At 64.5% G+C, this 57,671-nt stretch carries 47 protein-coding genes (2 of these 47 cut by a window edge); 33 read left to right on the top strand and 14 right to left on the bottom strand.

Annotated features, from left to right (window positions below; genetic code table 11):
• Positions 1-359, top strand: partial view of a tyrosine--tRNA ligase gene (tyrS, locus tag ACWGXF_RS03300; RefSeq protein ID WP_003061750.1) — the 3' portion only. The gene continues 874 nt to the left of window position 1, outside the view; 359 of the gene's 1,233 nt are visible here — the last part of the coding sequence; its start codon lies beyond the left edge, outside the window; its stop codon occupies positions 357-359.
• 199 nt (positions 360-558) lie between these two features.
• Here tyrS and ACWGXF_RS03295 read toward each other — a convergent pair whose 3' ends face one another.
• A complete protein-coding gene (locus tag ACWGXF_RS03295) occupies positions 559-1,539 on the bottom strand; it encodes a LysR substrate-binding domain-containing protein (protein ID WP_256629712.1) in 981 nt (326 codons plus the stop codon).
• Positions 1,540-1,643: 104 nt separating this feature from the next.
• On the opposite strand from ACWGXF_RS03295, the gene glmU reads away from it, so the two are divergent.
• Both glmU and ACWGXF_RS03285 read left to right on the top strand, forming a co-directional pair.
• Entirely contained in the window at positions 1,644-3,083 is a 1,440-nt protein-coding gene (gene glmU / locus ACWGXF_RS03290) for a bifunctional UDP-N-acetylglucosamine diphosphorylase/glucosamine-1-phosphate N-acetyltransferase GlmU (protein ID WP_039049496.1), read from the top strand.
• A complete protein-coding gene (locus ACWGXF_RS03285) occupies positions 3,083-3,880 on the top strand; it encodes an ATP-binding protein (protein ID WP_039049497.1) in 798 nt (265 codons plus the stop codon). The genes glmU and ACWGXF_RS03285 overlap by 1 nt, the downstream gene beginning before the upstream one ends.
• 4 nt (positions 3,881-3,884) lie before the next feature.
• On the opposite strand, the gene ACWGXF_RS03280 is transcribed toward ACWGXF_RS03285, so the two are convergent.
• Positions 3,885-5,018, bottom strand: coding sequence for a sensor domain-containing diguanylate cyclase (locus ACWGXF_RS03280; RefSeq protein ID WP_452101680.1), 1,134 nt, complete (start codon positions 5,016-5,018; stop codon positions 3,885-3,887).
• 127 nt (positions 5,019-5,145) lie between these two features.
• Positions 5,146-5,646 (bottom strand): Lrp/AsnC family transcriptional regulator, encoded by a 501-nt coding sequence (locus ACWGXF_RS03275; protein ID WP_059439746.1) that lies wholly within the window; start codon positions 5,644-5,646, stop codon positions 5,146-5,148.
• 136 nt (positions 5,647-5,782) lie between these two features.
• Between ACWGXF_RS03275 and glmS the strand changes: the two genes are divergently transcribed.
• Positions 5,783-7,699, top strand: a complete 1,917-nt coding sequence (gene glmS, locus ACWGXF_RS03270; RefSeq protein ID WP_256629715.1) for a glutamine--fructose-6-phosphate transaminase (isomerizing) — start codon at positions 5,783-5,785, stop codon at positions 7,697-7,699.
• Positions 7,700-8,098: 399 nt separating this feature from the next.
• On the opposite strand, the gene ACWGXF_RS03265 is transcribed toward glmS, so the two are convergent.
• From ACWGXF_RS03265 to ACWGXF_RS03250, 4 genes are all read right to left on the bottom strand, one after another.
• A complete protein-coding gene (locus ACWGXF_RS03265; RefSeq protein ID WP_012836941.1) occupies positions 8,099-9,394 on the bottom strand; it encodes a TRAP transporter large permease in 1,296 nt (431 codons plus the stop codon).
• A complete protein-coding gene (locus ACWGXF_RS03260) occupies positions 9,387-9,893 on the bottom strand; it encodes a TRAP transporter small permease (protein ID WP_034357232.1) in 507 nt (168 codons plus the stop codon). Before ACWGXF_RS03260 ends, ACWGXF_RS03265 begins: the two co-directional genes overlap by 8 nt.
• Positions 9,894-9,972: 79 nt before the next feature.
• Positions 9,973-10,956, bottom strand: a complete 984-nt coding sequence (locus ACWGXF_RS03255; RefSeq protein ID WP_012836943.1) for a TRAP transporter substrate-binding protein — start codon at positions 10,954-10,956, stop codon at positions 9,973-9,975.
• Positions 10,957-11,127: 171 nt separating this feature from the next.
• Entirely contained in the window at positions 11,128-11,805 is a 678-nt protein-coding gene (locus ACWGXF_RS03250; protein ID WP_012836944.1) for a GntR family transcriptional regulator, read from the bottom strand.
• A gap of 293 nt (positions 11,806-12,098) precedes the next feature.
• Between ACWGXF_RS03250 and ACWGXF_RS03245 the strand changes: the two genes are divergently transcribed.
• The 7 genes from ACWGXF_RS03245 (at position 12,099) to ACWGXF_RS03215 (ending at position 21,285) form a co-directional block, all read left to right on the top strand.
• The gene (locus ACWGXF_RS03245) at positions 12,099-12,818 is read left to right on the top strand and encodes a DUF969 domain-containing protein (RefSeq protein WP_034364184.1); all 720 of its coding nucleotides are present in this window, start codon (positions 12,099-12,101) and stop codon (positions 12,816-12,818) included.
• Positions 12,815-13,768, top strand: coding sequence for a DUF979 domain-containing protein (locus tag ACWGXF_RS03240; RefSeq protein ID WP_034357240.1), 954 nt, complete (start codon positions 12,815-12,817; stop codon positions 13,766-13,768). The genes ACWGXF_RS03245 and ACWGXF_RS03240 overlap by 4 nt, the downstream gene beginning before the upstream one ends.
• 12 nt (positions 13,769-13,780) lie before the next feature.
• Positions 13,781-14,443, top strand: a complete 663-nt coding sequence (gene pcp / locus ACWGXF_RS03235) for a pyroglutamyl-peptidase I (protein WP_256629716.1) — start codon at positions 13,781-13,783, stop codon at positions 14,441-14,443.
• Between the two features lie 20 nt (positions 14,444-14,463).
• Entirely contained in the window at positions 14,464-15,231 is a 768-nt protein-coding gene (locus ACWGXF_RS03230) for a LamB/YcsF family protein (RefSeq protein WP_256629717.1), read from the top strand.
• 5 nt (positions 15,232-15,236) lie between these two features.
• Positions 15,237-16,856 (top strand): 5-oxoprolinase subunit B/C family protein, encoded by a 1,620-nt coding sequence (locus tag ACWGXF_RS03225; RefSeq protein ID WP_452101685.1) that lies wholly within the window; start codon positions 15,237-15,239, stop codon positions 16,854-16,856.
• A gap of 12 nt (positions 16,857-16,868) precedes the next feature.
• A complete protein-coding gene (locus ACWGXF_RS03220) occupies positions 16,869-18,593 on the top strand; it encodes an acetyl/propionyl/methylcrotonyl-CoA carboxylase subunit alpha (RefSeq protein WP_054074414.1) in 1,725 nt (574 codons plus the stop codon).
• 208 nt (positions 18,594-18,801) lie between these two features.
• Entirely contained in the window at positions 18,802-21,285 is a 2,484-nt protein-coding gene (locus tag ACWGXF_RS03215) for a heavy metal translocating P-type ATPase (RefSeq protein ID WP_054074393.1), read from the top strand.
• Positions 21,286-21,342: 57 nt separating this feature from the next.
• On the opposite strand, the gene ACWGXF_RS03210 is transcribed toward ACWGXF_RS03215, so the two are convergent.
• The 5 genes from ACWGXF_RS03210 to hglS form a co-directional block, all read right to left on the bottom strand.
• Positions 21,343-22,050 carry a riboflavin synthase gene (locus tag ACWGXF_RS03210; protein ID WP_003061796.1) on the bottom strand — a complete coding sequence of 236 codons (708 nt, stop codon included), beginning with the start codon at positions 22,048-22,050 and terminating at the stop codon, positions 21,343-21,345.
• A gap of 93 nt (positions 22,051-22,143) precedes the next feature.
• A complete protein-coding gene (locus ACWGXF_RS03205; protein ID WP_452101679.1) occupies positions 22,144-23,013 on the bottom strand; it encodes a hypothetical protein in 870 nt (289 codons plus the stop codon).
• Positions 23,014-23,156: 143 nt separating this feature from the next.
• The gene (locus ACWGXF_RS03200) at positions 23,157-23,336 is read right to left on the bottom strand and encodes a hypothetical protein (RefSeq protein ID WP_012836954.1); all 180 of its coding nucleotides are present in this window, start codon (positions 23,334-23,336) and stop codon (positions 23,157-23,159) included.
• A gap of 179 nt (positions 23,337-23,515) precedes the next feature.
• Entirely contained in the window at positions 23,516-24,754 is a 1,239-nt protein-coding gene (locus tag ACWGXF_RS03195) for an aminotransferase-like domain-containing protein (RefSeq protein WP_452101678.1), read from the bottom strand.
• Entirely contained in the window at positions 24,751-26,169 is a 1,419-nt protein-coding gene (gene hglS / locus ACWGXF_RS03190) for a 2-oxoadipate dioxygenase/decarboxylase HglS (protein WP_039049660.1), read from the bottom strand. The genes ACWGXF_RS03195 and hglS overlap by 4 nt, the downstream gene beginning before the upstream one ends.
• 170 nt (positions 26,170-26,339) lie before the next feature.
• On the opposite strand from hglS, the gene ACWGXF_RS03185 reads away from it, so the two are divergent.
• On the top strand, positions 26,340-27,257 hold the full coding sequence (locus ACWGXF_RS03185; RefSeq protein WP_039049522.1) for a LysR family transcriptional regulator: 918 nt from the start codon (positions 26,340-26,342) through the stop codon (positions 27,255-27,257).
• A 126-nt stretch (positions 27,258-27,383) separates the two neighbouring features.
• On the opposite strand, the gene ACWGXF_RS03180 is transcribed toward ACWGXF_RS03185, so the two are convergent.
• Positions 27,384-28,295 carry a transporter substrate-binding domain-containing protein gene (locus tag ACWGXF_RS03180; RefSeq protein WP_012836958.1) on the bottom strand — a complete coding sequence of 304 codons (912 nt, stop codon included), beginning with the start codon at positions 28,293-28,295 and terminating at the stop codon, positions 27,384-27,386.
• A 465-nt stretch (positions 28,296-28,760) separates the two neighbouring features.
• Here ACWGXF_RS03180 and ACWGXF_RS03175 point away from each other — a divergent pair, with 465 nt between their 5' ends.
• Both ACWGXF_RS03175 and ACWGXF_RS03170 read left to right on the top strand, forming a co-directional pair.
• Positions 28,761-29,438, top strand: a complete 678-nt coding sequence (locus ACWGXF_RS03175; protein ID WP_452101677.1) for a DUF2760 domain-containing protein — start codon at positions 28,761-28,763, stop codon at positions 29,436-29,438.
• A 3-nt stretch (positions 29,439-29,441) separates the two neighbouring features.
• Positions 29,442-31,418, top strand: a complete 1,977-nt coding sequence (locus ACWGXF_RS03170; protein WP_039049523.1) for an Hsp70 family protein — start codon at positions 29,442-29,444, stop codon at positions 31,416-31,418.
• A gap of 264 nt (positions 31,419-31,682) precedes the next feature.
• On the opposite strand, the gene ACWGXF_RS03165 is transcribed toward ACWGXF_RS03170, so the two are convergent.
• On the bottom strand, positions 31,683-32,714 hold the full coding sequence (locus ACWGXF_RS03165; protein WP_039049525.1) for a porin: 1,032 nt from the start codon (positions 32,712-32,714) through the stop codon (positions 31,683-31,685).
• Between the two features lie 196 nt (positions 32,715-32,910).
• Between ACWGXF_RS03165 and ACWGXF_RS03160 the strand changes: the two genes are divergently transcribed.
• The 19 genes from ACWGXF_RS03160 to ACWGXF_RS03070 all read left to right on the top strand — a co-directional run.
• Positions 32,911-35,784, top strand: a complete 2,874-nt coding sequence (locus ACWGXF_RS03160) for an Hsp70 family protein (RefSeq protein ID WP_452101676.1) — start codon at positions 32,911-32,913, stop codon at positions 35,782-35,784.
• A gap of 195 nt (positions 35,785-35,979) precedes the next feature.
• Positions 35,980-37,008: a Bug family tripartite tricarboxylate transporter substrate binding protein gene (locus ACWGXF_RS03155; protein WP_039049527.1), complete on the top strand. Its 1,029-nt coding sequence runs from the start codon at positions 35,980-35,982 to the stop codon at positions 37,006-37,008.
• Between the two features lie 13 nt (positions 37,009-37,021).
• Positions 37,022-37,447, top strand: a complete 426-nt coding sequence (locus tag ACWGXF_RS03150; protein ID WP_041743893.1) for a ribosomal maturation YjgA family protein — start codon at positions 37,022-37,024, stop codon at positions 37,445-37,447.
• 58 nt (positions 37,448-37,505) lie between these two features.
• Positions 37,506-38,780: a nitrate- and nitrite sensing domain-containing protein gene (locus ACWGXF_RS03145; protein ID WP_427773897.1), complete on the top strand. Its 1,275-nt coding sequence runs from the start codon at positions 37,506-37,508 to the stop codon at positions 38,778-38,780.
• A 259-nt stretch (positions 38,781-39,039) separates the two neighbouring features.
• Positions 39,040-40,314: a CmpA/NrtA family ABC transporter substrate-binding protein gene (locus ACWGXF_RS03140; RefSeq protein WP_012836967.1), complete on the top strand. Its 1,275-nt coding sequence runs from the start codon at positions 39,040-39,042 to the stop codon at positions 40,312-40,314.
• Between the two features lie 26 nt (positions 40,315-40,340).
• Positions 40,341-41,333 (top strand): nitrate ABC transporter permease, encoded by a 993-nt coding sequence (gene ntrB / locus ACWGXF_RS03135; protein WP_039049531.1) that lies wholly within the window; start codon positions 40,341-40,343, stop codon positions 41,331-41,333.
• 109 nt (positions 41,334-41,442) lie between these two features.
• On the top strand, positions 41,443-42,255 hold the full coding sequence (locus ACWGXF_RS03130) for an ABC transporter ATP-binding protein (RefSeq protein ID WP_452101675.1): 813 nt from the start codon (positions 41,443-41,445) through the stop codon (positions 42,253-42,255).
• A 290-nt stretch (positions 42,256-42,545) separates the two neighbouring features.
• Positions 42,546-45,008 carry a nitrite reductase large subunit NirB gene (gene nirB / locus ACWGXF_RS03125; protein WP_039049532.1) on the top strand — a complete coding sequence of 821 codons (2,463 nt, stop codon included), beginning with the start codon at positions 42,546-42,548 and terminating at the stop codon, positions 45,006-45,008.
• Between the two features lie 177 nt (positions 45,009-45,185).
• Positions 45,186-45,584, top strand: a complete 399-nt coding sequence (nirD, locus tag ACWGXF_RS03120) for a nitrite reductase small subunit NirD (protein WP_039049533.1) — start codon at positions 45,186-45,188, stop codon at positions 45,582-45,584.
• A 79-nt stretch (positions 45,585-45,663) separates the two neighbouring features.
• Positions 45,664-45,777, top strand: a complete 114-nt coding sequence (locus tag ACWGXF_RS03115) for a hypothetical protein (RefSeq protein ID WP_080771226.1) — start codon at positions 45,664-45,666, stop codon at positions 45,775-45,777.
• On the top strand, positions 45,774-48,635 hold the full coding sequence (locus ACWGXF_RS03110; RefSeq protein WP_452101674.1) for a nitrate reductase: 2,862 nt from the start codon (positions 45,774-45,776) through the stop codon (positions 48,633-48,635). Before ACWGXF_RS03115 ends, ACWGXF_RS03110 begins: the two co-directional genes overlap by 4 nt.
• Before the next feature lie 36 nt (positions 48,636-48,671).
• Positions 48,672-49,496 carry a uroporphyrinogen-III C-methyltransferase gene (gene cobA, locus ACWGXF_RS03105; RefSeq protein ID WP_452101673.1) on the top strand — a complete coding sequence of 275 codons (825 nt, stop codon included), beginning with the start codon at positions 48,672-48,674 and terminating at the stop codon, positions 49,494-49,496.
• 145 nt (positions 49,497-49,641) lie between these two features.
• A complete protein-coding gene (locus tag ACWGXF_RS03100; protein ID WP_003061837.1) occupies positions 49,642-51,084 on the top strand; it encodes an NAD-dependent succinate-semialdehyde dehydrogenase in 1,443 nt (480 codons plus the stop codon).
• Between the two features lie 166 nt (positions 51,085-51,250).
• Positions 51,251-53,305 (top strand): TonB-dependent receptor plug domain-containing protein, encoded by a 2,055-nt coding sequence (locus ACWGXF_RS03095; RefSeq protein ID WP_452101672.1) that lies wholly within the window; start codon positions 51,251-51,253, stop codon positions 53,303-53,305.
• A gap of 5 nt (positions 53,306-53,310) precedes the next feature.
• Positions 53,311-54,231, top strand: a complete 921-nt coding sequence (locus tag ACWGXF_RS03090; protein ID WP_452101671.1) for a substrate-binding domain-containing protein — start codon at positions 53,311-53,313, stop codon at positions 54,229-54,231.
• Between the two features lie 13 nt (positions 54,232-54,244).
• Entirely contained in the window at positions 54,245-54,793 is a 549-nt protein-coding gene (locus ACWGXF_RS03085) for a DUF2478 domain-containing protein (RefSeq protein ID WP_256629725.1), read from the top strand.
• The gene (locus ACWGXF_RS03080; RefSeq protein ID WP_256629726.1) at positions 54,787-55,839 is read left to right on the top strand and encodes an iron ABC transporter substrate-binding protein; all 1,053 of its coding nucleotides are present in this window, start codon (positions 54,787-54,789) and stop codon (positions 55,837-55,839) included. Before ACWGXF_RS03085 ends, ACWGXF_RS03080 begins: the two co-directional genes overlap by 7 nt.
• A gap of 135 nt (positions 55,840-55,974) precedes the next feature.
• Positions 55,975-56,976, top strand: a complete 1,002-nt coding sequence (locus ACWGXF_RS03075) for a FecCD family ABC transporter permease (RefSeq protein ID WP_080692987.1) — start codon at positions 55,975-55,977, stop codon at positions 56,974-56,976.
• Positions 56,976-57,671: the 5' portion of an ABC transporter ATP-binding protein gene (locus tag ACWGXF_RS03070; RefSeq protein WP_054074429.1), read on the top strand. Its footprint extends 60 nt past the window's final position; the window shows 696 of its 756 coding nt (coding positions 1-696); it begins with the start codon at positions 56,976-56,978; the stop codon falls past the right edge of the window. The genes ACWGXF_RS03075 and ACWGXF_RS03070 overlap by 1 nt, the downstream gene beginning before the upstream one ends.

Below are 57,671 nucleotides of genomic sequence, written 5' to 3'. Positions count from 1 at the left end.
AGATCGAGGCCGGCGGCAATCCCAAGCATGCCAAGGTGGCGCTGGCCAAGGAGATCACCGCGCGCTTCCACAGCGCCGAAGCCGCCGATGCGGCCGAGCAGGATTTCATCAACCGCTCCAAGGGCGGCATTCCTGATGACATCCCTGAAATCAGCCTGTCCGGCGCTCCGCTGGGCATTGGTGCGCTGGTCAAGCAGGCCAATCTGGCTGCATCGACCGGCGAAGCCAACCGCCTGATCGATGGCGGCGGCGTGCGTGTCGACGGCAACGTCATCAGCGACCGCGCACTGAAGCTGGATGCTGGCACCTTTGTGCTGCAGGTGGGCAAGCGCAAGTTTGCGCGTGTCACGCTGAGCTGAGCGCCCTGGGGCGCTTCGCCTCGTTCGCCTCTTTAGCGTTGAGTGCCATAGGGCAAGGACTTTGCCGCTGTGGCGCGGCCTAAAGAGGTGACAGTAGAGGTGACAGTAAAAATGAGAGCTGTTTACGCTTGATACATCTGCGTTTCAAATCACTTTGTATTTGAAACCGATGCAGGTCATGCGTGAGTAGCTCTCTTTTTTATTGGGTTGGCTCGCTCGCGCCTTGCATGGCGTCGCGCGTCTGGCGGGCTTGTTCCATCAGCCACTGACAGAAGGCCTGCACTTCGGGCCGCTCGCTGCTGCGTGGGCCTTGCAGCAGCCAGTACGACAGAGGCGAGGCCAGGCGATGTTCGGGCAATACCTCGATCAGGGTGCCGGCCGCCAGCGCATCGGCTACCAGCGGCAGGCGCGCGATGGCCAGACCCTGGCCCGCCAGCGCGGCCTGCACGATCTGGTGGGCGTAGTTGAAGTACAGCCAGCGCGGCGGCTGCAGCTGGTCGCAGCCGTTGGCGGCAAACCAGCGCTGCCAGCTCAGCCACTCCAGCTGGGGCATGCGGTGCACGTCGCCGGTTTCAATCAAGGTGTAGCGGGCAGCATCGGCGGGGCTGTGCACGGCGGGGCCGCTCCTGAGCAGGGCTGGGCTTGCGACCAGCACCAGTTCTTCGCCAAACAGGGCCTTTGCCGCGGCATCGGAGACGCCGGCGCTGTAGCGTATGGCCAGGTCCACATCGGTGGTCTCCAGATCCACCACGGCGTCGCCCGTGTCTATGCGAATGTCGATATAGGGATAGGCGCGCTGGAACGCCTCCAGACGCGGAATCAGCCACATGGCAGCAAAGCTGGCCCAGGTGGTGATGGCCACGCTCTTGCGGCCCACGGTCTGGCGGATCTGGCGCACGGTGGCGTCGATCGACTCCAGTGCAGGCTGAACGGCATGCAGCAGCTGGGCGCCGGCACCCGTGAGTTCCACGGCGCGCGAATGGCGCAGGAACAGCGGGATGCCCACCTCGTCTTCCAGCGACTGGATCTGGCGGCTGACGGCAGACTGGGTCAGTGCCAGCTCGTCCGCCGCGGCACGAAAGTTCAGGTGTCGGGCCACGGCCAGAAAGGCGCGCAGATGGCCGGCGCCGACGGCGCGGGTGCGAAGCAGCGGAGTGGGGCTGGTGGTTGCATGAGGCATGGCAGGGCAAGCATAAGGTGTTTGCGGCGACTGTTGCCTGCGCTTGCAGTTGTCGAGCACGGCTATGGGTCGATAATCAGGCGGTTTTCATCCTATAAATCAATATGACTGCACCTCTGGACATCGTCGTCATGGCTGCCGGCAAAGGCACCCGCATGAAAAGCCGCCATCCCAAGGTGCTGCAAAAGCTGGCCGGACGTGCCCTGTTGCAGCATGTGCTGGATACTGCTGCGCAGCTCAAGGCGCGCTCGGCTGTAGTGGTGACGGGTCATGGCGCAGCGGAAGTGGAAGCGGCCATCGCCGCTGCCAATGGCGCAGATGGCGCCCATGGTGCAATGGACCTGAAGTTTGTACGCCAGGAGCCTCAGCTGGGCACCGGCCATGCCGTGCAGCAGGCCGTGCCTGCGCTCAAGGACGATGGCCTGGTCGTGGTGCTGTCGGGTGATGTGCCGCTGACCCGGGCCGACACGCTGCAGGGTCTGCTCGATGCCGCCGGCAGCGACAAGATGGCGCTGCTCACCGTGACCATGGCCGATCCCACGGGCTATGGCCGCATCGTGCGAAACGATGCAGGCACGGTGCAGCGCATCGTCGAGCAGAAAGATGCCAGCGAGGCCGAGCGCGCCATCACCGAGATCTACAGCGGCATCATGGCCGTGCCAGCCAGGCATCTGACGGCCTGGCTTGCCAAGCTCGACAACAACAATGCCCAGGGCGAGTACTACCTGACCGATATCGTCGCCATGGCCGTGGCCGACGGCGTGCCCGTGGTGGGCCACCGCATTGCCGATGCGCTGCAGGTGGCGGGCGTCAACAGCCCGCTGCAACTGGCAGAGCTGGAGCGCGCCCACCAGCTGCGCCAGGCGCGCGAGCTGATGGAGCAGGGCGTGCGCATGGCCGATCCTGCGCGCTTCGACTTGCGTGACGATGCGCGCGGCGCCAAGGCCAGCCTGAGCTGCGGTCAGGATGTGGAAATCGACGTGAACTGCATCTTTGCCGGCAAGGTGACGATTGGCGCCGGCGCCAGGATCGGGGCCAACTGCCATCTCAGCAATGTGAGCATTGCCGACGATGCCGTGATCCACCCCTTCACGCACATCGATGGCGAGAAGGCCGGCGTGGAAGTGGGCCAGGGCGCGCTGGTCGGCCCGTTTGCCCGCCTGCGCCCCGGCGCCAGGCTGGGCCGCGAAGTGCATATCGGCAACTTCGTGGAAGTGAAGAACTCCAGCCTGGCCGACGGCGCCAAGGCCAATCACCTGGCCTATCTGGGCGATGCCACGGTGGGTGAGCGCGTGAACTACGGCGCAGGCAGCATCACTGCCAACTATGACGGCGTGAACAAGCACCGTACCGTGATCGAGGCCGATGTGCATATCGGCAGCAACTGCGTGCTGGTGGCTCCGGTGACGATTGCCGCCGGCGGCACCGTGGGCGGTGGCTCCACCGTGACCAAGAACACCGAGGCTGGTGCCTTGACGGTAGGACGTGGCAGGCAGGTCAGCATCCGCAACTGGAAGCGCCCCGAAAAGCTGCCCAAAGCCTGATGGAACAAGCGCAGCAAACTTTGGAGAGCATGGCGCCTCAGTCCCTGGACGAAGCGCTGGCGCTGCTGGACAGGCGCGAGGCCGAACTGGCCGCCTTGCGCACGGCCCAGCAGGAGTGGATGCATGCCGTCTCGCATGATTTGCGGGCGCCGCTGCGCCATCTGCTGGCTTTCAATCCGCTGGTTGCCGAGCTGCTGCAGTCCGCCAGCCCCGGTGCCGAAGACCTGGAGGAAGCGCGCAGCTTCCTCCAGACCATGGATCAGTCCGCCCAGCGCATGGCGGCCATGTTCGACGGCTTGCTGCAGCTGAATCGGGCTCAGAGCCATGTGCTGCAGCCGCAGCCTGTGGACTTGCTGGCCTTGCTGGGCAGTCTGCGCCAGCGTCTGCAGGCAGGCGCGCAAGGCCGACGCATAGAGTGGTGTCTGCCCGCTGTCGCCCCCATGTTGCAGGCAGATCCGCGTCTGCTGGAGCAGGCTTTGGACGCAGCTCTCGCCAATGCCGTCAAGTTCACGCGGGCCGTGCCGCTGGCGCGCATTCAGGTCGATGTGCAGCGCGATGGGCAGGGGGGCTGCTTCATCACCGTGGCCGACAACGGAGCCGGCTTCGAGCAGGCGCGGTCAGGCAAGCTGTTTGGCGTCTTTCAGCGCATGCATCGCGAGGCCGAGTTCGAGGGCCTCGGCATCGGCCTGGCGCTGGTGCGCGATATCTGCCGCCGCCATGGCGGCGAGGCGGAAATCCAGGCCCAGCTCAATGCGGGATGCCAGTTGCAGATGCATTGGCCCACCTGCCTGCCCTGAGTGGTCAGACCACGTCGCGGTCCAGGCTTTCCTGCTCGGCGCTCGCCGGGCTGATTCGCGTGGATTCCGGTCGCATGGGCATGGTCGAGGGACTGTGCTGCCGCTCGGGTTGCTGCGTGGCATCCATCACCTGGTCGCGCCCGCCGCTCTTGGCACTGTAAAGCGCACTGTCGGCCGCTTTTATCCACTCGGTCACCGAGCCAAAACCTTCATCGGCTGCCGCAACGCCGATACTCGCACTGATGTGCAGCTGTGGATATTCGCGAATGCGTATCTGAGCAATTTTTTCACAAATACGCATGGCGACCGAATATGCCTCCTTGGCCGTGGTGTGCTTGCAAAGCACGGTGAATTCATCGCCGCCGTAGCGCCCAGCAATATCGTTGCTGCGCAGGCTGTTTCTAATCGCCAGCCCGATCATTTTCAAAACATCGTCGCCCACAATATGGCCGTACAGATCATTCACGCTTTTGAAACGGTCAATGTCAATCACCAGCAGGCAGGTCTGCTCCTTGACGGTGCGGTGCTGATGCAGCGCGGCACGGGCTTTTTTCCACCAGTAATCGCGGCTGTATACCGTGGTCAGAGGATCAATGCGTCCCAGTAACTTGAGCTGCAGGTTCTGCCTGGCCAGAGTCTTGAGCATTCGGCTGTTGGACCAGCTTGCATAGGCGCTGTGCAGGATGATCAGCGGCAGCAGGCTGAGCTGTACCGCCAGTGGCGCGCCCCATTGCGGGGTGGGCGTAATGGCGATGCTCATGAAAAGCATGCCGCACAGCAGCGCGATCAGGGAGGGCAGCCAGCGGCGCTTCAAACCGGTATAGAAGCGGTCGGCTACGCCGATGGCCAGAATGCAGATGCTGGGCAGCAGGCTCCAGTGCATCAGAGAAATCCAGCAGCCGACGATCAGCGCATCTATCAGAGAATTGAAATACTCCGCATGGAACTGATCCTGTTGCCGGCTTGAATGCAAAAAAGCAATATGCGGCCAGACCAGCGCACTGACCGTCGTGAATGCCCACCAGGCGAGATTGGTCGGGAGATATGACAGGCTCGCAGCCACCACCGCTCCGCCCAGTACCATATAAGAGGCGCGCAGAGGGTAGGTCCGGCGGTGAATATCTCGATGCAAGGGCATCTGGTGGAATTGGCTTAAGTCAAGGTTGCGAGAATAATCTAATTAATACAATTTGTATCAAATATTGAGGGGCTTGCGCGGCATCCGCACCACACATAGCGGTTCAAAAATAAAGGCGTGCAAGTCCCTAATGATTGGGGGCTGGCAAGGGCAGTTCGGTACTGAATTTGGCGCGCTTGATGCTGAAGAAGGCTTTGACATTGCGCACATTGGCATCCTGAGTGAACAGCTTCTGGCTCAATGCCAGGTAGGCAGGCATATCGATGGTGGCAATGATGAGGATGAAGTCGGGGCCGGGAGAGACGCGCCAGCATTGCTGCACGCCGGGTTCGGCCACGGCTTTGTGCTCGAATTGCAGCAGTGAGCTGCTGTCCTGCCGGTCCAGCGAGACTTCCACAATGGCCTGCAGGCCATGGCCTGTGAGGCGGGCGATGTGTTCGCTGCTCAGGATGGCGACTTGTTTCTCGATCAGACCCAGCTCCTGCAGGCGCTTGACGCGACGCAGGCAGGTAGGGGCAGATAGCTCGAGATGCCGGGCCAGGGCCTGGTTGCTCAGGCTGGCATCCAGCTGCAATTGCTGCAGCAGTTGCAAGTCGGTGTCATCCAGATTGATGGAATTTTCATTCATTTATATGAATTTTATTGAATAAATAATCAATATTCCGATTCGATGAAATTTTCAGTCATTTAGCTGTTTTTATTGATTGAAAATTTTTTATTGCAACCGTTAGCATGCTTGATCAAACAACCTAAGGTGTACCTCTATGTGTGGCATTGTTGCTGCGGTGTCTCATCGCAATATCGTTCCGGTTCTGGTCCAGGGTCTGCAGCGACTGGAGTATCGCGGCTATGACTCCTGTGGTGTGGCTGTACAGGCAGCGGATGCCAGCGGCTTGAGCCTGGGATTGCAGCGTGCGCGCTCTACCGCCCGCGTGGCCGAGCTGATGGAGCAGGTCAAGACCGAGCATGTGGAAGGTTTCACCGGCATTGCCCATACTCGTTGGGCCACTCACGGCGAGCCTGCCGTACGCAATGCCCATCCCCACTTCAGCCATGGTCCCGGCATCTCGCCCGTGGCCGATGCCGATGCGCCGGCCCGCGTGGCCCTGGTGCACAACGGCATCATCGAGAACTACGAAGCCCTGCGTGCCGAGCTGCAGGCCAAGGGCTATGTATTTGCCAGTCAGACCGACACCGAGGTCATTGCTCACCTGGTGGACAGTCTCTACAACGGCGATCTTTTCGAGGCCGTGCAAGCCGCAACGGCTCGCCTGCATGGCGCCTACGCGATTGGCGTGATGCACCGGGATGAACCTCGCCGTGTGGTGGGCGCTCGTGCCGGCTCGCCGCTGATTCTGGGTGTGGGCAAGGACGGCGCGGAACATTTCCTGGCCAGCGATGCAATGGCGCTGGCGGGTGTGACCGACCAGATCGTGTACCTGGAAGAGGGCGATCTGATCGATCTGCAGCCGGGACGCTACTGGGTCATCAGCAAGAGCGGCGAGCGCCTGACAGAGCAGCAGCGCCCGGTCAGGACCGTGATGGCGCACAGCGGCGCAGCCGAACTGGGCCCTTATCGCCACTACATGCAAAAGGAAATCTTCGAGCAGCCGCGCGCTTTGGGCGATACGCTGGAAGGCCTGAAGAACATTGCCCCCGAGCTGTTTGACGGGGTCACTTCGGAAGGCAAGACCGGCGCGGCGGCCTGGCGAGTATTCAAGGAGATCGACCGGGTCCTGATCCTGGCCTGCGGCACCAGCTATTACAGCGGCTGCACGGCCAAGTACTGGATAGAGGCGATTGCCGGCATCCCCTGCAATGTGGAGGTGGCCAGCGAGTACCGTTACCGCACCAGCGTGCCCGATCCCAAGACGCTGATCGTGACCATCAGCCAGTCGGGCGAGACGGCCGATACATTGGCGGCCCTGCGCCATGCCCAGAGCCTGGGCATGAAGCACAGCCTGACCATCTGCAATGTGGCCACCAGCGCCATGGTGCGCGAGTGCGAGCTGGCCTATATCACGCGCGCCGGCGTGGAAATCGGCGTGGCATCGACCAAGGCCTTCACGACGCAGCTTGCAGGCCTGTTCCTGCTGACGCTGGCGCTGGCCCAGTCCAAGGGACGCCTGACGGAAGAGAAGGAGCAGCAGTATCTGACGGCCATGCGCCACCTTCCCGTGGCCCTGCAATCCGTGCTGGCGCTGGAGCCGCAGATCATCAGCTGGGCCGAAGACTTTGCGAAGAAGGAAAACGCGCTGTTCCTGGGTCGCGGCATTCACTACCCCATCGCTCTGGAAGGCGCGCTCAAGCTCAAGGAAATCAGCTATATCCACGCCGAAGCCTATCCTGCCGGCGAGCTCAAGCATGGCCCGCTGGCACTGGTGGACAGCCAGATGCCTGTGGTCACCGTGGCACCCAACGACGAACTGCTGGAAAAGCTCAAGAGCAATATGCAGGAAGTGCGTGCCCGCGGCGGTGTTCTCTATGTGCTGGCCGATGCCAAGACCAATATCGAAAGCAGCGAAGGCATGCATGTGATTCGCATGCCCGAGAACTATGGTGCCCTGAGCCCCATTTTGCATGTGGTGCCGCTGCAGTTGCTGGCCTATCACACGGCGGTGGCACGCGGCACCGATGTGGACAAGCCGCGCAACCTGGCCAAGTCGGTCACGGTGGAATAAGCCGGTTGCTTCGTGCCACGAAAAAGCGCTCCATGGGAGCGCTTTTTCGTTTTTGGCATGACAGGTGGATGGCTGGCTTCAGCGCTGGCTAGACTCCTGCCGCTTTGAAGACCCGGCGCAGTACCTGCATGGGCAGAAACTTTACGCGGCGGCGTTTGAGTTCATGTCGGTAGAGGCGCTCCCTCTCAATGAAGTTGATTTTTTCTTTCATTGCGATGTGTCTGGATGGCTAACCCAACTAATCTAACAGCGTAGTGAGCATTTTTCGTAACACCCTGTCAGATGGATGCGGCATCAACATCCCGGCGTTGAAGCCCGCATGTCCTGGCATGCATGCAGCCATCTTGGCTCGCCTATGAAAAACGCCCCTTGCGGGGCGTTCATGCAGAGCGATTTTGCTTACATATTATTGGGCAGCACGGTCACGATCTGCGGGAAGAACCACAGTATGACCAGTGCCAGCACCATCAGCAGGAAGTACGGTGCGCAGACGCGGGCCAGATAGGTGATCTGCTTGCCCGTCATGCCCTGCAGCACGAACAGGTTGAAGCCCACCGGTGGCGTGATCTGAGCGGTCTCCACCGTGATCACGAGGAAGATGCCGAACCACAGGGGGTCTATGCCTGCGGCCTGGATGATGGGCAGAACCACGCCGGAGGTCAGCACAATGGTGGAGATACCGTCCAGAAAGCAGCCGATGAGAATGTAGAACAGGCCCAGTACCGCAATCAGCATGGCGGGCGACAGGTTCAGGCTGCCCACGTATTCAGCCAGCTGGCGTGGCAGTCCGATATAGCCCATGGACAAGGTCATAAAGGCTGCACCGGCGAGGATCAGCGCAATCATGCAGTACAGCCGGGTGGCTCCGAACAGCGATTCCTTGAAGTTCTTCCAGCTCAGTGCACCTTGCAGGGCCGACAGAATCAGCGCTCCCATCACGCCTATGCCGGCAGCTTCGGTCGCCGTGGCAATGCCGCTGTAGATGCTGGCAATCACGCCCGAGATCAGCAGCACGACGGGGATCAGGTGGCGCGACTCGTAGACTTTCTGCTTGAAGCTCATGGTGCTGTCGGCCTTGGGCACCTTGTCCGGGTTCATCAGGGCCCAGACCACGATCCAGCCGCTGAACATCAGTGCCAGCATGATGCCTGGCAGCACGCCTGCCATGAAGAGCTTGGAGATCGACAGCTCGGCAGATACGCCGTAGACGATCAAGATGATGGAGGGCGGGATCAGGAGGCCCAGTGTGGCGGGGCCGCCCAGCGAGCCGATCACCATGTTCTCGGGATAGCCGCGTTTGCGCAGCTCGGGCACATTCATCTTGCCCACGGTGGCGCAGGTGGCGGCAGAGGAGCCGGACACTGCCGCAAAAATCGTGCAGCCAATGACATTGGTGTGCAGCAGGCGGCCCGGCAGCGCATTGACCCAGGGCGCCAGACCTCGAAACATGCTCTCGGACAGATTGGTGCGGTAGAGAATCTCGCCCATCCAGACAAACAGGGGCAAGGCCGTCAAGGTCCAGCTGCTGGCAGAGCCCCAGATGGTCATGGCCATGGCATCGCCCGCAGCGCGCGCGGTGAAGAATTCCATGCCGAACCAGGCAACGCCTGCCAGCGTCAGTCCGACCCAGACACCGCCGCCAAGCAGGGCCAGCAGCACCACGATCAGTGCAATGCTTGCGGTGATTTCATTCATGAGGGGTTCCCTCCTTCTCTACCGCCTTGCGTTTGCCCAGCAGCTCCAGCACCAGTTCGTCGCAGAACGCGATGAAGAAAACAATCGTGCCCAGAGCCATGAAGATCTGGGGAATCCACAGCGGTGTGGCGTCTATGCCCACGGAGATGTCTTCGATCTCCCAGGACTGCCAGACCAGGCGCGTGGAATAGAAAGCCAGAAAGGCCGAAAGAATGGTGGCGATGCCCAGGGCGGTCAGTTCCAGCGCCTTGTAGGCCTTGCCCTTGAGCGCACCCAGCAGCAGGGTGACGCGGATATGTTCACCCTTCTTCAAGGTGCTGGCCAGGGCCATGAAGCCGGCGCCCGCCATGGCATAGCCTGCGTAGGCATCGGTGCCCGGGGCGCTGAAGCCAAAGAGTCGGCTGGTGATGGTCAGCAGCACCATCGCCAGCACGCCGATCATGGCGATGCCGGCAAGCCAGGCACTGCCGTCATAGAGGCCGTTGAGTAACTTGCGCATGCTTGTCTTCCTGAGAGGATGAGGTCGTCGGCCGCCCGCCCCGGATGCGGGGGGCGGGCGAGCCGATGCAATCTGCGCCTTACTTGCCAGCCTTGTAGCCGTCGAGAATGGCCTGGCCGTCGGCGCCGGCCTTGTCCGTCCATTCCTTGATCACGGTCGCGCCGATCTTGCCCAGGTCTGCCTTGAGCTGGGCGGAGGGTTGCTCGACCTGCATGCCACCTTGCTTGAGGGCGGCAATCGAGCGTGCATCCACTTCCCTGGACTCTTTCCAGCCGCGCTGCTCGGCAGCGGCAGCGGCCTTGAGCACGGCCTCCTGCGTGCTCTTGTCCAGCGCGCCAAAGGCCTTCTTGCTCACGGTCACGGCATTCTTGGGAATCCAGGCCTGCACGTTGTAGTAGTACTTCAGGCTTTCAAACAGCTTGTTGTCGGCACCGGTTGCGCTGGAGGTGATCAGGCCATCCACCACGCCGGTCGCCAGAGCCTGGGACAGCTCGGCCTCCTGCACGGTCACGGGCTGGGCGCCAATCAGTTCGCCAATGCGGGCGGTAGTGGGGGAGTACACGCGCCACTTCATGCCCTTGAGATCGGCCGCGGAGTTGACGGGCTTTTTGGTGTAGATCCCCTGGGGAGGCCAGGCCACGGAATACAGCAGCACCTGTCCCTGCTTGTCCAGCAGCTTTTGCAGCGCGGGTTTCTGAGCCTGATAGAGCTTGTAGGCCTCGTCATAGTTGCTCACCAGGAACGGGAGTCCGTCGGCGCCGAAGATCTGCGACTCATTCTGAAAGCTCACCAGAAAGAATTCGCCCATCTGTGCATTGCCGGTCTGCACGGCACGCTTGATTTCGGGCATCTTGAACAGCGACGCACCAAAGTGCGGCGTGATCTTGAGCTTGCCGCCCGTGGCAGCATCCACATCCTTCACAAACAGTTCGTTGTTCTTGGAGTGAAAGTTTCCAGGCCCGTATGCGGTGGCGAAATCCCACTTGGTTTGTGCCATGGCATGACCGGCAATGCCGATGCCGGCGAGCAAGGTTGCGGTGGCGCAGAAAATGCGACGCTTCATGAGAACTCCTCGGATAAGAGATGCAGACGAATGAACTCAGGCAAGAGTTGTGCCAAAAGTAGCATTTGTCTCAACAAACATCCATGAGGGATTTCAACGAGTTTCAAAGAAACGTAGGGTGTTTTATTGCTTTACCTCTATTGAAAATGGCATTTTGTTGAACAAGATCCCTCAAGGGGCCTTGATCCCCGCCTCTGCCAGACGCCGGGCATAGGCGGCCAGAATGATGCGTTCGGAATGCACCAGATAGGCACTGAGCTCCTGTGCCGCCTCCGCGGGCCTGCCGGCTTCGAAGATCTGCAGAATCTTCAGGTTCATGCTCACATAAGGTGCATGCAGAAAATGCGGGTCGCGCAGCAGGCCGAAGGCCAGGCGCAGCTCCGCCAGCAGATGCGAGAACATCTCGTTGAGGCGTTCGCTGTCGGCCAGGGCCACGATGGCTTTGTGAAACGCCATATTGGCTGTGCCCACCTCGGACCAGTCCTCGGCCTCGCTGTGCCGCTGGCCGCTTTCCACGGCCTCGCGCATCCGCGTCAGCGCCGGGTGCATGGGGTAAGCCTGTGCAAGGGCCTGACACTCGATCATGCGCCGCACGCGATAGATGTCGATGATGGACGCCATGCTGGGCACGGCCACCGATACGCCCTTGTTGGGCTCGTGTACCAGCAGACCTTCCTTGGTCAGCATGCGGAACACCTCGCGCAAGGTGTTGCGCGAAATATCCAGCGCTTCGCTGAGTGCCGCTTCGGACAGTCGCTGGCCCGGGCTCAGCACGCCCTTGACCAACTGGCTGCGTATTTCTTCGGCGATGCGTTCGGTCAGGTTCTGGACCTCTGCTGCGACTTTCATGGCGTTCCCTTTTGGCTGTCGCCAGAGTGTAGCCATCGTTCTGTTGACTCAGAGAAGTCCCAAAGAGTGGTGCAACCTAGGGTTTGCTCTATTACAAAGTCTATTTGTTCTGCAAACAATTTCATTTGTGGAATCAATCTAAATAGATTGTTCAACAATATGAGGAATGAAGCAGGTCTGAAGCAGAGCTGCCCGGCCTTCCTCAAAAGAGCTGGGCGGGGTTGCCGATAGCGTTCCCGTCTTTGGTAGAGCCCGCCGCGCAGCGGATCAGGGCGTGATTTCCGGAGGCTTCCATGCCTGTAGACGTAAACCTGTGGCCGCTGATCGGCGTGCTCATCATCATTGCCGGCTTCGCGCTGCGCTTTAATCCCATGCTGGTGGTCATCGTGACCGCCATCGGCACCGCCTTTGCGGCGGGCTTTCCGCTGGACAAGGTTCTGGCCGCCATCGGGACCGGCTTCATCAAGACCCGCAATCTGCCGCTCATCATCTTGCTGCCGCTGGCCGTGATCGGCCTGCTGGAGCGCCATGGCCTGCGTCAGCATGCGCAGAACTGGATCAGCTCCATCAAGTCGGCCACAGCCGGCCGTCTGCTGATCGTCTACCTGGCAGCGCGCCAGCTCACGGCAGCCATCGGCCTGACCAGCCTCGGCGGGCATCCCCAGATGGTGCGTCCGCTGCTGGCTCCCATGGCCGAAGGCGCGACGGAAAACCGCTACGGCAAGCTGTCGGGCAAGGTGCGCGAGAAGCTGCGCGCCATGTCGGCTGCCACGGACAACGTGGGCCTGTTCTTTGGTGAAGACATCTTTGTGGCCTTCGGCGCGATCGTGCTGATGACCACCTTCCTCAAGGAGGCCGGCATCGAGGTCGAGCCGATTCATGTCGCGCTGTGGGGCATTCCCACGGCCATCTCGGCCTTTGCAATCCATGCCTTCCGCCTGCATCGCCTGGACAAGCAGCTGGCGCGTGAAATTGCTGCGGAAAAGAAAGTTGCCCAGGGAGAGTCGGCATGACCATCACCATTCAATACCTGTACTACCTCGTCGGCCTGGTGCTGGCGGTGACGGCCGTGATGACGCTGCGCGATGGCAGCAACCCGCGCCGTTTCTCGGCGGGCCTGTTCTGGGCGCTGTATGCGCTGGTGTTCCTCGTCGGTGATCTGCTGCCGCCCGTATGGGTGGGGGCGGTGGCGGTCGTCATGGCCCTGATTGCGGGCTTCGGCGGCGTGATGGGTGGCAAGCATCAGCCGCGCACCGATGCGCAATACCTGGAAAGCGCCAAGCGCCTGGGCAACAGGCTGTTCGTGCCGGCGCTGGCCATCCCGCTGATCACCATGGTGGGCACGCTGTCGGCCAAGCATCTGGTCTTTGGCGGCACTCCCCTGATCGACCCCAAGAACAGCACGCTGGTCAGTCTGGGCATAGGCTGCGTGATTGCGCTGGTGCTGGCCTGCAAGATGACACGCGAGACCCCGGTGCAGGGCCTGCGCGAGTCGCACCGCCTGATCGACGCGCTGGGCTGGGCCCTGGTGCTGCCGCAGATGCTGGGCATGCTGGGTCTGGTGTTCTCGGATGCCGGCGTGGGCAAGGCCGTGGCCTATGTGACCACCACCTACATCAACATGGATGTGCGCTTTGTGGCCGTGGCCGTGTACGTGATCGGCATGGCGCTGTTCACCGTCATCATGGGCAATGGCTTTGCAGCCTTTCCGGTGATGACGGGCGGTGTGGGCGTGCCCGTGCTGGTTGGCGTCTACCATGGTGACCCGGCCGTGATGGCGGCAGTCGGCATGCTGTCGGGCTACTGCGGCACCTTGCTCACGCCCATGGCGGCCAACTTCAACCTGGTGCCCGCAGCACTGCTGGAAATTGACAAAAATGCCGTCATCCGTGCGCAGGTTCCCACGGCCATCACCTTGCTGATCGTCAATGTGTTCCTGCTCAACTTCCTGATGTTCCGTTAAGAGAGAGTTGCCATGACTGAGGCTGCCCACCGAATCCTGCTGACTGGCTTCGAGCCCTTCGACAAAGACAGCGTCAACCCCTCGTGGGAAGTGGCGCGAGCGCTGGACGGCGAGCTGATTGCTGATGGCGTGGTGCATGCCGTGCAACTGCCCTGCGTGTTCGGCGCGGCCATGGCGGCGCTCGACGAGGCGCTGGCCAGGCTGCAGCCCACGTTGATCATCAGCCTCGGACTGGCCGGCGGGCGCAGCGAAATCACGCCCGAGCGCGTGGCCATCAATATCGACGATGCCCGCATTCCGGACAACGCGGGCCATCAGCCCGTCGATCAGTCCGTGGTGCGCGACGCGCCCGCGGCCTACTTCTCGACCCTGCCCATCAAGGCCATGGTGCGCCATCTGCGCGATGCGGGCATTCCGGCTTCGGTATCGAACACGGCGGGCACTTTTGTCTGCAACCATGTGTTCTATGCCCTGATGCACAGGCTGTCTCGCCGTGCGGGCCCCGGCGTGCGCGGCGGCTTTATTCACATACCCGCGCTGCCGCAGCAGGCCGCGCGCCAGCCAGGCATGGCCAGCATGGCGCTGGACACACAGATCCAGGGCATACGTACAGCCATTCATACGGCCATGACGGTGCAGCAGGATTTGCTGGAAAACGCAGGTCAGCTGCATTGAGGCTGACCGGGAGACGAATGATGAAAATGGATTTGAACAGCGATCTGGGCGAGAGCTTTGGCGCCTGGCGCATGGGCGACGATGCGGCCATGCTGGACATCGTCAGCAGCGCCAATGTGGCTTGCGGCTTTCATGCCGGCGACCCGGCCGGGATGCTGACCACGCTCAGGGCTGCCAAGGCGCGCGGCGTGGTCGTGGGTGCGCATGTGGCCTACCGCGACCTGTCGGGTTTCGGGCGTCGCAACATGGATGTGGCCAGCGGCGATCTGGTGGCCGACGTGATCTACCAGATCGGCGCTCTGCAAGGCCTGGCGCAGGCAGCCGGCACCAGCGTCCAATATGTCAAGCCGCACGGCGCGCTCTACAACACCATTGCCCAGGACAAGCGCCAGGCCATGGATGTGATCAATGCCATCAAGGCCATCAATCCCAAGCTGGTGCTGATGGCTCTGGCAGGTGCGCCCCTGATAGCCTGGGCCCGCGATGCGGGCCTCTGTGTGGTGGCCGAGGCCTTTGCCGATCGCGGCTATACGCCCGACGGTGCCCTGGTCTCGCGCCGCGAACCCGGCGCCGTGCTGCACGACGAAAACCTGATCGCCCAGCGCATGCTGACCCTGGTGCGTGAGGGCGTGATCGAGGCCGTGGACGGCAGCCTGGTGCGCGTGGAGGCAGACTCCATCTGTGTGCACGGCGACAGTCCCGGTGCCGTGGCCATTGCGCGCAATATCCGCCAGCGTTTCGAGCAGGAGGGCGTGCAGATCACCTCCTTTATGGAAACAGCACCATGAGTTCCATGCGCTTTTTGTCCGTCAACCGCCAGGCCATTCTGGTGGAGCTGGCCGACCTGCAGCAGACGCTGGTGCTGCTGGGGGCCTTGCAGGCCAGTCCCCTAGAAGGCGTGCAGGAGCTGGTGCCTGCCGCGCGCACCATTTTTGTCCAGTTCGCGCCCCATATCATCGGCGCGGCGCAACTGGTAAGACGCATTGCCGACTGCGATCTCAGCGGCAGCGTGCAGCGCTCGGATGTGCTGGTGCAGATTCCCGTGCGCTATGACGGCGAAGATCTGGCCGAGGTTGCGCAGATACTGGGCATCACAGCCGAGGAGGTGGTGAGCCGCCACACCGGCAGCGAATGGTCGGTGGCCTTCACTGGCTTTGCGCCGGGCTTTGCCTATCTGAGCGGTGGGGATCCCATCTTCAACGTGCCACGCCGTGCCACGCCGCGAACCAAGGTTCCGGCCGGTGCGGTGGCGCTGGCCGGCAGCTTCAGCGCGGTCTATCCACAGGCCAGCCCCGGCGGCTGGCAGATCATCGGCGTGACCGATGCCGCGATGTGGGATCTGGCGCGCGATCTGCCGGCTTTGTTGCAGCCCGGCTACCGCGTGCAGTTTGTCGATGCTGCTACTCAAAAAGTAGCTGCTGGCGATTTCTCTGATTCGATTTCAGATGGAAAAGTATCTGAGACCAAAAGCGAACAGGCGCAAGCAGCTACGAGTTTCAATGGCTGCGCCTTGCGCGTGCGCGCCACGGGTCTGCTCACGCTGTTCCAGGACATGGGTCGCCACGGCCAGGCCGGGCAGGGTGTTTCTGCCTCCGGTGCCATGGATCAGGCGGCGTTCAAGACGGCCAACCGGCTGGTCGGCAATGCCAGCCAGCTGCCGGTGCTGGAGACAGTAGGTGGGGGCCTGTCGCTGCAAAGCGTGGGCGAGAACGTCGTTGCAGTGACGGGCGCGGATGCACCCATCAGCATCACCACGGCCGACGGACGCCGCTGGTCTGCGCCGCGTCATGCCGCGATTGCGCTGGCCGATGGCGACACGCTGAGCCTTGCCCAACCCGTCGCCGGTGCCCGCTGCTATGTGGCGGTGCGCGGCGGCTATGAGGTGGCGCCCGTGCTGGGCAGCGCTTCGACGGACACCCTGGCCCATGTCGGCCCGCCCGCCCTGCACAGCGGCCAGTTGCTGGCGGTGCTTCCGGCAGCCCATGCCGTGGTGGCCGAGCTGGCCCTGCCGGAGCAGGAGTTGCCGGCCCCAGACGGCGAGGTGGTGCTGGATGTGGAGCTGGGTCCGCGCACCGACTGGTTCACGCCCGAGGCCGTGGCCTTGCTGGCCGCCCAGCGCTGGCAGGTCACGCCCCAGTCCAATCGCGTGGGCTTGCGCCTTGCCGGCGAGCAGGCGCTGACGCGCGCCGTGACCAGCGAGCTGCCCAGCGAAGGCACGCCGCTGGGGGCCATCCAGGTCCCCGCCAGCGGCCAGCCCGTGCTGTTTCTGGCCGACCACCCCTTGACCGGCGGCTATCCCGTCATCGGCTGTGTGGCACCCCATCATCTGGACCTTGCGGGGCAGATTCCCGTAGGTGCCTGGATTCGTTTTAACCCTGTTCGTTCTTTTGAAGAACTCACACCCACTTTGTGAGGACCTTCCATGATTACCAAAGTTCTGATTGCCAACCGTGGCGAGATCGCCGTGCGCATCGCGCGAGCCTGCGCGGATTACGGAGTGAAGTCCGTCGCCGTCTATGCCGATGCCGATATCGATGCTCTGCATGTGCGCCGCGCCGATGAAGCCTACGGCCTCGACGGCGACAAGCCCGCCGACACCTATCTGAACATCGCCAAGCTGATTGCGATTGCCAAGCGTTCGGGCGCCGACGCCGTCCATCCCGGCTATGGCTTTCTGTCCGAGAGCGAAGCCTTTGCACAGGCCGTGCTGGATGCGGGTCTGATCTGGATCGGCCCGCGCCCCGACACCATTGCCAAGCTGGGCGACAAGGTCGAGGCGCGCAAGATTGCGCTGCAGGTCGGAGCGCCGCTGGTGGCTGGCACGCCGGATCCCGTCAAGGATGCCGACGAAGTGCTGGCCTTTGCCCAGCAGCATGGCCTGCCCATCATCATCAAGGCTGCTTTTGGTGGCGGTGGCCGTGGCATGAAGATCGCCTGGCGCATGGACGAAGTGGCCGAGCTGTATGCCTCTGCCGTGCGCGAGGCAGTGACGGCTTTCGGCCGTGGCGAATGCTTTGTGGAACAGTTCCTCGACAAGCCGCGCCATATCGAAGCGCAGGTGATTGCCGACACGCATGGCAATGTGGTGGTGCTGGGCACGCGCGACTGTTCGCTGCAGCGCCGCAACCAGAAGCTGGTGGAAGAAGCGCCCGCACCCTTCATCACCGAGGCGCAGCGTGAACGCATTCACAGTGCAGCCAAGGCCATCTGTGCGCAGGCTGGCTATATCAGCGCCGGAACCGTGGAATTTCTGCTCAGCGGCAATGGCGCCATCTCCTTCCTTGAGGTCAATACCCGCTTGCAGGTCGAGCACACCGTGACCGAGGAAACCACGGGCATCGATCTGGTGCAGGAACAGCTGCGTGTGGCCGACGGCTTGCCGCTGTCTTTCACGCAGACTCCGGCACCACGGGCCCATTCCATCGAGTTCCGCATCAATGCCGAAGATGTGGGGCGCGGCTTTCTGCCCACACCGGGTCTGATCACGCGCTTTGCCCCTCCTTCGGGGCCGGGCGTGCGACTCGATTCGGGCGTCGAAACCGGCTCGGTGATCCCCGGCACGTTCGACTCCATGATGGCCAAGCTCATCGTCACCGGCGCCACGCGTGAGCAGGCCCTGGCCCGTGCTCGACGTGCGCTGGCCGAGTTCCGCATCGAGGGCGTGGCTTCGGTGCTGCCCTTCCACAAGGCCGTGCTGAATCAGGCCGACTTTGTGGGGACTGCGGGCTTCAATGTCCACACCCGCTGGATCGAGACCGAGTTTGCCGAGCCGCTGGCAGCGGCTGCTCGCGCCGAACCTGTGGCTGATACCAGCCTGCTGCGCACGGCCATCGAGATCGACGGCCGCCGCGTGCAGCTGGGCCTGCCCGCCATGCTGCTGCAAGGTCTGTCCGCGCCGACGACTGGCGTGTCTCAGGCCGTCGCGCAGCAAAGCGTGGATCCTGAGGCAGTCATCTCGCCGATTGCCGGCAATCTGCATGCCTGGAAGGTCGCCGATGGCGACGAGGTCAAGGAAGGCGATGTGATCGCCGTGATGGAAGCCATGAAAATGGAAATGCAGGTCTCGGCCCACAAGAGCGGTCGTGTCACATTGGCCGCACAGGCAGGCTCTGCGCAGACCTTGGGCGCCGTGATCGCGCATATCCGATAGGCCCCAGGCCCGGCCAGAGCAGGGCAGGTTAGGCTTGGGCCGGCCCGCTCGAAGCGCGACCTCCGTGTCGCGCTTTGTTTTTCTGGCCTTGCTGCACTCAAGCCAAACTCCGCATGTTTGCACCCTGCCGAAAGAGGTTTTTGCCGGGGGCTTGACCTTTACATGATGTCAATCTCTACAGTGGCCTTCAACGTGAATGGAGAACGCGATGAATGCACTGACCAAAAGCGGAGCCTTTGAGCTGTCTGTGGAAGGAATGACCTGCGCATCCTGCGTGGGCCGGGTGGAGCGGGCGCTCAAGAAAGTGCCCGGTGTGCAGGAGGCCGTGGTCAATCTGGCCACGGAAAAAGCCAGCCTCACCGTGGCCGATCCGGCGCAGGCTGTGGCCATCCTGCCGCAAGCCGTGGCGGCGATTGAAAAAGCAGGCTATGCGGTACCTGCGCAAAGCGTGGATTTGCAGGTGGGCGGCATGACCTGTGCGTCCTGTGTGGGCCGCGTGGAGCGTGCGCTCAAGAAAGTGCCCGGTGTCCAGAACGCCGTGGTGAATCTTGCGACCGAGCGTGCCAGCGTGCAACTGCAGGGCAGCGTGGATGTGAGCAGCTTGATTGCAGCGATAGAAAAGGCCGGCTATGAAGCTCAACCCGTGCTGCACAACGTTGCCGCAACCGGTGAGGACGCCGCAGCCCAGCGCCAGGCGCAGGAGCGCGAGTCGCTCAAGCGCTCGCTGATCTTTGCGACCGTGTTCGCACTGCCCGTGTTTCTGCTGGAAATGGGCGGTCACATGGTGCCTGCATTTCACCACTGGATTGCGGGCAGCATCGGCACGCAGAACAGCTGGTACATCCAGTTTGCGCTGACGGCCGTGGTGCTGTTCGGGCCGGGCCGGCGCTTTTTCGAGAAAGGCGTGCCCGCCCTGCTGCGCGCTGCGCCCGATATGAATTCTCTGGTCGCGGTGGGCACCTCGGCGGCATTTGCCTATTCGGTAGTCGCGACCTTTGTGCCGCAATGGCTGCCCGCAGGCACGGTGAATGTGTACTTCGAAGCCGCGGCCGTCATCGTCGCGCTGATCCTGCTGGGCCGCTTTCTGGAGGCGCGTGCCAAGGGCAATACCTCGGAGGCCATTCGCCGCCTGGTGCAGTTGCAGGCCAAGACGGCGCGCGTGCGTAAGGGCGGCCTGGTCCAGGAAATCGACATTGCCCAGGTGCGTGCCGGCGATGTGATCGAAGTGCGCCCCGGCGAGCGCATTCCTGTCGATGGCGAGGTCATCGAGGGCCGCAGCTTTGTCGACGAATCCATGATCAGCGGCGAGCCCGTGCCGGTCGAGAAGGTCGAGGGCGCCGAAGTGGTGGGCGGCACGGTCAATCAGAATGGCGCTTTGGCTTTCAGAGCCACCAAGGTGGGCGCCGATACGCTGCTGGCGCAGATCATCCGCATGGTGGAGCAGGCACAGGGCAGCAAGCTGCCGATTCAGGCGCTGGTGGACAAGATCACCATGTGGTTTGTGCCGGCCGTGATGGCGGCGGCCCTGCTGACTTTTGTGATCTGGCTGATCTGGGGTCCCGATCCCGCGCTGAGCTTTGCCCTGGTCAATGCCGTGGCCGTGCTCATCATTGCCTGCCCCTGCGCCATGGGGCTGGCCACGCCAACTTCCATCATGGTGGGAACCGGGCGTGCCGCGCAAATGGGAGTGTTGCTGCGCAAGGGGGAGGCGCTGCAGCAGCTCAAGGATGCCAGGGTGGTGGCTGTGGACAAGACCGGCACGCTGACCCGTGGTCGCCCCGAGCTGACCGATCTGGTGCTGGCCGAAGGGTTTGAACGTGCCGCCGTTCTGGCGCAGGTGGCTGCCGTGGAAGATCGCAGCGAGCATCCGATTGCGCGCGCCATTGTCGATGCAGCCAAGGCCGAGGGGCTGGAGGTTCCGGCCATCAGCGACTTCGCATCGGTGACCGGTTTCGGCGTGCGTGCCGTGGTGCTGGGCGATCAGGTGGAGATCGGTGCCGACCGCTTCATGCGCGAGCTCGGTCTGAGCGTTGACGGTTTTGCAGCCGAGGCCCAGCGCCTGGGCAGCGAAGGCAAGACGCCGCTGTATGCGGCCATAGGCGGCAAGGTGGCCGCCATGATTGCCGTGGCCGATCCGATCAAGCCCAGCACCAAGCCCGCGATCGATGCCCTGCACGCACTGGGCCTGAAGGTGGCCATGATTACCGGCGACAACCGCCACACGGCCGAGGCGATTGCCCGGCAGCTGGGCATTGACGAGGTGGTGGCCGAGGTCTTGCCAGGCGGCAAGGTCGAGAGCGTGAAGCGCCTCAAGGCCGAGCATGGCACGCTGGCCTATGTGGGCGACGGCATCAACGATGCACCGGCCCTGGCCGAGGCCGATGTGGGCATCGCCATAGGCACGGGCACCGATATTGCGATCGAGGCGGCCGATGTGGTGCTGATGTCGGGCGATCTTTCGGGCGTGCCGAATGCGATTGCGTTGTCCAAGGCCACCATGAAGAACATCGGCGAGAACCTGTTCTGGGCCTTTGCCTACAACGTGGCGCTGATACCGGTGGCGGCAGGTCTGCTCTATCCGTTCAACGGCATGTTGCTGTCGCCGGTGTTTGCCGCTGGGGCCATGGCGCTGTCCAGCGTATTCGTGCTCTCCAACGCGCTGCGGCTCAAGCGCTTCAAACCGGCTCTCTGAAAAGAGGGCATGGGGTGGGCGCCGGAAGATGTTCTGACGCTTGCCCCTGACCCGGGGCTATTGCTTGGGCAGTTGCGGCACATCCACGAAATCGTCGAGGCTCAGGCCTTTTTCCTGCAGCAGGGCTTCGAGCACGGGCTTGAGCCGGCCCAGGCTGGCTTCCACGGTTTCGCGCACGGTATCGACCACCACCTGGGTGCTGCGCTCAATCTCGATATTGACCAGATCGCCGACCTTTTTGTCGCCGAACACCGTCATGCGCAGGGTTTCGGGAATCAGCCAGACCTCGAACCAGCCTTCCTTGCGATTCACCTCGGCCACCGTCAGGCTGGCGCCGTTGACGGCGATATAGCCCTTGGCAAACACATAGGGGCGAAAGGCCTCGGGAATGCCGAAGCGGATCTTGTGATTGGTCTCGGTCTGCATCAGCTCCAGCAGCGGCGCCGTGAAGTCCACATGGCCCGACAGGGGGTGGCCGCCAATCTCGGCGCCATCCCTGGCAGCGCGCTCCACATTGAGCGTGTCGCCGGCCTTGTAGCTGCCCAGCGTGGTGATGTTCAGGCTTTGCAGCATCACATCAAAGCTGGCGCTGGTGGGCGAGAGGTTTTCGGTCACCGTCAGGCAGACGCCGTCATGCGAGACGCTGGCGCCAATGGCCAGATCCTGGCAGAAGCCTTCGGGGAACTCCATGATGAAGGTGCGCAGGCCGTCCTGGTCGCGCAGCGCGGCAATCTTTGCCACGGCCTGAATGATGCCGGTAAACACGGGGCAGACTCTCTTATCAACAGGCGGGCGCTGGGCGCCAGCTTTGGGTCAAAACGGCTATTTTGCCTGTTTGCCCGGTAACCCGGCCAGCGTCTAGGCGAAGGTCGGCCGGCCTTCCCAGAAGCCGCTGATCAGCGCCTCGGGCTTTTTGAGCGCACGCACCCAGGCGCAGTCGGGCCAGGCCTGCATCTGTACATTCATGCCGGCAAACACGCCATAGCCCGGGCCGGCCGCGATCTCGCCATCGGCCTGCAGGGTCTCGCCGCTGCGGATGCTGCAGGCCGCGCGGATATCACCCTGTGCCTTGATGCCCCAGCCGGCCTGAATATGGTTGCCGCACAGAATGCCGTCGTTGCCGGCAATGCCGTGGCCTACATCGAGCAGGCCCTGCACCTCGATGGCGCCGCCTGCTTTCAGGCCCTTGCCGCAGTGCATATCGCCTTGCACCTGCACCTCCTGGCCGATATGGGCATTGCCTTTGAGCTTTACATGGCCGCCGCCGCGCAGCTCCCAGCCGCAGCGCAGGTCTTCGGCGCGCACCTCGCCCTCGACTTCCACGCTCCAGGCCGCCTTGATGCTGCCGCCGGCCTGCAGCAATTCACCGGCAAAGATGGCGCCGCCGCATTGAATTTCCTCGCCCGCTTCCAGCTTGCCCGCGCGTATGCCGCCGCCCGTCTGCAGGCTGCGGCCCACCAGCAGCTGGCCGGGGACGCGCACATCGCCATGCACGATCAGGGTGCCGGCATAGACAAAGTTGTCGGCCTCCAGGTGCTCGAGCTCCAGCACGCTGTTGGTGGAGCCGAAGTTCTCCAGCAGCCAGCGTGCATCTTCCACGCGGCCTGCGGCCACCTGGGTGTCCATGGCCGCCTGGTAGTCGCCACCGGCCAGGTTGTTGCGCACAAACCAGCGGTAGCCCATGGCACATGGGTTTTTGCCGCGCAAGAAATTTTGAGTGAGTTCCATGTCCATGGCTGACCTCCGGATCGTCCTTTGAGCAAGATGCGGTGCGCGTGACAGTACGGACGCCGAAGACGTGGACGTACCTCTCCCATGCACCAGGGAAATGCTGTTTGGGAAGGCCGTGCGGAGGAGGTGAGCTGTGTGCTTCAAGCCATCCGCACGGCGGCGGAAAGCATGGCCGTGACACCGCTCAGGCTCACGAATGCGGTGGGAATGCCATGGCGGCGTGTGTGCAGCGCACGCAACACGCAGGCACGCGCGGGCAGCTCTGCGGCAAGGGCAGAGCGGCGCAGGCGGGCGGCGGTGGACAGGTGCAGGCAGGCCATGGCTAAGAAGATATCTGAGCCCCGATTATGCCGCGCGGCCCTGGCCGGTGCAGCTGGGCTCCCGTATCTCCGTGATTTCATGGCGCTGTGCATGGCCGGGCGCTGCGCAAGGGCCGCCCCGCAGCGTCGGTGCCGTCGCCAGAGAGGGGAAGACACGAAGCGGCACAGGGGGCTCTATCTCAGCGGCTTTGCGCGGCGGCCTGGCACAGACGCTCCACGGCCTGCGCGATTTGCGGCACCTCGGGCGCGGCAAACGACATGCGCAACGTGTGCAGGTCGGGGGCGGCAGGATAGAAGGCCTTGCCTGGCACATAGATCACGCCCAGGGCCACGGCGGCATCGAAGAGCTTTTGCGGATCGATGCGGCGGTCCAGCTCGGCCCAGACGAACATGCCGCCCGCAGGGCGCGAGCAGCGTATGCCGCTGTCCGGTGCAGCGTTCAGGCTCTGGACCAGGGCCTGCATGCGGCGCTGGTATTCCTGGCGTGCGCGCTGTACGGTAGCCGGGTAGCGGCCGCTGGCCAGATAGCAGGCGGCGACCGACTGCGTCAGCGGCGAGGTGCACAGATCGGCCGTCTGCTTGGCCACCGTGCAGCGGCGCAGCAGCGGTGCGTCGGCCAGCATCCAGCCCACGCGCAGCGCGGGGGCCACGGTCTTGGACAGGCTGGACAGATAGATGACGGGGTTGGAGCCGGGCTCGGCCAGGCGCTCGCCCGCGGCGCGCACGGTGCCCGGCATGGCTTGGTGGATGCCGCTGGGCTCGTCGAAGCGCAGCTCGCCATAGGGATCGTCCTCGACCACCCAGAAGCCGTGCTGCTTGGCCAGTTGCACCAGAGCCTCGCGGCGCTCGGCCGCCAGCAGCGTGCCGCGCGGGTTGGAGAAGTTCGGCACGGTGTAGAGCAGCTTGGGGCGCTGGCCGGCGGGCAGTGCGGCCAGCAGATCGGCCAGGGCTTCTGTTTGCAGGCCTTGCTCGTCCATGGGAATGGGCAGGATGCGCGCCTGCGTCAAACGCAGGGCTTGCAGCGTGGCCGGATAGGCCGGCACCTCGACCAGCACCGTGTCGCCGGGCTCGACGAGCACGCGCACCAGCAGGTCAAAGGCCTGCTGCGATCCGGTGGTCACGAGTATGTCGGCGGCCGTCGCCTGCATGCCGCGCTCGCGCGCCTGCTGCGCCAGGGCCTCACGCAGTTCGCTCAGGCCTTCGGTGGCGCCATATTGCAGCGCGCCCGGACCCTGTGTCATGGCCTGTGCGGCGGCCTGGGCCAGGCCCTCGGCATCGAAGAGGCTGGGCGATGGATAGCCGCCGGCCAGCGAGATCATGCCGGGGCGAGAAAGATAGGGAAACAGCTCGCGTATTGGCGATCCCGCAGGCTCGGCAAACACCGCGGCAAAGGGAGCCAGTGCGCTGTCCCGACTCATGCTGCCGCTCCCGACAGCATTGCGAGAACCTGGGCCCTGGATTGCTGCTCGGAGGCCTCGTACAGGGCGATTTCGTCATGCACGCGCGCGCCCAGCGCGCTTTCGAAGACCTGCTGCGCGGCATGGGCCTGGTATTGCTTTTGCTCCTCGCCGCCGAGGTTGGACTGGAAGATTCCGGCCGCGCTCACGGGCAGAAAATCTTCATAGGTAATCGGCTCGGCCTGCACCAGACCCCGGTCGATCAGTGCTTCCAGGTCTGCACCGGCAGGGCTTTGGGCAAGCGAGGCCTGAGCCTGCTCGGTCAGGCGGTAGCGGTAGAAGGCCAGACCCTGGCGGCGCAATTGTTCGTGGGTGTCGGGAAACTGCGTGAAGACCTGCTGCAGGCGATGTGCATAGTCGGGCGCGGCGCTGCCCGCGCTGTCTATGCCGCGCACCAGGCCCAGCAGCTCGTCGTACAGGGCGCGGCCCTTGCGTGTCAGCGCGACGCCGCGCTGCTCGATCTCGCCAAAGCGCGCGGTATGGGCGCCGGAACTGTCCGCGTTGGCGTCGGCATCGGTAAAGCGCACGGCCTCCTTGAGTGCCTTGAAGCTGGTCTGGCGCAGCAGGATGGGGCAGGCGCGCTGCGGCGGGCCTTCGACCACGTCCTTGGCATCCATGCCGCGCGTGGGCATATCGGCCTGGGCCATGTCTATGTCCAGCGTGCGTGGCGTCAGATGGTTGATGTGCGGGCCCTTGAAGCACACCACATCGGCCACCAGGCGGTGGGCTTGCTGCAGGGCCTTGTAGGTGGCGGCATCCACGGTGGCGTCGCTGTGCCAGCGGAAGGTCTTCAGGGCCTGCTGCACAAAGGCGTCGGCGTCGCTGCTGTCCAGGCCTCCGTCACGCTCGGCCTGGGCAATGAGCTCCAGTGCGCGTGGCGTGAAGATGCTGCGGCGCTCGAGGATCTCGGCGGCCTGCGCGCGCAGCGCTGCATCGGCAATCAGCTCCAGGCGCAGCAGCGAGGTGAAGACGCGAAACGGGTTGGCCAGCAGTGCCTCGTCGTGCACGGGGCGAAAGGCCGTGGAGTGCACGGGAACGCCGGCCACCGAGAGGTCGTAATAGCCCACGGGCTCCATGCCCATCACGGCGAACAGGCGGCGCAGCGTGGCCAGTTCCTCGGCCGTGCCCACGCGGATGGCGCCATGGCGCTCCACATCCAGGCGCTCGAGCTCGCCGCTTTTGCTCATGCGCTGGCGCAGCTCGGGGTCGGCCTGCAGCGCCACGGCGTTGACATCGGCCACCAGGTCGATCAGGGTGCCGTACTGCGGCACTTCCTTGCGGTACATCTCGGACATGGCACGCGAGAAGCGCGTGCGGATCTCGTCGACGCTGACAAAGCGGGCTGCGGTGGAAGAGGCGTGGGGCGTGGCGCTCATGACAAAACAGAAGGGCAGGGGTTCGTGGAATGGCCGCGCCGCTGGCGGGGCCGCAGGAATATGCAGCATGTTCTGCGCCGTCATGACTTTGGTCAAACGATAATCCGGCCTGCAGGTCATACCCGGATGGAATGAACCCGCACCCGAATCCCTCCCACATCCTTGCCGCCATGCAGTTATCCCGTCGCTTTCTGCCCCCCATGTCCCTGCTCTGCGCCTTCGAGGCCTCGGCGCGGCATCAGAGCTTTACCGCAGCGGCCGCCGAGCTGCATCTGACGCAAAGCGCCGTCAGCCGCCAGATTCGCGCGCTGGAGGAGCGCCTGGGCACCGAACTGTTCGTGCGCGAGCGCCAGACCGTGCGCCTGAGCGCTGCGGGCCAGGCCTATGCGCAGGAGATACGCGCTGCCCTGGCGCGCATCTCCAATGCCACGCTGGGCTTTCGCACCAATCCGCAGGGCGGCAGCCTGAACCTGGCCATCCTGCCGACCTTCGGCACGCGCTGGCTGGCGCCGCGGCTGCCGCAGTTCTTCAGTGCCCATCCGGGCATCACCATCAATCTGACAACGCGGCTGTCGCAGTTCGATTTCCAGCTCGAGGCCGTGGATGCGGCCATTCATTTCGGCTTGCCGAACTGGCCGGGCGCGGAGCTGGAGTTCCTCATGAGCGAGACCGTGGTGCCGGCCTGCAGCCCTGATGTGGCGGCCCGTCATGGCTTTGCCCGGCCCCAGGATCTGCTGCGCGCGCCGCTGCTGCATCTGGCTTCGCGCCCCGACGCCTGGCAGCGCTGGTTCGGCAGCCAGGGCTGCCAGGGCGGCGATATGCAGGGCATGCTGTTCGATCAGTTCGCCACGGCGGCCCAGGCCGCGATTGCCGGCGTGGGCGTGGCGCTGCTGCCCAAGTTTCTGATCCTGCGCGAGCTGCAGGCCGGCGATCTGGTCCAGGCTCTGCCGCAACTGCCCGAGGTGCAAAGCGCCGAGCGCTACTACCTGGCCTGGCCGACCAGCCGCTCGACCTATCCGCCGCTGCAGGCCTTCCAGGGCTGGCTCAAGCAGGTCGCGCAGGAGTTTGCTTCCTCTGCGCCGCTGTAATGAAAAAAGGAGCTGCCAGCGCAGCTCCTTCAATGAGTTCAGTAATGAATATGCCTGAACTTGTTGTTCAACAAGCGCAACCAGCTATCAATAAAGCATGACTTCAGGCGCAGGCTTGCGGTCGTTTCAGCTGTTATAGGCTTCCAGCGGCTTGTCATTGGGCGCTTGCAGCAGCTGCTTGAGCGTCTCGCTCATGGGCAGGTTCAGCGGCATTTCCTTGGGCGGAATGGGCTGCATAAACCACTTGTCGTAGATCTTCGCCACCTCGCCGGACTTCATCATGCGCACCAGGGCATCGTCCACGGCCTTCTTGAAGCCGGGATCGTCCTTGCGCATCAGCAGCGCGATGGGCTCCGATCCCAGCGCCTCGCCCACGATCTTGTAGCCCCTGGGGTCCTTGGAGTTGGCGATCACGCCGGCCAGCAGATTGTCGTCAAGCACAAAAGCGTCAGCGCGGCCGGACTCCAGCATCAGAAAACTCTCGAAATGGTCCTTGCCCAGCTGGGTCGGCAGCTTGACATTGTTGTCATGGCTGTATTTGCGCAGCAGCTGCACGGCGGTGGTCCCCGCCGAAGCTGCCACGGTCTTGCCGTCCAGCTGTTTGAACGAGGTCACGGGCGAGTCTGCGCGCACGGCCATGCGCACCTGGCTGACATAGGTGGTGACGGCAAACGAGACCTGCTTCTGGCGGCTGAGGTTGTTGGTCGTGGGGCCGCAGCCCAGATCCACCGTGCCGTTCTGCACCAGAGGCATGGTGTTCTGCGCGGTGATGGCCATGTATTCGATCTTGGCGCTGGGCGCGATCTGGGCCAGCACCTTTTCGCACAACTCCACGTGGTAGCCGGTGAAGCGGTGGTTGGCGCCTATGGCATAGGCCATGGGGGCCGAGCTTTCGCGCACGCCTATGACCACCTTGCCGGTCTTTTGCAGCTTTTCCAGCGTGCTGCCGGAGGCGGTCTGGGCCTGGACGCCGGAGGCGGCCATGGCGGCTACAAGGGCGGTACATGCCAGCGTTATGTTCGCGGTCATCAGGCGCATGGGGGAAGTCTCCTCGGGAAGTGGGCGTATCGAAAACGCAATGCAATTGTTGTGCGGTCGTCCATGGTGCCGTGCATTGCCTGCAGCCCATGAATCGGCAAGACCCGTTGCCGGGGCGGCCTGTTTATCAAGATCCTGCATCAACTATCCGGCAAATGGCAGCGGTTTCATAACGATGAAACGGAAGAAGGTCATGCTTGCGGCGTATGACCCGGCAGCGCGTGTCCAGGTGCGGCAGCCGGTGCGGCAAAGCCATAGCGGGACGGCTGACCGGGCTTTTTGGGTAATATCTGCGCCTGTTGCACAGGCCCGCGCGCATCGTTTGCGGCGCGTCCAGCCTTGTGCCGCCAGGGCCGGCCGTGTCGCTGCCGCCTGGTCCGGCTCCGTTTTCGGTTCGCGCAGCGCAGCCCGCAAGGGCGCCACAGAATGACTCTGCATGCGTGAACCTGTTTTGAGACAGACTCCATGACTGCCAATACCCCCCCCTCATTCCTGAGCCGCATCGCCATCGCGATCGGCAGTTTCTTTGCCATTCTCGGTAACGGTCGCCTGGCCGCCGACGTGAGTCGTGTGCGCGCCGGTGAGGCTTTTGCCGCCGACGTCGCCCCCAGGGAAGTACGGGTGGAAGTGCCGGTCGAGAAGATCGTCGAGGTTCGCGTCGAAGTGCCGGTCGAAAAAATCGTGGAAAAGACCGTCGAGAAGCGCGTCGAGGTTCCGGTCGAGAAGCTGATCGAAAAAACCGTCGAAGTGGAAAAGCTCGTCGCCACCGACAGCGCCGCCCTGCAACTGCTGGGCCTGATGCAGCGCGAGGCTCGTTTTGTGGACTTCATCCAGGAAGACGTCGCGCCCTATACCGATGCCGAGATCGGCGCGGCTGCGCGCGTGGTGCATGAAGGCTGCCGCAAGGTGCTGCGCGAGCATTTCATGCTCTCCCCCGTTTGCAGCGAAGCCGAAGGCTCGCGCATCACTTTGCAGGCCGGTTTTGACGCTGCTGCCGTGCGACTGACGGGCAATGTGGTCGGCCAGCCTCCGTTTACCGGCACGCTGTCCCATCGCGGCTGGCTGGTGACGCAGGTCAAGCTGCCCCAGCTCACCGACATTCAGGCCGCCAAGGTCATCGCCCAAGCCGAAGTGGAGCTGTGAGCCATGAATATGTTTGCCTCCATCGCCGCATCGGGTGCGGCCAGTCAAGCTGCGAGCACTCCTGATTCCGTGGCTGCCGCCGCTCAGCCACAAGGCCCTGCAGGCCAGGCCGACGCCTTGTCTGCCGGCGCTAGCTACAGCATCGGCATCGATCTGGGCACCACCCACTGCGCGCTGTCCTATGTGAACAAGACCGCCAGCGATGGCGAGAAGGTGGTGCAGGGCGTGCTGGACATTCCCCAGCTCACGGCTCCCGGCAGTGTCGAGGTCAGGCCCCTGCTGCCGTCCTTTCTCTATCTGCCGCACGAAAGCGAGCTGACCGAGGCCGAGCGCAGCTTGCCCGGTGCACCCGGCGACTTCATCACCGGCGAGTTCGCCCGCAGCCGCGGCGCGGCCACGCCCATCCGTCTGGTCAGCAGCGCCAAGAGCTGGCTCTGCCACCCCGGCGTCGATCGCCGCGCCGGCATTCTGCCCGCCGATGCGCCCGAGGAAGTCAGCCGCATTTCGCCGCTGACCGCTTCAACCCGCTATCTCGAGCATCTGCGCCGCGCCTGGGAGCAGGCCCACCCCGAGGCCCCGTTTGCCCAGCAGGACATCACCGTCACCATCCCGGCATCGTTCGACCCCGCCGCGCGCGAGTTGACGGCCGAGGCCTGCAAGGCTGCGGGCTTTGCCAGGCTGACACTGCTCGAAGAACCTCAGGCCGCGCTGTACAGCTGGATCCAGGCCAGTGGCGGCCAGTGGCGCAAGCAGGTCAAGCATGGCGACATCATCCTCGTCGTGGACGTGGGTGGCGGCACCACCGACCTCTCGCTGATCGCCGTGCTGGAGCGCGATGGCAATCTGGAGCTGCAGCGCATTGCCGTGGGCGAACACATTCTGCTGGGCGGCGACAACATGGACCTGGCCCTGGCCTATGGCGTTGCACGCAAGCTGGCGGCCGAAGGCAAGCAGCTCGATGCCTGGCAAACCCGTGCGCTGGCCCATGGCTGCCGCGCAGCCAAGGAGCAATTGCTGGCTGACGCAAGCCTGCAGGCCGTGCCCGTGGTCGTACCCAGCCGGGGCAGCAAGCTCATCGGCGGCAGCATCCGTACCGAAGTGACACGCGACGAAGTGCTGGCCATGCTGGTCGAGGGCTTTTTCCCCAAGGTGGCCGTCAGCGACAAGCCCAAGACCCGTGCGCGCGGCGCGCTCACGCAACTGGGCCTGCCCTATGCGCAAGATGCCGCCGTCACGCGCCATCTGGCGGCCTTTCTGAGCCGCCAGGTTCATGCGCTGGCCGAGATCGAGGGCCTGGACGGCGATCAGATCGACGGCTCCACCTTTTTGCATCCCACGGCCATTCTGTTCAACGGCGGCGTGCTCAAGGCGCCCCAGATCGAGCAGCGCATCCTGGAGGTCATCAACGGCTGGCTGGACGACGAGGCCTGCGAGCCTGCGCGCCTGCTGGACGGTGCCAACCTCGATCTGGCCGTGGCCCGCGGTGCGGCCTATTACGGCCATATCGCCACCAGCGGCCGCGGCGTGCGCATTCGCGGCGGAACGGCTCAGTCCTATTACGTGGGTGTGGAGAGCAATATGCCCGCCATCCCCGGCATGGAACCGCCCCAGTCCGCCCTGTGCCTGGCACCGTTCGGCATGGAGGAGGGCACGGAAGTCGCTCTGCCTGACGAGGAGTTCGGCCTGGTCGTGGGCGAGCCTGTGCGTCTGCGCTTCTTTGGCTCGTCCGTGCGCCGCACCGATCAGGTCGGCACCATGCTGGACTTCTGGTCGCCCGAAGAGCTGGTGGAGCTGCAGGAGATCGAGCTGAATCTGCCCGCCGCCGGCCGCGCTGCCGGCGAGGTGGTGCCCGTGACCCTGGCGGCGCGCGTGACCGATATCGGCACGCTGGAGCTCAATGCCGTGCCCGTGGGCGGAAGCGAGCGCTGGAAAGTGGAGTTCGATGTGCGCGCGGAGACCTCTGCGGAGGCTGCCGAATAAGGCCGCTGAGTTGCTTGACTGCGAAAGCCCGCTGGCCGATTGGTTGGCGGGCTTTTTTGTTCTCTCTTTTGTTCTCTCTCTCTTTTTTCTCTTGTTTGTGGCTGCACTTCTGGCCGAGACCCGCCCTCTGTCCGTGACAAAAGCATGTCACAAAAAGGTTCAGGCCCAATCATGCCAGGCGCAAGATCATGAAGCTCTTCTTTTGAGAAGCAGGGCGCGCACCATGCCCACCAGCAACATGGCACGTGCCCCACTCAAGCAGGTCTAGAACGCGTGGCGCAGACCGATGCTCAGGCTGCTGGCATCCTGACCATAGCCCACGCCACCCTTGAAGTTATAGCCATAGGCCACGCCGGCTCCGTTGTCGATGCGTGTGTAGGCAGCGTAGAGCTTGGTGCGTTTGCTCAGGTGGTGGTTGTAGCCAAGAATCCACTGGCGTGCGCTGCTGCCGGGCACATGGCTCCAGCGGCTGGCCCAGCCGTAGCCCAGGGCAAGCTCCGAAGCGCCGACCCGGTAGGCCGCAGTCACGCGCGCAGCGTCACGCGTGCCGCAGCCGGTACCGCCATTGCTGCACAGCGAGCCTGAGCCGTTGTCCGAGCGCTGGTAGTAGGCACCGATCTGCAGCGCATTCCAGATGTAGTGGCCGCGCAGGGCAAACTGCCTGTCGTCACCCAGCTGGGTAAAGCCCGCGCCCAGGGCCAAGGGGCCGCGTTCCCAGTTGGCATAGAGGTCGTAGCCGTTCTTCTGCACGGCACCTGTCGTCTTTTCGTGTAGCGATGCCTGGGCTTCCAATGTCAGCCCGGCCATCACAGGGCTGCGGTAGGCGATCTTGTTGGTGTTGCGCATCACGTAGTCGTAGAGCGCATCGGCGATGGAGCCGGTGTCGTGGTTGGGCTCATCCAGTGCACCATAGTCGGCAATGCCGAAATAGGTGGCGGCACCAAAACGGCCCAGGCGCAGCTTGCCCAGACTGCCCGAGAGGTTGACTTCGCTCTGACGCTGAAAGGCCAGGGCGCCGGTGCTGCCGGTACCGGCGCCGGTATCGGATTCGAAGCCGGATTCGAGCTGGAAGCCGGCCTTGAGGCCGCCGCCCAGGTCTTCGCTACCCACAAAGCCAAAGCGCGAGTTGTTGTTGAAGAGCCCGGTCAGGCTGCTGTTTCCGACCTTCTGATGCTCGACCGAGGTATTGAGGCGGCCATAGATCTGCACGCTGCTTTGTGCGAGCGCGACGGAAGCTCCGGCGGTGGCCAGAGCGGCGAGGAGGACACGAGACACAGTTGTTGTTTTGACTGGCATGTAGCGACTAGCCTTCGATCTTTGCTATGAAACTTGCGCGAATCTGCGCGCTTGTTACAAGGCAAATCCCGTGCCAGCCACCGTGCACTGCTTTGGACAGTTGTCGTCGCAGCAGCAGCTCATCCCGGCAGGCGGTTCGGGCATCCGGCTCTTGTTACGATCGGCGACAGAGTTTTACGTGTCTCCGCCTCAGCCCATGCATTCATCTCGCCCCACCTACGCCGTCGGCATCGACCTGGGCACCAGTCACACGGTCGTGGCAAGCGTTGCGCTGGACGCTGCGACAAGCGATATCGCGCTGCTCGATATTCCGCAGCGCAGCACGGCAGGCGAGGTCGTGGCCCAGCCCCTGCTGCCTTCGGTGCGTTACCAGGCCGCCCAGGGCGAGCTGGGCGAGGTCTGGCGCCAACCCTGGCCGCCGCAGGGCGCGGATGAGGCGGCGCCTGCCGTCATCGGCCGCTGGGCGCGAGATCTGGGCGCTGCCGTGCCGGGGCGGTTGGTGGCCAGCGCCAAAAGCTGGCTCTCGCATACCGGCGTGGATCGCACGGCCGCCATCCTGCCCTGGGGGGCTGGCGAGGACGTGGCCAAGGTATCGCCGCTGGCGGCCTCAAGCTCCTACCTGGCCCACGTCAGAGCAGCATGGGACCAGGCCCGTCCCGAAGCGCCACTGCACCAGCAAAGCGTGGTGCTGACGGTACCAGCCTCGTTCGACGAAGGTGCACGTGCACTGACGCTGGAGGCCGCGCAGATGGCGGGTCTGCCGCGCGTGCAGCTGCTGGAGGAGCCCAAGGCCGCGTTTCACGACTGGCTGGTGCTGCAGGGCGATGAGCTGGCTGCGCAACTGGCGGACAGCCGCCTGGTGCTGGTGGTGGATGTGGGCGGGGGAACTACCGATCTGACGCTGATTCGCGTGGATGCATCGGCCGATGGCAGCCTGCCCACACTGACGCGCACGGCCGTCGGCGAGCACCTGATGCTGGGCGGCGACAACATGGACCTGGCGCTGGCCCATCAGCTTGAGCCGGCTTTTGCGCACAAGGCGCCAGACCAGGGCCAGAGGCTGTCCGCACAGCGCTTTGCCCAGCTGGTGCAGCGCTGCCGCATGGCCAAGGAACAGTTGCTGGCGCAGAACGCGCCCGAGCAGATCGGCATCACCTTGCTCGGGGGCGGCAGCAAGCTGCTGGCGGCGACTCAAAGCGTCACGCTGACTCGTGAGCAGGTGCGGCAGTCGGTGGTCGACGGCTTTTTGCCGGTCGCGCAGATCAGCGATATGCCCGCCAGGCGGCAGGGCGCGCTGCGCGGCTTTGGTCTGCCCTATCCGGCCGATGCGGCCATCAGTCGTCATCTGGCGCATTTTCTCGCCCAGCATGCAAGTGAAGGTCTGCCCGATACCGTGTTGCTCAACGGCGGCGTGTTCCATGCCCATGCCATGGTTCAGCGTCTGACGCAATTGCTTGGCCGCTGGCGCGGCAGCCCGGTGCGCGTGCTGCACAACCCGCACCCCGACTGGGCCGTGGCGCGCGGTGCGGCAGCCTACGGGCTGGCCCGCCATCAGGCAGAGCTGTCGGTAGCACAGATTGCTATGCCCAACCCGCCTGAAGCACGGGCCGGGCAGGCGTCGGCAGCGATCAAGACCATGGTGCCGCGCATTGGCGGCGGTTCGGCACGCAGCTACTGGCTGCTGCTGCCGGGCAAGAGGGGCGAGGCGCCCCAAGGCCTGTGCCTGCTGCCGCGTGGCACGGAAGAGGGCGTGCGCATGGTGCTCTCTGGCCGGCGTTTTGCGCTCAAGCTGGGCCAGGCCGTGCGCTTCAATGTATTGGCCAACAGCCTGAGCCATGTGCCAGCTCAGGCCGGCCAGATTGCAGCTTTGATCGGCGAGGGGTGGGTGGAGCTGCCGCCCCTGGCCACGGTGCTGCCCGCGCCCGAAGGCCGGGCCGCAGCCCAGGTCGAGGTGCAGCTGCAAGCCTGCATGAGCGAGGTCGGCACGCTGGAAGTGCGCTGCGTTGCCGTGCAGGATGCGGGCCAGTCCTGGCTGCTGCCCTTTGCTGTACGCGCTGCTTCGGCTTCGGAGCCCATAGCTGACAGCGCCGGTGAACAAGGCGCTGAAGGCCAGAAACAGTCTGATTCTTTGGCAGCCAGGCTGCCTGAAGCCGTGGCCCTGGTGGAGCGCATCTTCGGCACGCAGGCGCAGGAAGTGACGACCCGGGAAGTGCGCCAGCTGCGCCAGTCGCTAGAGAGAGTCCTAGGCCCGCGCGAGGGCTGGGAGCTGGGCCTGCTGCGAGCCCTGTTCGATGTGCTGCTGGCCCGTGCCAGGCGCCGCCGCCGCACGGCCGACCATGAGCGCGTCTGGTTCAATCTCGCCGGCTGGTGTCTGCGCCCAGGCGTGGGGGCGGAACTCGATGGCTGGCGCATAGACCAGGTCTGGGCCTTGTATGGCCAGGGCCTGGGTCATGCCAAAGAGGGCGCCAACTGGACGGAGTGGTGGGTGTTCTGGCGCCGCGTGGCTGCGGGTCTGAATGAGGCCCGGCAGATGGAGCTGCTCGAAGACGTGGCCGGCCATATGCAGAAGGCCGTGCAACAGAACACGCGCGGCAAATCCAGCCATGGCAGCTATGACGACATGCTGCGCCTGTTCGCGGCCATGGAGGCCGTGCCCTGGCAGTACCGCCAGGAAATGGGGCAGTGGATGCTGCAGCGCCTCAGGCACGAGGATGAAACCGTGCAGACCTGGTGGGCCATAGGCCGCCTGGCGGCACGCCAGTCGCTGGCCGCCAACGCCCATCTGGTGATGCCGCCAGACGCGGCGCTGGAGTTCCTGAACGCCACGCTGGCCCAGGACTGGCGCAAGAACGAAACCGCGATGTTTGCCGCCGTGCAGATGGCCCGCATGACGGGCGACCGCGCGCGCGATCTGCCTGATGCCGTCAGGGCGCAGGTGCTGGAGAAGATGCGCAGCAGCGGCGCTCCCGAGCGCTGGATGGCCATGGTCGAGCAGGTGGTGCAGATGGAGGCAGAGGATCACAGGCGCAGTCTGGGCGACAGTCTGCCGCCGGGGCTGGTGCTGCTGTGAAGAGGCTGTGCCGCTGCGGCCAGGCTTTTGGTCACGGCATTTGCAGGAGGCAGCCTCTGCCAAAGACGATGGCCGAACAGTGAGTGCTATTCAGGCCGCTCGGCGAGCGATGCAAGAATGGCCTGTTGCATGGGGCGACAGGCCGGCATGGAGGGCTGGCAGCATCCATGTTCACCACCACAGGAAGTTATTGCCATGAAGTTTGAAGAAGCTGCGCGCACCGAGATGGCGCGAAACGCTGTTTTTATCTCTGCAAACCAACGCCGCTCGCTGCTGTTGGCAGCGGCGGCTGCTGTGATGGTGGCTCCTCTGACGCAAGCATTGGCGCAGGGCGGCAACTGGCCTGCCAAGCCGATTACCTTTGTCGTGCCCCAGGCACCGGGAGGTGCCAACGATGTGATTGCGCGTGCCGTGGCGCAGGGGCTGGAGAATTCGCTGGGCCAGCCCGTCATCGTGGAAAACCGTGCCGGCGCCAACGGCAATCTGGGCACCGGGCAGGTGGCGCGCAGCGCGGCCGACGGCTACACCTTTCTCGTGACGGCGCAAAGCGCCTACACCATCAATCCGGCACTGTATTCCAGGGTGCCGTTCGATCCCATCAAGGATTTCACTCCCGTGATGCAGCTGGCCGTCGCGCCTTATCTGCTGGTGGTGAATCCGAACTTCCCCGCCAGGAATCTGGACGAGCTGGTGGCCTATGCCAAGGCGCATCCGGGCAAGGTGGAATACGCTTCTGCCGGCAACGGCACGCTCAACCATCTGCTGGGCGAGATGCTGAAAAAGCAGAAGAACGTGAGTCTGCTGCATGTGCCTTACAAGGGAGCGTCGGCAGCCGCCACCGATGTGGTGGCCGGCCAGTTGCCGGTGACCTTTGGCAGCTTTCCCGGCGTGATGCCTTTTGTCAGCAGCGGCAAGCTGCGCGTGCTGGGCGTGGCCTCCGACAGGCCCACATCGCTGGCGCCCGAGATCCCCGTGCTGGGCAAGGGCCTGGCCGTGACCAGCTGGTACGGCTTGTTTGCACCGGCCGGTACGCCGCAGCCGGTGGTGGACAAGCTCCATCAGGCCGTCAAGACCGTGCTGGCCAGGCCCGAGATGGCAGAGCGCCTCAAGACTCTGGGCGCCGAGCGCGTGGAGTCCACGCCGCAAAGCTTCAAGGCCATGCTGCCGGCCGAGCTGGCGTACTGGAAGCAGGTGGTCAAGGACTCCGGCGCGCATATCGACTAAAGGGGACGACAGCTTGCTGATACATCTGGCCGCTGCCGGGCCCTTTCGTCGCTCACGGGCGGGCTTGACCCTGCTCATTGCGGCGGTCATTGCCATCGGGCTGGCCTCGCGCCGGGGCTACATGCCCTTTCCCGCCTGGCTGGGCAACTATCCGGGCGATGCGCTCTGGGCCTGGGTGGTGCTGCTGTGCGTGGCCTGGCTGAGGCCGGCCATCACGCGCGGCAAGCTCATGGGCTGTTCCCTGGCCATCGCCTTTGCCATCGAGTTCCTGCAGCTCTATCAGGCCCCCTGGATGCAGGCCCTGCGCGCCAACAAGCTGGCCTATCTGGTGCTGGGCAATGGCTTCGATCCCCTGGATCTGCTGGCCTATGTCGTGGGCATCGGTGTGGGCGCCATGGTGGACCGGCTTTGGGAGAGGCGGCAGCGTCGCCTTGCCTGAGATGGCATGAATCGTGCTCGTCGTCCATGGAATCAACATGACGACAAGCACTACCCCCATGAAAACGCCTCTGCACTATCTGGTGGCTGCAAGGCAAAGCGAGATTGCCGAGCTGGAGCAGATCAGCCGCGCCAGCAGCCTGGTGGCGAGCATGTCCGAGCTCGTCCATGCGCTGCAGAAAGAGCGCGGTCTCTCGAATATCTTTCTGGTCAGCGGTGGAGCACAGGCGCAGCAGAGCCTGCTCGATCATGGCCGGCATGTGGACCGGGTCATGGAGCGGGTCTGCCTTGCGCTTGAAGAGCTGGGCGCGCGGGCGCCGGGTGCGCATGGCGCTCGCCTGTTCAACGCGATCGCCAATGCGCTGCAAGGCTTTGAAGCCCTGCCGCTGCTGCGCCGCCGGCGCGATGCTCTGCAGCTGAGTGCCGAGGATTGCACGCAGGCGCTGATCCGCATGATTGCGGCCTGCCTGACCGTGGTGTTCGAGGCGGCGGACAGCGCTTGCGATCCCGATATCGCGAAATTGCTGGTGGCGCTGTTTCATTTCATGCAGGGCAAGGAGCTGGCGGGCCAGGAGCGCGCCACAGGGGTCGCGGCGTTTACCGCAGGGGCAGGCAGGACAGAGCGTCAGCGCCATTGGCTGCATCTGATCGAATCGCAGGAGCGCTGCTTTCAGGTGTTTGCAGACTTCGCCAGTCCCTCGGGGATGGAGCGCTGGCAGCAGCAATGCGGGGCCTGCCCCGATATGACGGTGATCGAGCGGCTGCGTCGAATGGGCTGCACGGCGGGGGACGGCGTGCTGCTGGACTGCAGCTTGAGCTCGCCATGGTTCGAAGCCTGTTCCAGCCGGCTCGATGCCATGCACCAGATTGAGGCATTCCTGGCCGAGGAACTGCAGGCCCAATGTCTGCGCAAGCTGGAGCAGGCAGGTGCCGCGCTGAGTCAGCAAAAGGCGCTGCTGGAGATGCAGCCGCAGCCTGGGACTCGTGCCGAAGCGGCTGCGGCCTTTCTGGGGGCCACGCAGCCAGCCGCCTCCTTGCCTGCGGAGGGGGCGTATGGGTTGCAGCTCGAGAAAAGCATTGTCTTGCTGGTGCAGGAGCAGTCCATGCGCCTGCAGGACATGCAGACCGAGATCGACAAGGCGCGCGCCACGCTCAAGGAGCGCAAAACCATAGAGCGGGCCAAGGGCGTGCTGATGAACTACCGCCAGCTCGGCGAGGGCGATGCCTACAAGCTGATCCGCCAGACGGCCATGAACCAGAACCGGCGCATGCTGGATGTGGCCGAGGCGATTCTGGCCACGGTGGACCTGCTGCCTGGCAGCACCAATTCATAGCCTTGGCCTCGCGGTGTTTGTTGCGCTGCACCAAATATGGGCCAAAACCGGAAGCGCAAAGCCTGCTCCGCCTCTGATCGGGGACTGGCATGGTTTGTGCATGACTGTTGATGTCAAGCAGACCAAAGGCGGTCGCGCTTAAAGCGTTATTACGAGTGACCTGGGACAACGGCGTCCTTTTCTCCTCACACCCGAGGAGGGAAGGGCGCCTTTTTGTTTTCCGGATCGCCTTCACCACGATTCTTGATGGAGTTTTCTCATGAGCCAGCGCCTTCCTTCGTCTACTGTTCCTGCGCCCGAGCCTGTATCTGCCGGTGGGCGGCGCGAGTTTCTGCGCGTGGCCGGTGCCGCAGCCCTCTATGGCACGCTGGGCCACCATGGCGCCTGGGCCGCAGGCTCCGACGCGCCGGAGAAGAAAGAGGTCAGGATCGGCTTTATCCCGCTGACCGATTGCGCCAGCGTGGTCATGGCCTCGGTGCTGGGCTTCGATCAGAAATACGGTGTGAAGATCGTCCCCAGCAAGGAAGCGAGCTGGGCCGGCGTGCGCGACAAGCTGGTCAACGGCGAGCTGGACTTCGCCCATGTGCTCTACGGCCTGGTCTACGGCCTGCATCTGGGCGTGGGCGGCCCCAAGAAGGACATGGCCGTGCTCATGGGGCTGAACAACAACGGCCAGGCGATCACGCTGTCCAAGGCCCTGGCCGACAAGGGGGCGGTCGACGGAGCCAGTCTGGCGAAGGTCATGGCCAGGGAAAAGCGCGAATACACGTTTGCCGGTACCTTCCCCACCGGTACCCACGCCATGTGGATGCATTACTGGCTGGCGGCTGCGGGCATCAATCCGTTATCCGAGGCCAAGCTGATCACCGTGCCGCCGCCCCAGATGGTGGCCAATATGCGCGTGGGCAATATGGATGGTTTCTGCGTGGGCGAACCCTGGAACCATCGCGCCATCATGGATGGCATCGGTATTACGGCCAACACCACGCAGGACATCTGGAAGGATCACCCCGAGAAGGTGCTGGGCACCACGGGCGAGTTTGCGCAGAAGAATCCAAACACCTGCCGCGCCGTGATGATGGCGATTCTCGAGGCCAGCCGCTGGATCGATGCCAGCCTGCAGAACAAGACGAAGATGGCCGAGACCGTGGCCCAGAAGTCGTACATCAACACCAGCGTGGACGCCATCAACCAGCGCATTCTGGGCCGCTACCAGAACGGCCTGGGCAAGACCTGGGACGACCCCAACCACATGAAGTTCTTCAACGACGGGGCCGTGAACTTTCCCTATCTGTCGGACGGCATGTGGTTCCTCACCCAGCACAAGCGCTGGGGTCTGCTCAAGGCCCATCCCGACTATCTGGCCGTGGCCAGGCAGATCAACCGCATCGACCTCTACCAGCAGGCGGCAAGCCAGCTCAAGGTCAGCGTGCCCAAGGATGTGCTGCGCACCAGCAAGCTGATCGACGGCGTGGTCTGGGACGGCAAGAACCCTGCCCAGTACGCCGACAGCTTCAAGATCAAGGCCGCCTGAGGCCGCCACCTTAACGGAGAACCATCATGGTCAGTGCCGTACTTCACTCACCGCTCGAACTCGATCCCCCGCACGATCCGCAACTGGCAGCCCAGGCGGCCAATGATGCGCTGCTCGAAACTTCAAAAGAGATAGCTGCTGGCACAGAACTTGTAAAGGCTGAAGTGGAAAAAGATATCAAACCCAAAGCGATAGTCACGGCTCCGGTTGCGGTGGCGCCAAGCCGCTTGCGCCAATGGGCTGAACAGCTATTTGCTCAGGTCCTGCCTCCGCTGCTGGGGCTGGCGCTGCTGGTCGGCCTGTGGTCGCTGGTATCGAGTAGCACAGGCAAGAGCATTCCGACCCCGGCCGAGACCTGGGAGCAGGCCCTGCAGGTGTTCAGCGATCCCTTCTACCGCAACGGGCCCAACGACCAGGGCGTGGGCTGGAATGTGCTGTCCTCGCTGCAGCGTGTGGCCCTGGGCTTCGGTCTGGCGGCACTGGTCGGCATTCCTTTGGGCTTCGTGATCGGGCGCTTCGGCTTTCTGTCGCGCATGTTCAATCCCTTGATCAGCCTGCTGCGCCCGGTCTCGCCGCTGGCCTGGCTGCCGATCGGCCTGCTGGTGTTCAAGGGCGCCAATCCGGCAGCCATCTGGACCATCTTCATCTGCTCGATCTGGCCCATGGTCATCAACACCGCCGTGGGCGTGCAGCGTGTGCCCCAGGACTATATGAATGTGGCGCGCGTGCTCAATCTGTCGGAGTGGAAGATCGCCACCACCATTCTGTTTCCTGCCGTGCTGCCCTATATGCTGACCGGCGTGCGCCTGGCCGTGGGGACGGCCTGGCTGGTGATCGTGGCCGCCGAGATGCTGACGGGCGGCGTGGGCATAGGTTTCTGGGTCTGGGACGAGTGGAACAACCTCAACGTCAAGAACATCATCATCGCCATCTTCGTGATCGGCATCGTGGGCCTGGTGCTGGAGTGGGCCCTGGTCAAGCTGGCTTCGGCCTTTACGTTTGAAGAGGTCAAGACTTAACCCACCCCTGAGCCGCGCCCTCGGGCGCGTCACCCCCTCAAGGGGGCACCACCGGTGGCCCGGCAAAGCCGGCGCCACGGTGGCCTCGGAAAAAAGCAAGGAGTACCTCATGCATACATCTCTCAGCACCAAGTACATCGAGATCCACGGGGTGGCGCAGACCTTCAAGACCGCCAAGGGACTGTTTCCCGCGCTGCGCGACATCAATCTGAACATTGCCAAGGGCGAGTTCGTCAGTCTCATCGGGCATTCGGGCTGCGGCAAGTCGACGCTGCTCAATCTGATTGCCGGCCTGACCATTCCCACGGGCGGTGCACTGCTGTGCGCCAACAAGGAAATCAAGGGCCCTGGGCCCGAGCGTGCGGTGGTCTTCCAGAACCATTCGCTGCTGCCCTGGCTGAGCTGCTGGGGCAATGTGCACCTGGCCGTGGAGCGTGTCTTCGGCAAGCGCGAAAGCAAGGCACAGCTGGCGCAGCGCACCGATGCGGCGCTGGCCATGGTGGGCCTCAGCCATGCGGCGCAAAAACGCCCCGGCGAAATTTCGGGCGGCATGAAGCAGCGCGTGGGCATTGCGCGTGCCCTGTCCATGGAGCCCCAGGTGCTGCTCATGGACGAGCCCTTCGGCGCTCTCGACGCCCTGACGCGTGCCAAGCTGCAGGACGAGTTGCTGGAGATCGTGGCACGCACCCAGAGCACCGTGGTCATGGTCACGCACGATGTGGATGAGGCCGTACTGCTGTCCGACAAGATCGTGATGATGACCAACGGTCCCGCTGCCACGATTGGCGAGGTGCTGCATGTGGCGCTGCCACGCCCGCGCAGCCGGGTGGAACTGGCCGAGGATGCCCAGTATCAAAGCTATCGCAAGGCGGTGATCGACTTTCTCTACACGCGCCAGGGCCATGTGGAGAAGGCGGCCTGAGCCTTTTTGATTTCAAGCTGCATGGCGCCTTGGGGCGCCATGTTTGTTTTGCACAGCAATAAAGCGGCCATGCACAAAAGCAGTGCATGCCGCGGGATGGAATAGTCTCTGCAGGCTGAGAAAAGCTGGCACAGCAATTGCGTGTTGTTCAGCGTGGCCAAGGTGGGTCACCGGGGGATGGTGCAAGGCTGGACCAGAACCCACAGACAAAGACGTCTACGCGTTCATGCAAGTCATGAAGCGCGCAGACGTCTTTTTTTTTGGCTTTGCAAATGCCCACGGGGACTCAGATGAAAAAATCCAAACTGGTCATGATTGGAAACGGAATGGCAGGCGTGCGTGCGCTGGAAGAGCTGCTGGCCATTGCCCCCGATCTGTACGACATCACGGTCTTCGGCGCCGAGCCGCATCCCAACTACAACCGCATTCTGCTGTCGCCGGTGCTCGCTGGCGAGCAGACGCTCGGCGATATCGTGCTCAACGACTGGTCCTGGTACCAGGACCACCATATCCTGCTGCACGCCGGCTATACCGTGACGGCCGTCGACCGGGCCCGGCGCACGGTGCATGCGGTCAATGCCCAGGGCGAGACCGCCAGCGCCGAGTACGACCGCCTGATCATGGCGACGGGCTCCAGGCCCTTCATCCTGCCCATCCCCGGCAAGGACCTGGAGGGCGTGCTGGCCTACCGCGACATCGCCGATACCGAGGCCATGATCGATGCGGCCAAGACGTTCAAGCATGCAGTGGTGATCGGCGGTGGCCTGCTGGGACTGGAAGCGGCCAACGGCCTCATGAAGCGCGGCATGCAGGTCACCGTGGTGCATGTCGGCGACTGGCTGATGGAGCGCCAACTCGACGATCAGGCGGGCCGCATGCTGCAGAAATCGCTGGCCGAGCGCGGCATGCAGTTCTGCATGCAGGCGCAGACCCAGGAGCTGCTGGGTGACGCAGGCGGCCGCGTGCGTGCCGTGCGTTTCAAGGACGGCAGCGAGATCCCGGCCGAACTGGTCGTGATGGCCGTGGGCATTCGCCCCAGCACCGAACTGGCCGAGTCCATGCACCTGCATGTGAACCGCGGCATCGTGGTCAGCGATACGCTGCAGACCGTGACCGATCCGCGCATCTATGCCGTGGGCGAATGCGCGGCACACCGAGGCATTGCCTACGGACTGGTGGCGCCCTTGTTCGAGCAGGGCAAGGTGCTGGCCAACCATCTGGCCGAGTTCGGCATCGGCCGCTATCTGGGTTCGCTGACCTCGACCAAGCTCAAGGTCACGGGCATCGATCTGTTCTCTGCAGGCGATTTCCAGGGCGGCAGCGATACCGAGGAAATTCTCATGAGCGACCCCTATGCGGGGGTCTACAAAAAGCTGGTCATCAAGGACGACAAGCTGGTCGGTGCCTGCCTGTACGGCGACACGGTGGACGGCAGCTGGTACTTCAAGCTGCTGCGCGAGGGCCGCAGCGTGGCCGATATCCGGGACAAGCTGATGTTTGGCGAATCCAATCTCGGCGACACCGGCCACCAGGGGCAGAGCAAGGCCGCGGCCATGGCCGACGGCGACGAGGTCTGCGGCTGCAACGGCGTGACCAAGGGTGCGATCTGCAAGGCCATCAAGGACAAGGGCCTGTTCACGCTCGACGATGTGCGCAAGCACACCAAGGCCAGTGCCAGCTGCGGCTCCTGCACGGGCCTGGTGGAGCAGATCATCATGTTCACGGCCGGTGGCGACTACTCGGCGGCCCCCAAGACCAAGGCCATGTGCGGCTGCACCGACCACGGGCACCAGGCTGTGCGCGACGCGATCGCTGAGCACAAGCTGCTCAGCACCGATGCGGTGTTCCGCTTCATGGAGTGGCGCACGCCCAATGGCTGTGCCTCCTGCCGTCCGGCCGTCAACTACTATCTTGTAAGCACCTGGCCCAAGGAGGCCAGGGACGACCCGCAAAGCCGCTTCATCAACGAACGCAGCCATGCCAACATCCAGAAAGATGGAACCTACAGCGTGATTCCGCGCATGTGGGGCGGTGAGACCACGGCCTCCGAGCTGCGCCGCATTGCCGATGTGGTGGACAAGTACCAGATCCCCACGGTGAAGGTCACGGGCGGTCAGCGCATCGATCTGCTGGGCGTGAAGAAGGAGGATCTGCAGGCCGTCTGGAACGATATAGGCATGCCTTGCGGCCATGCCTATGCCAAGGCGCTGCGCACGGTCAAGACCTGCGTGGGCAGCGAATGGTGCCGCATGGGCACGCAGGACAGTACCCAGATGGGCAAGGACCTGGAGCGCGCCATGTGGCGCATGTACGCCCCGCACAAGGTGAAGTTCGCCGTCAGCGGCTGCCCGCGCAACTGCGCGGAGTCCGGCATCAAGGATGTGGGAATCATCGGCGTCGATTCGGGCTGGGAGATGTATGTGGGCGGCAACGGTGGCATCAAGACCGAGGTGGCGCATTTCTTCACCAAGCTCAAGACCGCCGAAGAGGTGATGGAGTACACGGGCGCCTTCATGCAGCTGTACCGGCTGGAAGGCTGGTATCTGGAGCGCACGGTGCACTACATCAATCGCGTGGGTCTGGACTATGTCAAGCGCCGCATTCTCGACGATGCCGAGGGCCGCAGGGCGCTGTGGCAGCAGCTGCAGTTTGCACTGGATGGCGAGCCCGATCCCTGGTTCGAAACCGACAAGGCATCCGTGGATACGCGCCAGTTCCAGGCTCTGCCTGCTGATGTGTCAGTTGTTGCCTGAAACCGAGAACCTCTTTCAATTTTTCAGCAATTTACGAACCTGGCGCGGCATAGCCAAGGGACGGCGAGCAAGGGCCTGGGCGGCCCCGCCGCCCCGTAGTGAGGCCGTCGTCCCCCTCCCGCGAAGCGAGAGAGGGGGAAGCCGCAAAGCGGCTCAGGGGGAGCTTAGGAGATGTAAATGAGCGAATGGATTTCTATCTGCACGATGGACGACATCCCCGTGCTGGGAGCACGCCGCGTGGCGCGTGCACAAGGGCTGGATGTGGCCGTGTTTCGCAATGCCGACGATGAGGTGTTTGCGCTGCTGGACCGCTGCCCGCACAAGGGCGGGCCGTTGTCGCAAGGCATTGTGTTCGGGCGCAGCGTGGCCTGCCCGCTGCACAACTGGACGATTGCACTCAGCACCGGCGAGGCGGCGGCGCCCGATGAGGGCTGCACGCCTTATTTCAGCGTGCGCGTGGAGAACGGCGAGGTGCAGCTGCGCGCCGACGAACTGGCCAGCCGCGCCCTGGAGCAGACCCGCCCGCATGCCGGTCCCGCACATTGCGCAGCCAGGTCCGGCTGTGCTGCGGCCTAGCGTCTTGATTGATATGAGTTGAGTAGCAGCATGCGCTTGATAGCCGGGCGCTGCGGCGCAATTTCACTGAAAGTCTGCCATGCATGAGACCCGATCCACCTGTCCCTATTGCGGTGTCGACTGCGGACTCGCCTTCGGCGGTCCGCGTAGGAGTGAATCTGAACGCCGCCGCCTCTCTCTGGTGACGCCATGAAAGAAACCAAGTCCACCTGTCCCTATTGCGGTGTCGGCTGCGGCGTGATCATCGAGTCCGATGGCCTGCAGATTACCGGCGTGCGCGGCGATCCCGAGCATCCTGCCAACTTCGGGCGCCTGTGCACCAAGGGCAGCACGCTGCATCTGACGGCAGCTCCTGCCTATGCTCAGCAGGGCCGTTTGCTGCAGCCCATGCGCAGGCTGGAGCGGACATCTGCGCCGCAGGCCGCGAGCTGGGATCAGGCCCTGGATGAACTGGCGGCGCGTATCGCCGGCATTCGCGCCGAACATGGGCCAGATGCACTGGGTTTCTATCTCAGTGGCCAGCTGCTGACCGAGGACTACTACGTCTTCAACAAACTGGTCAAAGGCCTGCTGGGCACCAACAATCTTGACACCAATTCGCGCCTGTGCATGAGCAGCGCCGTGGCCGGCTACAAGGCCACATTGGGCGATGATGCACCGCCGGCCTGCTATGAGGACATAGATCTGGCCGGCTGCCTGTTCATCACGGGCAGCAATATGGCCTGGGCGCATCCCATTCTGTTCCGGCGTGTGGAGGAGGCCAGGGCGCGCAATCCGCAGCTCAGGATCATCGTGGCCGATCCGCGCCGTACCGAGACCGCCGAGCTGGCCGATCTTTATCTGCCGTTGCAGCCGGGCAGCGATGTGATGCTGTTTCACGGTCTGCTGCACATCATGTTGTGGGAGGGCTGGACGGACAGCGCCTTCATCGCGCAGCACACCAGCGGCTTTGCACAGCTCAAGGAACTGGTGCGTGAAGCCACGCCCGAGAAGGTCGCTGCCATCTGCGGCCTGCCCGTGGCGGACCTGTACCGGGCGGCGCGCTGGATGGCGCTGGGCGGTGCCGAGGAGCCGACGGACGTGCGTCGTCCCACGCTCAGTCTGTACTGCCAGGGTCTGAACCAAAGCCGCAGCGGCACGGCGAACAACGCCGCGCTGATCAATCTGCATCTGGCAACGGGTCAGATCGGCAGGTCTGGCGCCGGGCCCCTGTCGCTGACGGGTCAGCCCAATGCCATGGGAGGACGCGAGGTGGGCGGACTGTCCAATCTGCTCAGCGCGCATCGTGATCTTTCCAACGCCGCGCACAGGGCCGAAGTGGCGCGGCTATGGGGTGTGGAGTCGATTCCGAAGCAGCCCGGAAAGTCCGCGCTGGAGATGTTCGAGGCCGCTGCCGACGGCCAGATCAAGGCCTTGTGGATTGCCTGCACCAATCCCGCGCAGAGCATGCCCGAACAGGCTATGGTGCGCAGGGCGCTGGAGCGTGCCGAGCTGGTGGTGGTGCAGGAGGCTTTTGCCGCAACCGAGACCACGGCCTATGCCGACTGGTTGCTGCCTGCCTCCACCTGGGGCGAGAAGCTGGGCACGGTCACGAACAGCGAGCGGCGCATCTCGCGGGTGCGCGCTGCCGTGGTCGCGCCGGGGGCGGCACGCCATGACTGGCAGATAGGCGTGCAGCTGGCGCGGCGCCTGGAGCAGCATCTGCGGCCCTCGCTGCCAAGCTTGTTTCCCTATGACACTGCGAATGTGGACGCGGGTGCCGAAGCCATCTGGAACGAGCATCGCGAGTCCACACGCGGGCGCGATCTGGATATCACGGGTCTGAGCTGGGCGGTGCTGGAAGTCAAGGGACCCCAGCAATGGCCCATGCCCCAAGGCGCCAGCCAGGGCCGTCAGCGTCTGTATGGCGACGCAGTCTTTGCAACCGATGACGGGCGCGCACGTTTTGATGCCCAGCCCTGGCAGGCGCCGGCCGTGCCGCGCGATGCGCGACATCCGTTCAGTCTCAACACCGGTCGCCTGCGTGATCAATGGCATGGCATGACGCGCACCGGCCAGCTGGGGCGCCTGTTTGCCCATGTCAGCGAACCGCAGCTGCAGGTCGGCCCTCAGGACATGCAGCGCCTGCAGCTGCAGGATGGCGATCTGGTCCATGTCTCCAACCGCTATGGCGCCATCGTGCTGCCCGTGCAGGCGGACCCGGGCTTGCAGCCCGCACAGCTCTATCTGCCCATGCACTGGGGCAGCATGTACCTGAGCGGCATGGGCTCCAAGGGGCAGCGGCTTGCGGGCGTCAACGCCCTGACCACGCCCGAGCGCTGCCCGCGCTCGAAGCAGCCCGAGCTCAAGCATGTGGCCGTCAAGCTGCTCAAGGCCGAGCTGCCCTGGACTTGTCTGGGCATGGCATGGCTGGATGAACAGCAGGTGCAGTCGGTTCGCCAGGCTTTGACCGAATTGATGGCCGAGTTCGATTTCGCCAGTTGCGTGCTGTTCGGGCGCGCCGTGCCGCTGGAAAAAGCGGATCAGGGCCGCACCGGCGTGCAGTTTCGCGCAGCGGCCTATGCCCAGCCCGGCGCCGAGGTGCTGGCGCGGCTGCATGGTCTGCTGCAGCTCGATGGCCCGCAGGCCATGCGCTATGTCGACGTGCGTCGCCAATGCAGCCGCGCCATGGCGATAGGCCGGCAGACGGAGGAGCCAAGGCTTGATGCCTTTTTGCTCTGTGGCGATGCCAGCGCGGGCCAGTGGCTGGGGCCTGTTCTGCGCGACGAGCAATCGGTGCAAACCTATGGCCGTCTGCTGCTGTCATCGGGCAGGAAGCCGCCCGCCGCCATGCCGGCCCGCTCGCCACAGATCTGTGCCTGCATGAATGTGGATGAGGCCAGCATCGGCTCGGCACTGACCACCTGCGAGGGCTCCGCCGACGAGCGGCTCGCGCAGCTCAAGACTTCTCTGGGTTGCGGCACGCGCTGCGGCTCCTGTATTCCCAGGATCAAACAACTGGTACATGCGACGCCTGCGCCTCAGTCGGCAGCCTTGCCGGTTGCCGCCTAGATTTCGATGTCCGGCAACGCATATGAAAGGCCAGTCATGACAAACAGCCATGCCACTTCCCTGCCGCCCGTGGGCCGCTGCTATCTGGTCGGTGCCGGCCCCGGTGATCCGGAGCTGCTCACGCTCAAGGCGCTGAGACTGATCCAGTCCGCCACGCTGCTGCTGGCAGACGATCTGGTGTCTGCCGACATCGTGAAGCTTGCCAGCGCTAGCGCCCGCATCGTTCATGTGGGCAAGCGTGGCGGGCGCGAGAGCACCTCGCAGGAATTCATCGAAAAGCTCATGATCATGGCGGCCCGCCAGGGTGAGCTGGTGGTGCGCCTCAAGGGCGGCGACCCCTTCATCTTTGGCCGTGGCGGCGAGGAGATCGAGCATCTGCGCATGGCGGGCATAGCCGTCGAAGTGGTCAACGGCATCACCGCCGGGCTGGCCGCGGCCACCAGCCTCGGCGTGCCGCTGACCCATCGCGACCATGCCCATGGTGTGGTGTTCATCACCGGTCATGCCAAGCCAGGCAGTGCCGGTCACGACTGGCAGTTGCTGGCCGGCACGGCCCGGATGCTGGGGCTGACGCTGGTGATCTACATGGGCGTTGCCACTGCCGGCATCATCCAGCAGCAGCTGCTGGCTGGCGGACTGCCGGCATCTACTCCGGTGGCCCTGGTCCAGAGCGCCAGCCTGCCCGCACAGCAGCAGATACTGACCGAGCTGGGGCAGATGACGCAGGCGCTGGCATGCAGCGGACTGGGCAGTCCCTGCGTGTTCGTGGTGGGCGAGGTGGTCAGGCAGGCCGCATCGTCCGCCGAGGGCTTGGGCGGGCTACTGGAGCAGGCGCAACTGCGCCGGGCCGTGGGCGCATGAGGCCGATTGCTGACAGCTGTCTCCCTTTTGTCTGAGTGCCGAGCCCGCATGACTAGAATTTGTCCGGTAACCCCTGAAAATTTGTCACACCCGGCCTCGTCAGTCTGCAGGGGGATAGCGGCGGCCGACACCTATGAGTCATGCGATGAGCACTGCATATCCCGATACCCAGCTTTTGATCGACGGACAGTGGCAGGACGCTGCCAGCGGCAAGAAAATTGATGTGCGCAACCCTGCAAGCGGCGAGGTGATTGGCCGTGTGGCCCATGCCGATATTGCCGACCTGGACCGCGCCCTGGCGGCGGCAGACAAGGGCTTTCAGGTCTGGCGCAAGGTGTCTGCCCATGAGCGCGGCGCCATCATGCGCCGTGCCGCAGCTCTGCTCAAGGAGCGTGCCGACGAGATCGCCGCGCTGCTGACGCAGGAGCAGGGCAAGCCGCTGGCCGAGGCCAAGGTGGAAATCATTGCCGGCGCCGGCATCATCGAATGGTTTGCCGACGAGGCCCTGCGTGTCTATGGCCGCATCGTGCCTTCGCGTCGCCCCGAGCAGCAGCAGCTGGTGATCAAGGACCCCGTGGGCCCGGTCGCCGCCTTCACGCCCTGGAACTTCCCCGTCAACCAGATCGTGCGCAAGATCGGCGCGGCCCTGGCTTCGGGCTGCTCCTTCCTGGTCAAGGCGCCCGAGGAAACCCCGGCCTCGCCCGCAGCCCTGCTCAAGTGCTTTGTCGATGCCGGCATTCCTGCCGGTGTTGTGGGCCTGGTCTATGGCAACCCCGCACAGATTTCCGAATATCTGATTGCTCACCCCGTAATCCGCAAGGTGACCTTCACGGGCTCCACGGCCGTGGGCAAGCAGCTGGCGGCGCTGGCCGGCCAGCACATGAAGCGCTCAACCATGGAGCTCGGCGGCCATGCCCCCGTGATCGTGGCCGAGGATGCCGATGTGCAACTGGCCGTCAAGGCCGCGGGGGCGGCCAAGTTCCGCAACGCGGGCCAGGTCTGCATCTCGCCCACGCGCTTTCTGGTGCACAACAGCGTGCGCGAGGAGTTCACGCGTGCCATGGTGGCCCATGCCGAGGCATTGAAGGTCGGCAACGGCCTGGAGCAGGGCACGCAGATGGGCCCGTTGGCCAATCCGCGCCGCGTGACGGCGCTGACCCAGCTGATCCAGAACGCCGAGCAAAGCGGTGCCAAGCTGATGACGGGCGGCGCATCCTTTGGCTCTGCCGGCAACTTCTTTGCGCCCACGGTGCTGGCCGACGTGCCGTTGACGGCCGATATCTTCAACCAGGAGCCCTTCGGCCCCGTGGCGGCGATTCGCGGCTTCGACAAGATCGAAGACGCCATTCAAGAGGCCAATCGCCTGTCCTATGGCCTGGCCGCCTATGCCTTCACGCGCTCGCTCAAGACGACGCACCAGCTGTCGCAGGACGTGGAAGCCGGCATGCTGTGGATCAACCAGCCGGCACTGCCGTCTGCCGAGCTGCCCTTTGGCGGCATCAAGGATTCGGGCTATGGCTCCGAAGGCGGCCCGGAGGCGCTGGAGGCCTACCTGGTGGCCAAGGCCGTGGCGATCAGCTGCGTTTGAATCTGCAAGGCATTTGATGCAAGGCCACCCTCGGGTGGCCTTTTTTCATGGGATGTGTATGCCGTGGGGCGTATGGGGACTGTTTGTCGATCGTTATTCCATAAATGAATAGCGGTGGCTAGAATCGACGGTTTTTTACATTCGACAACAAATTCCAGCCCGCGCCATGCCATTGCACTCCACGGTTTCCCAGATCCATCCTCCAAGTTTTGTTCTTCGCCGCAGCTGGTTGTGGGGCGCGCTGGCCATCGTGCCCATGGGCACGGCCTGGGCCCAGGTGTCAGCTGCGGGCGCAGCCGAAGCCGCCAGCCAGACTTTCACGCTGGGTACGGTGGAAGTCAGCGCGCGGCGCGAGGCCGAGGAACTCGGGGCCGGCGATATGCAGCGCGTGGGCAGTGCCGAGATGGAGCGCAGCAATGCCAGCACCGTGGCCGATGCCGTGCGCAATCTCCCCGGCGTGAGCCTGTCGCGCAACAACCGCAACGAGGAAATGATCAGCCTGCGCGGCTTCGACTCGCGCCAGGTGCCGATTTTTGTGGATGGCGTGCCGCTGTACGTGCCCTATGACGGTTATGTGGATCTGGGCCGCTTCACCACCTTCGACCTGGCCGAGATCAATGTGGCCAAGGCCGGCGCCTCGCTGCTGTACGGTCCCAATACGCTGGGCGGCGCCGTCAATCTGGTCACGCGCAAACCGGTCAAGCCCTTCGAAGGCGATGTGCGCCTGGGTGTGGGCAGCGGCGGCGAGCGCAGGGCGAGCTTCAACCTGGGCGGTAACCAGGGCAGTTGGTACTATCAGCTGGGTGCCTCCTACCTGGATGCCGACAGCTTTCCTCTGCCCCGGGGCTTCAGGGATTACAAGAAGCAGCCCACCGATACCGGCAGCAAGCGCGAGAACGCGGACCGCACCGACAAGCGCCTGTCCTTCAAGCTGGGACTCACGCCCAATGCCACGGACGAATACGCCATCGGCTATGTGCGCCAGGAAGGCGAGAAGGGCAATCCCGTCTACACCGGCCAGTCCACGCAGAAGAACGCCGTGCGCTACTGGCGCTGGCCCTACTGGGACAAGGACAGCCTGTATTTCCTGAGCACCACCCGTCTGAACGGCAGCAATGTGCTCAAGACGCGTCTCTACCACGACACCTACAAAAACGGTCTCGACATGTACAAGGACGCCAGCTACACGGCCCACGATCCGACCAGCAGCTACAAGGATGTGAGCAAGGGGGCCAGCGTGGAGTGGGTCAACTACGCCTTCTCCGGCCACGAGCTGCATGCGGCCTTCCACTACAAGCAGGACGAGCACACCGACGCGGCCTCGGGCAAGGACCCGCAGAAGCACTACCGCGATGTGACCACCTCGCTGGTGCTCGAGGATCACATCGCCCTGGCCGAGCGCTGGCGCCTGACGCTGGGCCTGAGCCATGACCAGCGCGACGCCAAGCAGGTCTACCAGTGGCCCACGGGCTCGACCAGCGCCACCAACGGCCTGGCACGCCTGAGCTATGCGCTCACGGCCCAGGGCGACGAGGTCTATCTGATTGCCTCGCACAAGACCCGTTTTGCGACCATCAAGGACCGCTATTCGGCACGCATGGGTACGGCCCTGGCCAACCCCGACCTCAAGCCCGAGGTGGCCAACCATCTGGAGTTGGGCCTGAGCGGCAAGCCCTGGCAGGGCGGCAAGGGCCAGGCGGCGCTGTTCTACAGCCGGGTGCGCGACCAGATCCAGACCATGGTCGTTGACTCCACGGCCTGCGGCGGCAAGACCTGCAACCAGGCGCAGAACGTGGGACGCACGCGCAATGCCGGTTTTGAGATATCGCTGGCGCAGCAACTGTCGGCCCAATGGGCTCTGCATGCGGGCTACACCTATCTGAGCCGCACCAACCTCAGCGACCGCAGCATCACCTTGACGGACACGCCGCGCCAGCGCCTGACAGCGGCCCTGCAATGGAATCCGCAGGCCCAGTGGCAGCTGCGCGCCGAGCTGGAAGCAGAACAGGGCCGCAAGGTGCCGCTGTCGGCCAGCGGCCAGGCCCAGGTCTATCAGATGGCCGGCTACGGCGTGGCCAATCTGCGCGCGCGCTATCTGCCGCGTCCGGACACCACGCTGGACTTCGGCGTGGCCAATCTGGGCGACAAGTGGTATCAGCTGGCCGACGGCCTGCCCATGCCGGGGCGCAGCTGGTATGTGAACCTGGGCTACCGGTTCTGACGGTCATGCAAAACCTGCTTCGGACATCGCTGGCACGGCGTGACTGGCTGCGCAGTCTGGCTGCCCTGGGCATGGCCGGTGGCCCGGCCCTGGGCATGGCCGGTGGCCCGGCCCTGGCGATGGGGGCACAACCCGCTTCGGGCACCGGCGTACAGGTGGCGGCCGTGGGCGGACTCGTGCTGTGCGGCGTGTGGCCGCGTGTGGCCGAGCAGGCCAGCCAGGCCCTGGCCATGCCGGTCACCACCGTGGCGGCCGCGCCCAAGGAGGGCGTGGTGCCCGCCTTCGCGTGCGGCGAGGCGCAGATGCTGCTGATCCACGCCAGCGACGAAGCCATGGCACTGGAGGCCAGCGGCATGGCTTCCGCCGCGCGCGTCTGGGGCTGGAACCAGCATGTGATTGCCGGACCCGCTCATGACCCCGCAGGCGTGCGTTCGGTCGCTGACGGCACGCAGGCGCTGCGGCGCATTGCCGAGACCGGCTCGCCCTTCATCGCGCTGCGCGACCCCGGCAGCTATACCGTGGTGCAGCGTCTGTGGCGGCGCGGCGGCATACGACCCGATGCGCGCTGGCTGCGCGCCGACACCGGCCCGCGACCACAGGCCGTGCTGGAGCTGGCGGCGCGCGAGCAGGCCTATGCCGTGGTCGGCCATATTCCCCTGGCCTTCGGCAAGATGGGCGCCCCTGGCATAGAACTTCTGCTGCATGGCGATCCGCTGATGCGCAGGCCCTATGTGCTGCTCACGCCCGGCCCGCGCCATCCGGCCACGCCGGAGCAGCGCCGGGCGGCGGGCCTGCTGGCCGAGTATCTGCTGTCTGCGGCCGGCCAGCAGGTGCTGGAAGCGGCCAGCGGCGCGGGCGGCCCCTGGGTGTTTGGGCGCGACAGCGTGCCCGCCGGCATGAGCGCCGGTGCCGATGGACAGACTTGAGCGAAGGAGCAGCATGAGCACCGCTATGACGCCGCCGCTGGCGGCATTGATTTACCCCGATGAGCGGCACGATATCGAGGACTTGCTCGAAGGCGTGGCGCGGCGGCTGCAACAGTCGGGCCGGCAGGTGGGCGGACTGGTGCATCGCCAGAGTCGCTATGCCAATGGCAACAAGTGCATGCGTCTCGTGGATCTGCGCAGCGGCCAGCAGTTCGAGATGACCGAGGACCTGGGCGCTGCCTCGCAGGCCTGCAGCCTCAATCCGCAGGCCCTGGCCCGGGCCAGCGTTGTGCTGCGCCAGGCACTGGCCGATGGTGTGGAGCTGGCCGTCGTCAACTGCTTCGGCCAGCTCGAAGCCGCTGGCGGCGGTTTTGTCCAGGAGATCGCCGCTTTTGTCGAGGCCGGCATTCCCGTGGTCACGGCCGTGGCGGCCCGCCACGAGGCTGGCTGGCAGAGCTTTACCGGTGGCGCCTTCGTGCGCCTGCCGGTTGACGAACAGGCACTGCTGCACTGGTGCCGTCAGCAGCTGCAGCGCGAAGACCTGGAAGACCGGTCATGCTGACGCGGCGCCAATGGCTGCAGGCCGGTGCTGCGACGCTGGCATCGGGCCTGTATCAGGGCGGGGCCTGGGCGCAGGATGGCGGCTCGGTCATTGCAGCCCGCTTTGGTTCGCTGCCGGCGCGGGCTGGCCGCGTGTTCGCTTCGGGGCCGCCGGCAGGCGTTTTGCTGGCTGCGCTGGCGCCGCAGCAACTGCTGGGCTGGCCCATGCAGCTTGGCGATGCGGCGCGCGCCCATCTGGGATCGCCGCTGCAGGCCTTGCCCTATCTGGGGCGCCTGTCGGGGCGCGGCAGCACGCTGCCGCTTGAAAAGCTGCTGGCGCTGCAACCCGATCTGGTGCTGGACTCCGGGACCTCCGACGCCACCCATGTCTCTGCCACCGAACGTCTGGCGCGCCAGACGGGCCTGGCATGCGTGCTGGTGCAGGGCAGCCTGAGCGACCATGCGCGCCAGCTGCGCGAGGTCGGTAGCTTGCTGGGTGCAGCCGAGCGTGGCGAGACCCTGGCCCGACATGCCGACGAAGTGGCCAGGCTGGTGCGCGCCGTGACCGCGGGGCTGGGGGAGCAGGCCCGGCCGCGCGTCTATCTGGGGCGCGGCGCCAACGGCCTGGAAACCGGGCTGGCCGGCTCCATCAATGTCGAGGTGATCGAGTATGCGGGCGGCCGCAATGTGGCGGCCCAGGCAGGCAGGGGCGGACTCACGCGCGTTTCCATGGAGCAGATCCTGGCCTGGGACCCCGAAGTCATACTGACCCAGGAGGCGGGTTTTGCAGAGCGCGTGCGCCAGGACCCCTTGTGGCGCGGCATCAGCGCCGTGCGCAGCGGCAGAGTGCACTGTGCGCCCGTGCTGCCTTTCGGCTGGCTGGACGGCCCGCCCAGCGTGAACCGGCTGATCGGCGTGCGCTGGCTGCTCGAGAAGCTGCATCCGGGCCGCTTCGCCCAGCAGGATGTCAAAGCCCTGGAGCAGGCGGTGAGCGAGTTCTATGCGCTGTTCTATGGTGTCCAACTGTCGCCGGCGCAGTTGCAAGCGCTGCTGCAGGCGGCGCGCTGAATGCATGGGGCTGGCATGAAGTCATTCGATATCAGCGAAGGCACTCAAAGCCCGAAAGAAGCGGGAAGCCTGGAAAGCGCGGCATCAAGCAATGCCTCCGGGCATAGTCGCCAGCGCAGTCATCTGCGTGTGGGCATGGGCTGGTGGCTGGCCCTGGTCCTGCTGGCTCTGGTGTTGCTCTGGGCGCTGGGCTCGGGCCAGTTTGCGCTGGCACCGGCACAACTGGCCGAAGCGCTATGGGCACGGGCTACGGGAGCGGCTTCGCCGCTGCCGCCAGCGGCCGAAACCGTGCTCTGGAACATCAGGCTGCCGCGCATCGCAGCCGGCGTGGCGGTCGGCGCGATGCTGGCTGCAGCCGGTGCGGCCTACCAGGGCATGTTTCGCAACCCGCTTGTCTCGCCTGACATCCTGGGCGTTTCGGCCGGTGCCGGCCTGGGTGCCGTCATCGCCATCTATCTGGGCCTGTCGATGTTTGCCGTGCAATGGCTGGCCTTTGGTGGCGGTCTGATCGCAGTGGCCGTCGTGGTGGCTATCAGCGCCTGCGTGCGCAGGCACGATCCGGTGCTGGTGTTGGTACTGGCCGGTATTGCACTGGGCGCCCTGCTGGGGGCCGGCATTGCCCTGATCAAGACCCTGGCCGACCCGAACACCCAGCTGCCGTCCATCACCTTCTGGCTCATGGGCGGCCTGTCGGCCGTGACGCTGCAGGAAGTGGCCGCCACGGCGCCCGTGATGCTGGCGGCCCTGCTGCCTTTGCTGTTGCTGCGCTGGCGTATCAATCTGCTGGCCCTGCCCGATGAGGAGGCCCGGGCTCTGGGCGTGCCGGTCGGGCGGCTGCGCCTGGTGCTGGTGGTTTGCGCCACGCTGGGGACGGCGGCGGCCGTGTCGCTGGCCGGCATCATCGGTTGGGTCGGGCTGGTGGTGCCGCATGTGGCGCGTCTGCTGGTCGGCCCCGATTTCGTGCGCCTGCTGCCGGCCTCGGCCCTGCTGGGCGCGGGCTTTGTCGTGGCGGCCGATACGCTGGCCCGCAGCATGGCGCGCATCGAGCTGCCGCTGGGCATTCTGACGGCCCTGGTCGGTGCACCGTTTTTTCTCTATCTGCTGGCCCGCACGGGCCGCCGCGAAGGAGATACCTGATGACGGTGCTGGACTTGCAGGGTCTGAGCACCGGCCATGGCCGCAGCGTGGTCAGCGAATCCGTGGATCTGTCGATTGCTACGGGCGAGGTGCTGTGTCTGCTCGGCCCCAACGGCTGCGGCAAGACCACGCTGTTTCGCACGGTGCTGGGCCTGCTGCCGCCGCTGGCGGGCCGGGTGCTGGTGGAGGGCCAGCCGGTACAGCACTGGCCGCGCGCGGAGTTCGCGCGCCGCGTCGGCTATGTGCCCCAGGCCCAGGCCGGGGTATTTGCCTTCGAGGCGCTGGACATGGTGCTCATGGGACGCGCCGCGCGCCTGCCCCTGCTGGCCAGGCCGTCCGGAGCGGACCGGGCCATGGCACTGGCCTGCATGGAGCGGCTGCAGATCTCCCATCTGGCCGCGCGCCGCTACACCGAGCTCAGTGGCGGCGAGCGGCAACTGGTGCTGATTGCACGCGCGCTGGCGCAGGAGCCGGCGCTGCTGGTCATGGACGAGCCCACGGCCAGCCTGGACTTCGGCAACCAGATCCGCGTGCTGGAGCAGATCGAGGCGCTGAGCGCACAGGGCATGGCCATGCTGTTGTCCACCCACCAGCCAGAGCACGGCTTGCGCGTGGCCAGCCGGATCGCTCTGCTGGGCCATGGTCGGCTGCTGGGCGTGGGCGAGCCGCGCGCCGTGGCCACGCCCGCAGCGCTG

Source organism: Comamonas sp. HJ-2 (assembly GCF_053615495.1).
This window is presented reverse-complemented; position numbering and strand designations above follow the sequence as displayed.

Excerpts from the sequence above, each read along its gene's own strand:
- ntrB (WP_039049531.1), top strand. The coding sequence starts at position 40,341 with ATGGTCAGTGCCGTACTTCACTCACCGCTCGAACTCGATCCCCCGCAC.
- ACWGXF_RS03170 (WP_039049523.1), top strand. The coding sequence starts at position 29,442 with ATGAATATGTTTGCCTCCATCGCCGCATCGGGTGCGGCCAGTCAAGCT.
- ACWGXF_RS03140 (WP_012836967.1), top strand. The coding sequence starts at position 39,040 with ATGAGCCAGCGCCTTCCTTCGTCTACTGTTCCTGCGCCCGAGCCTGTA.
- pcp (WP_256629716.1), top strand. The coding sequence starts at position 13,781 with ATGACTGAGGCTGCCCACCGAATCCTGCTGACTGGCTTCGAGCCCTTC.
- ACWGXF_RS03260 (WP_034357232.1), bottom strand. The coding sequence starts at position 9,893 with ATGCGCAAGTTACTCAACGGCCTCTATGACGGCAGTGCCTGGCTTGCC.
- ACWGXF_RS03185 (WP_039049522.1), top strand. The coding sequence starts at position 26,340 with ATGCAGTTATCCCGTCGCTTTCTGCCCCCCATGTCCCTGCTCTGCGCC.
- ACWGXF_RS03230 (WP_256629717.1), top strand. The coding sequence starts at position 14,464 with ATGAAAATGGATTTGAACAGCGATCTGGGCGAGAGCTTTGGCGCCTGG.
- ACWGXF_RS03165 (WP_039049525.1), bottom strand. The coding sequence starts at position 32,714 with ATGCCAGTCAAAACAACAACTGTGTCTCGTGTCCTCCTCGCCGCTCTG.
- ACWGXF_RS03145 (WP_427773897.1), top strand. The coding sequence starts at position 37,506 with ATGAAAACGCCTCTGCACTATCTGGTGGCTGCAAGGCAAAGCGAGATT.
- nirB (WP_039049532.1), top strand. The coding sequence starts at position 42,546 with ATGAAAAAATCCAAACTGGTCATGATTGGAAACGGAATGGCAGGCGTG.
- ACWGXF_RS03255 (WP_012836943.1), bottom strand. The coding sequence starts at position 10,956 with ATGAAGCGTCGCATTTTCTGCGCCACCGCAACCTTGCTCGCCGGCATC.
- ACWGXF_RS03280 (WP_452101680.1), bottom strand. The coding sequence starts at position 5,018 with ATGCCCTTGCATCGAGATATTCACCGCCGGACCTACCCTCTGCGCGCC.
- ACWGXF_RS03075 (WP_080692987.1), top strand. The coding sequence starts at position 55,975 with ATGGGCTGGTGGCTGGCCCTGGTCCTGCTGGCTCTGGTGTTGCTCTGG.
- ACWGXF_RS03090 (WP_452101671.1), top strand. The coding sequence starts at position 53,311 with ATGCAAAACCTGCTTCGGACATCGCTGGCACGGCGTGACTGGCTGCGC.
- ACWGXF_RS03085 (WP_256629725.1), top strand. The coding sequence starts at position 54,245 with ATGAGCACCGCTATGACGCCGCCGCTGGCGGCATTGATTTACCCCGAT.
- ACWGXF_RS03275 (WP_059439746.1), bottom strand. The coding sequence starts at position 5,646 with ATGAATGAAAATTCCATCAATCTGGATGACACCGACTTGCAACTGCTG.
- ACWGXF_RS03160 (WP_452101676.1), top strand. The coding sequence starts at position 32,911 with ATGCATTCATCTCGCCCCACCTACGCCGTCGGCATCGACCTGGGCACC.
- glmS (WP_256629715.1), top strand. The coding sequence starts at position 5,783 with ATGTGTGGCATTGTTGCTGCGGTGTCTCATCGCAATATCGTTCCGGTT.
- ACWGXF_RS03250 (WP_012836944.1), bottom strand. The coding sequence starts at position 11,805 with ATGAAAGTCGCAGCAGAGGTCCAGAACCTGACCGAACGCATCGCCGAA.
- ACWGXF_RS03200 (WP_012836954.1), bottom strand. The coding sequence starts at position 23,336 with ATGGCCTGCCTGCACCTGTCCACCGCCGCCCGCCTGCGCCGCTCTGCC.
- ACWGXF_RS03180 (WP_012836958.1), bottom strand. The coding sequence starts at position 28,295 with ATGCGCCTGATGACCGCGAACATAACGCTGGCATGTACCGCCCTTGTA.
- ACWGXF_RS03215 (WP_054074393.1), top strand. The coding sequence starts at position 18,802 with ATGAATGCACTGACCAAAAGCGGAGCCTTTGAGCTGTCTGTGGAAGGA.
- ACWGXF_RS03245 (WP_034364184.1), top strand. The coding sequence starts at position 12,099 with ATGCCTGTAGACGTAAACCTGTGGCCGCTGATCGGCGTGCTCATCATC.
- ACWGXF_RS03285 (WP_039049497.1), top strand. The coding sequence starts at position 3,083 with ATGGAACAAGCGCAGCAAACTTTGGAGAGCATGGCGCCTCAGTCCCTG.
- ACWGXF_RS03225 (WP_452101685.1), top strand. The coding sequence starts at position 15,237 with ATGCGCTTTTTGTCCGTCAACCGCCAGGCCATTCTGGTGGAGCTGGCC.
- ACWGXF_RS03115 (WP_080771226.1), top strand. The coding sequence starts at position 45,664 with ATGCATGAGACCCGATCCACCTGTCCCTATTGCGGTGTCGACTGCGGA.
- ACWGXF_RS03100 (WP_003061837.1), top strand. The coding sequence starts at position 49,642 with ATGAGCACTGCATATCCCGATACCCAGCTTTTGATCGACGGACAGTGG.
- ACWGXF_RS03195 (WP_452101678.1), bottom strand. The coding sequence starts at position 24,754 with ATGAGTCGGGACAGCGCACTGGCTCCCTTTGCCGCGGTGTTTGCCGAG.
- ACWGXF_RS03175 (WP_452101677.1), top strand. The coding sequence starts at position 28,761 with ATGACTGCCAATACCCCCCCCTCATTCCTGAGCCGCATCGCCATCGCG.
- nirD (WP_039049533.1), top strand. The coding sequence starts at position 45,186 with ATGAGCGAATGGATTTCTATCTGCACGATGGACGACATCCCCGTGCTG.
- ACWGXF_RS03130 (WP_452101675.1), top strand. The coding sequence starts at position 41,443 with ATGCATACATCTCTCAGCACCAAGTACATCGAGATCCACGGGGTGGCG.
- ACWGXF_RS03205 (WP_452101679.1), bottom strand. The coding sequence starts at position 23,013 with ATGGAACTCACTCAAAATTTCTTGCGCGGCAAAAACCCATGTGCCATG.
- ACWGXF_RS03265 (WP_012836941.1), bottom strand. The coding sequence starts at position 9,394 with ATGAATGAAATCACCGCAAGCATTGCACTGATCGTGGTGCTGCTGGCC.
- glmU (WP_039049496.1), top strand. The coding sequence starts at position 1,644 with ATGACTGCACCTCTGGACATCGTCGTCATGGCTGCCGGCAAAGGCACC.
- cobA (WP_452101673.1), top strand. The coding sequence starts at position 48,672 with ATGACAAACAGCCATGCCACTTCCCTGCCGCCCGTGGGCCGCTGCTAT.
- ACWGXF_RS03240 (WP_034357240.1), top strand. The coding sequence starts at position 12,815 with ATGACCATCACCATTCAATACCTGTACTACCTCGTCGGCCTGGTGCTG.
- hglS (WP_039049660.1), bottom strand. The coding sequence starts at position 26,169 with ATGAGCGCCACGCCCCACGCCTCTTCCACCGCAGCCCGCTTTGTCAGC.
- ACWGXF_RS03095 (WP_452101672.1), top strand. The coding sequence starts at position 51,251 with ATGCCATTGCACTCCACGGTTTCCCAGATCCATCCTCCAAGTTTTGTT.
- ACWGXF_RS03110 (WP_452101674.1), top strand. The coding sequence starts at position 45,774 with ATGAAAGAAACCAAGTCCACCTGTCCCTATTGCGGTGTCGGCTGCGGC.
- ACWGXF_RS03080 (WP_256629726.1), top strand. The coding sequence starts at position 54,787 with ATGCTGACGCGGCGCCAATGGCTGCAGGCCGGTGCTGCGACGCTGGCA.
- ACWGXF_RS03155 (WP_039049527.1), top strand. The coding sequence starts at position 35,980 with ATGAAGTTTGAAGAAGCTGCGCGCACCGAGATGGCGCGAAACGCTGTT.
- ACWGXF_RS03295 (WP_256629712.1), bottom strand. The coding sequence starts at position 1,539 with ATGCCTCATGCAACCACCAGCCCCACTCCGCTGCTTCGCACCCGCGCC.